32 protein-coding genes and 5 pseudogenes are annotated in these 49,762 nt (G+C 44.8%); 24 read left to right on the top strand and 13 right to left on the bottom strand.

Annotation, left to right across the window (positions count from 1 at the left end; translation table 11 throughout):
- Positions 1 to 427: 427 nt before the first annotated feature.
- The 8 genes and pseudogenes from ABID29_RS08760 to ABID29_RS12345 all read right to left on the bottom strand — a co-directional run.
- Positions 428 to 1,669 (bottom strand): MFS transporter, encoded by a 1,242-nt coding sequence (locus tag ABID29_RS08760; RefSeq protein WP_354365778.1) that lies wholly within the window; start codon positions 1,667 to 1,669, stop codon positions 428 to 430.
- A gap of 71 nt (positions 1,670 to 1,740) precedes the next feature.
- Positions 1,741 to 3,087 (bottom strand): 6-phospho-alpha-glucosidase, encoded by a 1,347-nt coding sequence (locus tag ABID29_RS08755; protein WP_354365777.1) that lies wholly within the window; start codon positions 3,085 to 3,087, stop codon positions 1,741 to 1,743.
- Between the two features lie 46 nt (positions 3,088 to 3,133).
- Positions 3,134 to 4,717 (bottom strand): alpha-glucoside-specific PTS transporter subunit IIBC, encoded by a 1,584-nt coding sequence (locus tag ABID29_RS08750; RefSeq protein ID WP_354365776.1) that lies wholly within the window; start codon positions 4,715 to 4,717, stop codon positions 3,134 to 3,136.
- Positions 4,718 to 4,845: 128 nt separating this feature from the next.
- The gene (locus ABID29_RS08745) at positions 4,846 to 5,658 is read right to left on the bottom strand and encodes a MurR/RpiR family transcriptional regulator (protein WP_354365775.1); all 813 of its coding nucleotides are present in this window, start codon (positions 5,656 to 5,658) and stop codon (positions 4,846 to 4,848) included.
- A 421-nt stretch (positions 5,659 to 6,079) separates the two neighbouring features.
- Entirely contained in the window at positions 6,080 to 6,850 is a 771-nt protein-coding gene (locus tag ABID29_RS08740; protein WP_354365774.1) for a TraX family protein, read from the bottom strand.
- 88 nt (positions 6,851 to 6,938) lie between these two features.
- Positions 6,939 to 7,382 (bottom strand): flavodoxin, encoded by a 444-nt coding sequence (locus ABID29_RS08735; RefSeq protein WP_354365773.1) that lies wholly within the window; start codon positions 7,380 to 7,382, stop codon positions 6,939 to 6,941.
- Between the two features lie 220 nt (positions 7,383 to 7,602).
- Positions 7,603 to 10,590: pseudogene (locus ABID29_RS12350) on the bottom strand (leucine-rich repeat domain-containing protein); the annotation flags it as partial.
- Between the two features lie 795 nt (positions 10,591 to 11,385).
- A pseudogene (locus ABID29_RS12345) lies at positions 11,386 to 12,507 on the bottom strand (pneumococcal-type histidine triad protein); the annotation flags it as partial.
- A 136-nt stretch (positions 12,508 to 12,643) separates the two neighbouring features.
- Here ABID29_RS12345 and ABID29_RS08725 point away from each other — a divergent pair.
- Complete coding sequence (locus tag ABID29_RS08725; protein ID WP_354365771.1) at positions 12,644 to 13,576, top strand: DHH family phosphoesterase; 933 nt, start codon at positions 12,644 to 12,646, stop codon at positions 13,574 to 13,576.
- A gap of 406 nt (positions 13,577 to 13,982) precedes the next feature.
- On the opposite strand, the gene ABID29_RS08720 is transcribed toward ABID29_RS08725, so the two are convergent.
- Positions 13,983 to 15,137: a hydroxymethylglutaryl-CoA synthase gene (locus tag ABID29_RS08720; RefSeq protein WP_354365770.1), complete on the bottom strand. Its 1,155-nt coding sequence runs from the start codon at positions 15,135 to 15,137 to the stop codon at positions 13,983 to 13,985.
- Positions 15,138 to 15,152: 15 nt separating this feature from the next.
- Positions 15,153 to 16,328 carry an acetyl-CoA C-acetyltransferase gene (locus ABID29_RS08715; RefSeq protein ID WP_354365769.1) on the bottom strand — a complete coding sequence of 392 codons (1,176 nt, stop codon included), beginning with the start codon at positions 16,326 to 16,328 and terminating at the stop codon, positions 15,153 to 15,155.
- A gap of 219 nt (positions 16,329 to 16,547) precedes the next feature.
- On the opposite strand from ABID29_RS08715, the gene ABID29_RS08710 reads away from it, so the two are divergent.
- The 4 genes from ABID29_RS08710 to ABID29_RS08695 all read left to right on the top strand — a co-directional run bounded on the left by ABID29_RS08710 (position 16,548) and on the right by ABID29_RS08695 (position 21,330).
- Positions 16,548 to 17,243 (top strand): phosphoglycerate mutase, encoded by a 696-nt coding sequence (locus ABID29_RS08710; RefSeq protein WP_354365768.1) that lies wholly within the window; start codon positions 16,548 to 16,550, stop codon positions 17,241 to 17,243.
- Between the two features lie 356 nt (positions 17,244 to 17,599).
- Positions 17,600 to 18,817 carry a serine/threonine transporter SstT gene (gene sstT / locus ABID29_RS08705; protein ID WP_354365767.1) on the top strand — a complete coding sequence of 406 codons (1,218 nt, stop codon included), beginning with the start codon at positions 17,600 to 17,602 and terminating at the stop codon, positions 18,815 to 18,817.
- A gap of 124 nt (positions 18,818 to 18,941) precedes the next feature.
- Positions 18,942 to 19,709, top strand: coding sequence for an ABC transporter ATP-binding protein (locus ABID29_RS08700; protein ID WP_354365766.1), 768 nt, complete (start codon positions 18,942 to 18,944; stop codon positions 19,707 to 19,709).
- On the top strand, positions 19,699 to 21,330 hold the full coding sequence (locus ABID29_RS08695; RefSeq protein WP_354365765.1) for a hypothetical protein: 1,632 nt from the start codon (positions 19,699 to 19,701) through the stop codon (positions 21,328 to 21,330). Before ABID29_RS08700 ends, ABID29_RS08695 begins: the two co-directional genes overlap by 11 nt.
- 377 nt (positions 21,331 to 21,707) lie before the next feature.
- Here the strand turns inward: ABID29_RS08695 and ABID29_RS08690 are convergent, their stop codons facing one another.
- The gene (locus tag ABID29_RS08690; protein WP_354365764.1) at positions 21,708 to 23,174 is read right to left on the bottom strand and encodes an alpha-amylase; all 1,467 of its coding nucleotides are present in this window, start codon (positions 23,172 to 23,174) and stop codon (positions 21,708 to 21,710) included.
- 356 nt (positions 23,175 to 23,530) lie between these two features.
- On the opposite strand from ABID29_RS08690, the gene pbp2b reads away from it, so the two are divergent.
- The 12 genes and pseudogenes from pbp2b to ABID29_RS08630 form a co-directional block, all read left to right on the top strand.
- Positions 23,531 to 25,594 carry a penicillin-binding protein PBP2B gene (gene pbp2b, locus ABID29_RS08685; RefSeq protein ID WP_354365763.1) on the top strand — a complete coding sequence of 688 codons (2,064 nt, stop codon included), beginning with the start codon at positions 23,531 to 23,533 and terminating at the stop codon, positions 25,592 to 25,594.
- A 9-nt stretch (positions 25,595 to 25,603) separates the two neighbouring features.
- Entirely contained in the window at positions 25,604 to 26,200 is a 597-nt protein-coding gene (gene recR / locus ABID29_RS08680) for a recombination mediator RecR (protein ID WP_354365762.1), read from the top strand.
- A gap of 25 nt (positions 26,201 to 26,225) precedes the next feature.
- Positions 26,226 to 27,269, top strand: a complete 1,044-nt coding sequence (locus ABID29_RS08675) for a D-alanine--D-alanine ligase (protein ID WP_354365761.1) — start codon at positions 26,226 to 26,228, stop codon at positions 27,267 to 27,269.
- Between the two features lie 97 nt (positions 27,270 to 27,366).
- Positions 27,367 to 28,098, top strand: coding sequence for a hypothetical protein (locus ABID29_RS08670; protein WP_354365760.1), 732 nt, complete (start codon positions 27,367 to 27,369; stop codon positions 28,096 to 28,098).
- Positions 28,099 to 29,262: 1,164 nt separating this feature from the next.
- Complete coding sequence (locus ABID29_RS08665; RefSeq protein ID WP_354365759.1) at positions 29,263 to 29,421, top strand: hypothetical protein; 159 nt, start codon at positions 29,263 to 29,265, stop codon at positions 29,419 to 29,421.
- 89 nt (positions 29,422 to 29,510) lie between these two features.
- Positions 29,511 to 30,215, top strand: coding sequence for a response regulator YycF (gene yycF / locus ABID29_RS08660; protein ID WP_354365758.1), 705 nt, complete (start codon positions 29,511 to 29,513; stop codon positions 30,213 to 30,215).
- Positions 30,208 to 31,590, top strand: coding sequence for a cell wall metabolism sensor histidine kinase VicK (vicK, locus tag ABID29_RS08655; protein ID WP_354365757.1), 1,383 nt, complete (start codon positions 30,208 to 30,210; stop codon positions 31,588 to 31,590). The genes yycF and vicK overlap by 8 nt, the downstream gene beginning before the upstream one ends.
- Positions 31,577 to 32,380: an MBL fold metallo-hydrolase gene (locus ABID29_RS08650; RefSeq protein WP_354365756.1), complete on the top strand. Its 804-nt coding sequence runs from the start codon at positions 31,577 to 31,579 to the stop codon at positions 32,378 to 32,380. The genes vicK and ABID29_RS08650 overlap by 14 nt, the downstream gene beginning before the upstream one ends.
- A 354-nt stretch (positions 32,381 to 32,734) precedes the next feature.
- Positions 32,735 to 33,433, top strand: coding sequence for a ribonuclease III (rnc, locus tag ABID29_RS08645; RefSeq protein WP_354365755.1), 699 nt, complete (start codon positions 32,735 to 32,737; stop codon positions 33,431 to 33,433).
- The gene (gene smc / locus ABID29_RS08640) at positions 33,424 to 36,963 is read left to right on the top strand and encodes a chromosome segregation protein SMC (protein ID WP_354365754.1); all 3,540 of its coding nucleotides are present in this window, start codon (positions 33,424 to 33,426) and stop codon (positions 36,961 to 36,963) included. The genes rnc and smc overlap by 10 nt, the downstream gene beginning before the upstream one ends.
- Before the next feature lie 720 nt (positions 36,964 to 37,683).
- Positions 37,684 to 38,301, top strand: a pseudogene (locus tag ABID29_RS08635) (IS5 family transposase); the annotation flags it as partial.
- 155 nt (positions 38,302 to 38,456) lie between these two features.
- A pseudogene (locus ABID29_RS08630) lies at positions 38,457 to 38,858 on the top strand (transposase); the annotation flags it as partial.
- A 156-nt stretch (positions 38,859 to 39,014) separates the two neighbouring features.
- Here the strand turns inward: ABID29_RS08630 and ABID29_RS08625 are convergent.
- Both ABID29_RS08625 and ABID29_RS08620 read right to left on the bottom strand, forming a co-directional pair.
- Positions 39,015 to 39,398, bottom strand: a complete 384-nt coding sequence (locus tag ABID29_RS08625; RefSeq protein WP_354365753.1) for an HIT family protein — start codon at positions 39,396 to 39,398, stop codon at positions 39,015 to 39,017.
- 11 nt (positions 39,399 to 39,409) lie between these two features.
- Positions 39,410 to 39,961: a TetR/AcrR family transcriptional regulator gene (locus tag ABID29_RS08620; RefSeq protein WP_354365752.1), complete on the bottom strand. Its 552-nt coding sequence runs from the start codon at positions 39,959 to 39,961 to the stop codon at positions 39,410 to 39,412.
- A 157-nt stretch (positions 39,962 to 40,118) separates the two neighbouring features.
- On the opposite strand from ABID29_RS08620, the gene ABID29_RS08615 reads away from it, so the two are divergent.
- From ABID29_RS08615 to ABID29_RS08585, 7 genes and pseudogenes are all read left to right on the top strand, one after another.
- Entirely contained in the window at positions 40,119 to 40,820 is a 702-nt protein-coding gene (locus ABID29_RS08615; protein WP_354365751.1) for an ABC transporter ATP-binding protein, read from the top strand.
- Between the two features lie 9 nt (positions 40,821 to 40,829).
- Positions 40,830 to 44,462: an FtsX-like permease family protein gene (locus ABID29_RS08610; RefSeq protein ID WP_354365750.1), complete on the top strand. Its 3,633-nt coding sequence runs from the start codon at positions 40,830 to 40,832 to the stop codon at positions 44,460 to 44,462.
- Positions 44,463 to 44,742: 280 nt separating this feature from the next.
- Positions 44,743 to 45,215, top strand: a pseudogene (gene tnpA / locus ABID29_RS08605) (IS200/IS605 family transposase).
- Positions 45,216 to 45,454: 239 nt separating this feature from the next.
- Complete coding sequence (locus tag ABID29_RS08600) at positions 45,455 to 46,258, top strand: Cof-type HAD-IIB family hydrolase (protein WP_354365749.1); 804 nt, start codon at positions 45,455 to 45,457, stop codon at positions 46,256 to 46,258.
- Positions 46,246 to 47,064, top strand: a complete 819-nt coding sequence (locus tag ABID29_RS08595) for a Cof-type HAD-IIB family hydrolase (protein ID WP_354365748.1) — start codon at positions 46,246 to 46,248, stop codon at positions 47,062 to 47,064. Before ABID29_RS08600 ends, ABID29_RS08595 begins: the two co-directional genes overlap by 13 nt.
- Entirely contained in the window at positions 47,064 to 48,752 is a 1,689-nt protein-coding gene (gene ftsY / locus ABID29_RS08590; RefSeq protein WP_354365747.1) for a signal recognition particle-docking protein FtsY, read from the top strand. Before ABID29_RS08595 ends, ftsY begins: the two co-directional genes overlap by 1 nt.
- A 9-nt stretch (positions 48,753 to 48,761) precedes the next feature.
- On the top strand, positions 48,762 to 49,478 hold the full coding sequence (locus ABID29_RS08585; RefSeq protein WP_354365746.1) for a class I SAM-dependent methyltransferase: 717 nt from the start codon (positions 48,762 to 48,764) through the stop codon (positions 49,476 to 49,478).
- The last annotated feature ends 284 nt before the right edge of the window (positions 49,479 to 49,762 follow it).

Raw genomic sequence — 49,762 nt, 5'->3', positions numbered from 1 at the left:
TATAATTATAAACCATGACATGGGAAAACGAGCATCTCCAACTGCGGAAATGCTCGTTTTTGTCTATTCTGAAACTAGTTTTTGCCCAGCCTCTTGTCGTTTTAAGCCATGTTCTTGTTGTATTTGCAGATAAATCTTCATTGAAATACTTATCCACTTGATTTTTGACAATCTGGGGGACATAACCGGTCAAATCATCAATATTTTTGAAGTATAATTCTTCTGAGCGCAGAAGAATAGCTTAAGGACGACGATGATAAGTCGCATAAAATTGGATTTTTAAAGCGAATTTTAACTCTTTTAGGTTAGCACCGTGACTTAGTTTATCATGTCTCTACTATATATCCTATTTTTGAATTTTGTTTAGTATTATTCATGCTTTGTGTATGAATAAATTTAAAAGATGATTCTAGGATTATTTGTTTTGTTATTTAGAAGATATGAGGCGACTTAATAAATGCAACAAATAGAAGGCTAACAGTCCTAGACAGGCGAATAGGATGAGAGTCGTGGAATAGCCCAGCAGAATTCCGAATAGTCCGCTTACGATTGGAACTAAGAATGCTGATCCACCAACGAATAAACTAATTGCAATCATTTGACCGCTATTTCTCAGATGATTAGGCACTAGATGATCAATCAATAGTTTCGACGTCACCAGGATAATAGGAGTGGTAAAGACTTGAAGAAGCGAGACCAAAACGATTTCCATTCCAGAAGAAGCTATCGCAAATAGAAGGAACTGGACCGTTGAAATCACTGCACTGACCTGTAAGAGACGCAAACTACCGTATTTTTTGATCAGTACCATACCAAAAGCATACATTGGTATTTCTAATAAGGACCCCATCGCCCACTTGAGTGAAATCTCTACAGGACTGGCCTTTAGAGCAATCATTTTATCCACGACTAAACTCGTATTGGCCACGACCATAGCATAAAGCAAGAATAGGGTTAGAATTAGTAACATATACGATTTTAAACGCCACAAAGTCAGAATATCATGACTATGAATGGGTTCGTCTAATACTGGTGGATCACTATCTGGTAGTTTAAACATGAGGCCGCAGATAAAAAAGCCCAACCCTAAAATCAGTAAAGCAATACCTTGATAACCAAACAGCTTCAGCAGAACACTGCTACCCAGGCTACCAATCGTCCAACCCAAAGAACCAAAGGCTTTTAGTTGTGATAATTGGTTTTTCATGAGATCACCAAGACCCATGATCCAGCTATCGATAAAACCACAGAGCGCATTGAGATAACCTCCAGAGAGCGTCACTAAAAGGAGCATTCCAGTAAAATTTAAAGGTAGGGCAAAAAGTAAACTACCCGTTACTGTAAAAGTCAGCATACTAAATATAATCAGACGCTTGACCTTTCCAATCTTATCAAAAAGATAGCCAAATCCTAATTGAATCATGATTGTAGCTAAAGCGCAACCTGACAAAGCAAAGCCACGTGCGTAAGAATCATAACCAAGTTGATCTAAATAGGGTATCAATTTTGCCATCAACACACCAAAACAAAGGTATGATAGCAGCTGAACCAATCCAAACAAATAGCGTTTTTGTTCCATCATTTTCTTTCTAAACGAGCAAGAACCCGTACTCATCACTAAACGATCAGTTTCACTGATTGCCATGAATACAGGTTCTAAACCTGACAAGGATAATCACCTCATCATATCATATCTTATACTATACAATGTATTTTAGTTCGTCAAACACCGACTGTTCCTTAGTGCAATTCTGGCCAGTAGTCTTTATTGGCTTCAATCATATCATCCAAGATATCTTTGGCAATTTTTGCACTTGGCACAGACTTGTTCATCATGAAGGACTGCCATAATTTTTGATAGCTACCTTCTAACCATGCTTCCACAGCCAGTTTCTCAGAAGCAATCTGCTGCTCCATAAGGCCTTTTTGGAAGGTAGGAATTTTACCGACAGACAATGGTTCATAGCCATCCTTGCCGACAATACATGGAATTTCAACCATGGCATCCGCTGAGAAGTTTTCAATCGCCCCGTTATTTGGCACGATCAACAGGAACCGCTCTTGGGTATTGAAGGCTAGGGCACAAGCCAAATCAACGATGAACATGGCATGCTCATTTGAAGCGAACCAAGTGTCCCTGGCTGTACCTGCAGCTACAATGCGCTCGCATTCTTCTGTTGTGTCTTTCTCACGACGGTCCATGATTTCATTAGCCCGTGTGTAGAAAGGATCTGAATGAGCAACTGTTTCAGGTGCCATTAAATAGTACTTGAGGTAAGTATTCCACAGGACTGTTGGATCCATGGCATAGAGGTCCTTGGCAGCTCGCATGGTTTCCAGCCACGATGACTCTTTGTGCTGCCCCTGTGGGGTATGCTCTTCGTAACCATGTTCTTTCACGTAAGCCATCAATTCTGGCATAAGATCGTTACCTTCGTGGTCACGGATCTGAGTCCACCACCCGAAGTGGTTGAGTCCATAGTAGCGAACATCAAATTCTTTACGAGATTTTTTACCAAGAATCCGAGCAAAAATCTCTTCCAGGCAAACTGGCATGTCGCAGATATTAATCACACGCGCATCAGGACGAAGGACACGACAGGCTTCTGCAACGATCGCAGCTGGGTTTGAGTAATTGAGCATCCAAGCGTCTGGAGAATATTTCTCCATGTAGTCGATCATCTCAATTAATGGCCCAATGGTACGAAGACCATAGGCGATACCGCCAGGACCACAGGTTTCCTGACCCACACAACCATGTTTAAATGGAATGTGCTCATCCTGCTCGCGCATGGCAAAGAGTCCAACACGAATTTGTGCCATGACAAAGTCAACATCTGTAAAGGCTTCTACAGGATCCGTTGTCCAACTAAACTTGACTTGCGGGAGGCGCTCACGGATGATGATTTCGCAGGCTTTGGCAACCCGCTCTTGACGCTCTGCAAAATTATCGTAGAGTTTGATAGATTCAATCGGGAAAACATCGTTATTTTCCAACAGCATAGTGATAATGCCTGCCGTGTAGGTGCTACCCCCACCGGCGATGACAATACGTTGTTTTTGACGTTTTTCTACTGGTACTGACATAGTTTATTCCTCTTTCATTGATATGATTGTTAAATATTAGTTTACATTATAGCAATTCTTCAAAAGCATCACGCACATATGGCACCGACAAGCCTACGATAACTTGAACTGCTTGTCCGTTTACCACCAAGCCATGAGCACCTAAATCTTTGAAGTTAATCTCTCCGGCGATTTTGCTCGGGTCTTTGACAGTCACTCTTAGGCGAGTGGCACAGTTTGTCACATCCTCAATATTTTCAGGACCTCCCAGGAGTTCTAGGTAGCCTGCGGCCTGAATATCAGTGGAAGATTTCCCTGAGGTTCTTGGTTGAGTTTCAGGAACTTGACCTTTCTTTTCCAAGTACTCAGATTTACTGTAAAGCTTGGTTTCTTGGTCATCGTCCTCGCGGCCCGGTGTTTTGAAGTCAAACTTCTTGATTAAGAAAACGAATAAGAAGTACCAAATCACACCGAAGACCAAACCGAGTGCTACTTGGATAATGTAGGTCATGTAGTGATTATGACCAAGCGGCAGCCAGTTCATAAAGAACCAGTTAATCAAGCCGCCACCAAAGTCACCAACAACACCGAAAGCAAAGGCCAGGGCTTGAAGGGTTGCATCAAGCAAGGCATGAACGACAAAGAGAACTGGTGCAACAAACAAGAAGGTGAATTCCAAGGGCTCAGTTACACCAATGAGAACAGCTGTCAAGGTTGCAGGAATCATGAGCCCCAAGACTTTTTTACGCTTATCTGGTTTAGATGTCTTTAGGAAAGCCCCCATAACACCAAGTGATCCGAAGACTTTACACATTCCAGATAGGGAGAAACCAATTGGGTAAAGTTCTTTCAGAGGTAGAGTTGATTGGGCAAATTCTTGCAAGTGTGTCGCCCAGTATACAGAAGTTCCGCCCTGAACAATGGCATTGTCATAAGTAAACGGCGCATAGATAAAGTGGTGAAGCCCAGTCGGGATGAGAATTTTTTGCAAGAAACCGTATACCCAGATACCAATCGGACCACTATTGATAAAGAAACCTTGCATGCTCCGGATACCTTCTTGCACATGCGGCCAGATTAAGCAAGTCAACCAAGCCAACGGTAACATGATAAAGAAGCAGATAGCAACGACAAAGGATGAACCTCGGAAAATACCAATCGCATCAGGAAGTTCTTTATCGTAGAAACGATTATGTGCCCAGACAACAATACCTGATACCAGAAGAGCTCCCAGCATACCTGTATCTAAGGTTTTAATGCCGGCAATCATGGTCAGTCCAGAACCTGTACTGGTTTCAGCAGCAAAATCAACTCCAAAAGAAGACCCCCAGTAGGATAGCATCCCATTAACGAAGTAGTTAAAGGTCAAGTAAGTTGCCAGTGCCTCCAAACATGCTCTAGCTTGTTGCTTTTTCGCCAAGGCAATCGGAAGGGCTAGGGCAAAGAGGACCGGTAATTGCATAAAGACCATCCAACCGCCATTAGCCACGATTTGCCAGACTTGGTACCAGACATGGTCTGGATCTGCTAAACCACCTACAATATTAGGATTTGTAAAAACGATTGCCAAACCAACCATAATCCCTGAAAAGGCAAAGAGTAAAGTCGGAGTGAACATCGCTCCACCAAACCGCTGGATTTTTTTCATCATAGAAGCTAAGCTCCTTTCGTGTATTTTTTTAATTATAAGACGTCTTTGCACTCTCATTATAGCACCTTCCTTTTTGATTGCAAGGGGTTTCATTATAGTCGCAACCTATTCCTAAAATATAAAAAAATTCACATCAAATGTGAACTTTTTTCATCTTTATCTTGTCCCGTAACCGTTGAAATGAGACGGTGATTTTTATACATGGCGTATTGGATAAACAATAGTTCAACCAGTAAATAATATGGCATGGTCATCTTGTAATTTGGGTGATGAGTTAAGAAACTAAGGTTGGTAGTGTCAATATAGAGGTTATCGTCACTCAACTCAGCTAGAGGGTTATTTTTGAACTCTGTGAGGGAAATGAGTTGGACACCATTCATCTTGAGACGTCTTGCGATGTCTAAAACCTTATCACTGCTACCGCTCAAGGAAATCATAATTACCACGTCTTCAGGTTTTAGGACTTGATAAGTAGCGCAATCAAAGGTTGTTCCCGCAAAATCATAGACCACTTCTTCAGCTGATAAGAAGAGACGCTTTAATTGCTTAGCTACCGATTGCTGAACATCTCCTGAACCATAAACAAAGACTCTATCAGCATCAAAAATCATCTGGCAAATCTTGCTAAAATCCTTATCTCGCTGTTTGTTAATATAAAAAGCCAAGGAATCACAAGCTTGTCGGAAGACCTCTTTTGATTGAGGGGCGATGTGTTCTCTACTCATGTTGAGCAAAACCTTGAATTCACTAAAACTACTGAGGTCAATCTTTCGAACAAAGCGTGAGATCGTTGTCCGAGACACATTAGTCGCTTCGGCCAGTTCAGTGATGGTTAACTTGCCAACCTGATTTCTATTCTTGGTGATATAGTCCCAAATCAACAAGTCCGTCTCATTTAATTTGGCATAAGCATTGAGGACAGCAGTATCTAAATCAATCATAAGCAAGGAATAACTCTCTTCTTCATTTTTTTGATTATACCATATCTTTGTATGTTACAACAAGCAATAATTGAGTCATGAAGAATCCCACAATTGTGATTGATGTCAAAATTGAAAGTGATTGATATACCTATGGTTTGATTGTTTATAAGGAATATTCATTTTCCTTAGACTATGTGCTGTGAAAGTCAAACTGAGTTTTGATGATAGCGTATTATTTTCTATCGGATTGGGAGATAATCGTTTAAATGTGTAGACTTTTGAGGCCATGGCTTGGATACTGATAATCTGAAAGGGCTAGCGTAGGCTATTGAGACACATATAAAGTCTTTATAATGAATTTCTAGTTCAGATGAAAAAACCTCCATCATTTTAGAAGTTGATGGAGGTTGTGATTGATGTGTAACATGTCTAGTAAACATCAGAAGATAAAGAGGGCTAGGAGTCCTAATATCAGCATGTGTACAGGGTAGAAAAGGTAGCTAAAGACTTGGCTGACTTTAGACTGGTGGCCTGCTCTGCCATTATACTGCCAAATGAAAAGAAGGGCCAAAGGAGCATAGAGTTGGGGAGATATCAGCTGCATGCCATAGAGATCCCAAAAATAAGGGATGTTTTCAAAACCGATATAGAGCACAGTTTCGAGATTGGCGAGGATGAGGTTAACGAAGAGAAGTAGGCCTACTTGGCCTAGTTTGTGCTTCAGAGTCTGACCACGGAAGAGGTAGAACCCGATAAGGGTCAGAACCCCTCGAAAACGGTAGTCTGTCTGGAGCACTTCCGCCAAGATGCAGGCTAGAAGGATAGCAACAGTAGATAACCCAATAGCCAGTGCTCTGGGGTATTTTTTTCGAAAATTGTCAATGCTCCTGATAGTCACAAGTCCGATGAGGAAGGTCCAAATGACATTATGAAAGGGCTGGTAGGCCCAAGTCTTGGTATCCATCAGATGGTAGGGAATATCAGTGACAATGGCAAGGGCCAGCAGTCGTAAGAGATAATGTTGCAGATTCTTGGTGTGAAAATAACCTTCGACAATTAAGAAGGCAAAGATGGGAAAGGCGAGTCTGCCGATATAGCGGAGCCAGATGAGGTCTGGAAATAGCGTAGCCCCAGTGTGGTCGATAAGCATGAGGAGCATGGCGAGGTTGCGAAGGAAAAAGGACGACAGGTCCTTGCGGGATGCTAGCATAAAATCTCCTTAGATGTGAAGGAAAGAGGCCGGGACACCATTGGTCCCAGCCTCCTTCTGGCGGTTTATGAGGGATGATCGGTAGTACTTACAAGACCTTATCAGCTAAGGTTTGGGCAAAGTTTTCGAGATTGATGATGTCATCGTCTTCAGCAGCCAGGTCAACTTTGACAGATTCAGCACCTTTTGTAGCCCCTGTTGTAGCAAAGGCTGCATCGAATTCATCGACTGACTTACAGAATTCATCGTAGAAGGTATCACCTGATCCGCAGACACCATAAATCTTACCAGACAAGTCTAACTGGGTCAAATCTTCGTAGAAGTCAACGATTTCATCAGGAAGCTCCCCATCTCCGTATGTGTAAGTGGCGACAATAACCAAGTCTGCATCTAGGAAATCATCAGCATCAACCGTTGTGCATTCGTTGATTTCAAGATCAAGACCTAACTCTTCCAATTTATTGGCGACAATATCTGCAATTTCTTCGGTGTTCCCAGTCATGCTGGCATACACTATTTTGGCTAAAGGCATGAATTCCTCCAAAAATGTAATCTTCTACACATTATACCATATTTTTAAGCTTTTCAACCGAAAAAATAATTGTTTTGCGCAAAGCCAAGCTAAGCCCAGAACAGTAATTGTAATGGTCTACCATCACATCATAGCCAATTACCGCTTTGACGGGGCATAATGCTATCAGGATACATTAAGGAAAGTGGTAGGAGCGGGAACTGTTGTCCTATTAATCACATTAATCTGTACCGTATAGGTCAATATTTCCTCTTTGTTTTTTCAAAGCTTCCCATCCAGATCTAAATGCGTCTAAGTCTTCATCGTTAATAGCATCAAATAAATCCTCGTCGTCATCCTCATCCTCTTTCGGGGTAGGTTGCTCGTCTTGAGACTTGCCAGAAGATGAGACTGCTTTTTCAGCTTGAGTTATGTTTTCGGTAGTAATTCCTGTTTCAGGTGATGAGAGATCTTGGCCGCTCCCCACTTGATTTGAGACCTTATTGAGACCAGCTAACAGTTCCTCTAGCTCTTCAGTTGTAAAACCATCTAAGAAACCTTCTTCTTCGTCTGTATTACTGTTAAGAGGCTCTTTAGGGAGAGCTTTATCCTCTTTTTCAGTGTCTTTTGGAGCAGGCACTGATGGTTTTTCTGGTTTCTCAGGGGAGTCTGCCGGACCTGATGGATCTGATGGAGGGGTTTCAGAGACTGGTTCAGTTGTGACAGGTTGAGAGTCATCCTGGTTAGCTTCTGGTTTTATGGCAGGCATTACTTGAAGGTTGCGGTCAAACCCATCAGTTTTTTCTTGATCTGTGATCGCGTAGTGGAAAATACCTGCCCAGTGGTTAACGTGGCCGACTAAATCAGTCTTGGCTTTGTTCACTTCCTCATAAGATGTTCCCAGTTTCACAGGTTGTTTTTGCGCTTGTGCAATAGCTTGTTTTACTTGTTCTTTTAAGGCGACAAGCTGTTCTAACTGAGTTCGGAAGGTTTGGTTACGTTCGTCTTTTCTAAGAGCTAAGATATTTTCTGCAACTTTTTCCCGTAGATCAGCTGGTAAGAACTCGCTGTCAACATGGCGCAAGAAGTAATCCATGTAGGCCACCCGTGGCAAGTGATCGTTAGGTGCTGCTTCTGTACGAACAATAGCTTTAATGTATCCTTCGATGGCATCAATGCCGACCTTGTTTTGATCAATAGCTGCTGATTTTAGTCGTTCTAACAAAGCTGAACGATCAATACCGTAGGATTTAAGTGTTTTATCACTTAATTTTTTGATTTGGTCAGATAATTGATTATACTGCTTTTCAAGTGGATTTTCAGCCATTTCAGAAGATGGTTCTGGCGTTTCTTTGAGAACATGACGTTTTTCAAAGTCCTTTAGAGCATCCAAATAAGCTTGAGTAGAGGATCTAGTACCACTGTCTATATCGGCTCTATGTTGGTCTAAGGCACGCAAGATTCGGCGATAGTCTAAACTTTCAGGGTCAAATGTAGCCTTAGCCAGTTCTTGGATGCGATCTAATTCTGCTTCAATTGTTTCTTTTGAGAACTCCCCGACAGCCAAATGTGGTTTGATTTCAGGGAGACTATTTTCCTTGTAGGCTTTTAATCCTTTTTCAGCGTTTAGGATATTGATATAGTGGTCGTGACCGTGACCAGGCAGGACAAAGAATTTATCCTTTTCAATCTTAACCTGACTGACAGGAATACCGCTTAATTTAGAGAAGGCAAGTAGCTCATTTTCATAATCAAGCTCTGGATTACCAGTCTTTTTAGGTATTTCGATACGGTCAAGAGCGACTGCATAAGGATGAACGTGACCTGCATCAAATCTTGGATCAGGCTCGTCGCTGTAATAGTCAATACTTGGATCATAAGGTTGGTGAGGATGAGGGATGGCAAAAGTAACCAAGCCATTTTTGATAGAAACAGGCGTTCCTTTTAATAAACCGTATAGTTTTCTGACATGCGCCTTTAATTCTTTGACTTCTTCAGGACTATGCTCAGGTTTTTCTGTTTCTTCATCTGAGATTAATATCGTGTGGTAGTGATCCTCATGCGGGTACTCAAAGCCGATAACTTTACCGTTAGCTGTTACAGGACGCAAATTCTCTGTAGATAAGCCTAGACTTTCAGCTAACTCACGGCGTTTCTTTTCCAAGTTTTCTGGCAATGGTGCAACGTCTTGGTCAGACGGTTTAGATGGTTCAGATGGTATAGACGGTTCAGATGGTGCAGATGGTGTTGTCTGTCTATTACCATGCCCATCATCAAACGGTTGGGTCACATCGATGTCTTTGAGGTAGATGACATGATGGTGATTACCGTGAGGGTACATGAAGGCCTGTCCCTTGTCCGTCTCCATCAGCACAACTTGATCAGCTGGAAGATTGGTGTGCTTAGCGATGTAGTTTCGTTTGATATCGATGTCGCTAAGTTCAGCTTCAGGCGAAGGCTGCTCCTGATCATCGGTTGCAGTTGGTAACTCATCAGTATGGTCATCGGCTATAACACTATTTTCTGAAATATCCCCGCCTCGCGTTGATGGGAAATAGCGAGCAATCCCATTAGGAATCTTTTGCTCATTTGGTTCTAATTCTTCAGCAGGGATATGGTTGTTATTGACTTCTAGATAAGTAATGCTCTTGTTTGGTTGGCTAATGCTTAAGGTGGCGAGCTGGTTATGTCCCGCATTCAGCTGGTCTAGAGCTTCAAAGTTCTGGATTCCTTCCAGGCTAGTCAAGCGATTGTGGCTGATATTTAAGGTTTCCAACTTGGCAGGGCCAGCAGGTAAACGGAGGCTGGCTATCTGGTTCTCAGAAACATTAAGTGTTCTAAGGTTAGCGGCTTGATCTAAACCTGATAAGCTAGAAATGGCATTTTGACTGGCGTTTAAGCTCACCAATGCTGGTAAATGTCTGACAAATCCTAAACTAGTCAGTCCACTATGTTCCGCTGTTAACTCTTCCAAGTTTGGTGCTTTTAGGGTTGCTAGCTTAACGCCCTCATTATGAGATACAAAGAGGCGGGTCAAATCAGACTTTTGAGAAAGTGCGGATAGGTCTGTGATCTTGTTATGATCCAGGCTAACAACCTTGAGTTTTGATAGATTTGCTAATGGAGTTAAATCGGTTAATTGGTTATAATCAAGGTTTAAGGATTCTAAGTTTGGCAAGTGTGATAAAACACTAATATCTGTTAAGTTGCTTCCGGTTACTGCAAGGGTCTTTAACTGTGGGTAATCTTTTAAGAAATCCAGCGAGGTCAACCCATTTTGAGAGATATCAATGCCTTCAAGATTTGGCAATTCTTTTAAAAAGCTATAATCGGTGATACCAGTATCCGTCAAGAAGAGATTTTTCAGTTGTTTAAACTTCAAAATCGGTGTAACATCGTCAATCTTTGTGAACCCAACACCGAGTGTTTCAAGGTTAGGCATCAGATCCAAGCCAAAGCGTTTCAAGGCGTTTTCGCGTTGACCGATATTCAAACTCTTGACGGTAGCCAGCCAAGCTTTCATGTTCTCAGGGTTGGTTTCCGTTGCTGGGAATGGTGTCGGTGCATCGGCATGAAGAATATCTTGGATAATGTCGTCATCAAAACCGATAGCTTTTAAGGTAGCCATTCCGACAGCTTGGTGGGCGTGTGGATCCGCATGAGGGTCCTCAATCGGTTGGCCGATGATAACCTTGTCAGCAGCGATGGCATGGCTGTGGTCGCCGTGCGGATAGATAAAGAGTTTCTGCCCGTTTTGGTCAGTGATTTGGATATCCTCTGGATTTAGCCCCAGTTCTTTGGCCAAATAAGCCTGTTTTTCTGCTAATAGATCTCTTTCAGGAGTTTCAGGTTTAGCTTGTTCTGAAGGTTTGCTTGGAACCGTTGGTTGTTCAGGTTTAGCTGGTTCTGAAGGTTTGTTTGGAACTGTTGGTTGCTCAGGTTTGCTCGGCTCAGGAGCTACTGGCGGAGGTGTTGGTTTAGTGGTATCCTCCTTCAGCAGGTGCTTCCATTTAGACCTTGCCAAGTCACTCTTAAGAATCAGGTGGAGGTGCCCATCGTGGTCAACTAAAAGTCCTAGGTCTGTCCAGCCCTTGATACCAGAACCATCAAAGAGGAAACCATCGCTAGTCGGATAGTCGATTCCTGCAATTTTTTTGGAAGGGGCTGAAGGATTTGAAGGAATTGAAGGATTTGAAGGGGTCGAAATGCCAGGTGATGTTGGCGCGTTCGGTTTTTCTGGACCTGACGGAGTATGATGATTGACTGGATCAGAAGGCTTTTCTGCTTGGTTGCTAGGTGCTTCAGCAAAGCTCGGAGCTTGATTAGTCCCAACAGAACCATTGCCTGGTTTAGCTGAAGTATAGGTTCCGCCTAGACTGGATTTGGGAATGTAATGGAAATGATCTTCATGGCGAACGGTGTAGCCAAATTCATCTTCTGCGACAATGTCAGCAGGATTAAAGACATAGTGATGTCCATCATTGGCGCTGGTCTTACCTGACTGATGGGTTGAACTGGCGGTGGCACTAGCTGTAGTACCAGAAGGTTTCTGACTCAGATCTGCACCTTGAGGAATGAGGTGGGCAAACTTCGTATCTTTCAAATCAGAATAGAAGATAAAATGAGAGTGGCCATCGTGATCGACCACAATGCCGTCCTTGGTTTTGGACAAGATCTTAGAATCATCCGTCAACTGGAAACCATCGCTGGTTGGTACAGTCACCCCAGGAATGGCCTTTTCAGTTCTTTTTGATGCATTGGCGGATTTTTCCTTAGGATAGTAGTAAAAGCGGTCTTTGAGCTTAATGATGTAGCCCTGTTCCACTTCATACTGGATGTCTTTTTTGTCTAACTTATAATCTTTAGGCGCTAAGGTTTCTTCTGAGAATTTAGCGTCTTTTGGAACCTTGCCTTTGACAAATTTAGACTTGCCATCAACTAGGGTCGTGTAGCCATCGGCCTTGATTTCAGTGACGACAATTGCTTGCTTCTTATCAGAAGAAGGTGTCTTTTTACTGGATGACGAGGTTGTTTGTGAGGTTGAGGTTGTAGTAGTTTCGTTTGCGGTCTTGGTCTGGCAAGCAGTCAGCGCCAAGTGGCAAACCAGGACTAAGCCTGTTAGGGGGAGCCATTTTTTCTTTTTCATAATAGTCCTTTCTGCGGCTTTTAAGATAATGAACCAGTTAATTATGTGGTTAACCAGTTCATTATATATCAAAAAAGGGATTATAGCAAGTCTTTTATGATTTTATGATAAAATAGTAGAAAAGGAGGCAGACGTTATGAAATCTACCATTTTACAAAAGATTAAAGATTACCCTACCATTATTATTCACCGGCATGTTAGACCTGATCCAGATGCCATCGGAAGCCAAGTGGGTCTCCAGAAGTTGTTGCAGCGTCATTTTCCAGAGAAAGAGATTTTAGTAGTTGGTCAGGATGAGCCGACGCTGTCTTGGTTAGCCGGTATGGACCAGGTGAGCAATGAGCAGTATCAAGGTGCACTGGTCATCGTGACAGATACAGCCAATCTGGAACGAGTGGATGACCAGCGCTTTAATTTAGGAGAGTATTTAATCAAGATTGATCACCACCCTAACGATGAGCCGTACGGGGATTTGGTTTGGGTAGACACGAGTGCCAGTTCAACTGCTGAGATGATAGCCCAATTTGCTTTGGACAATGGCTTGGATTTGGATGACTACACAGCTAAGCTACTCTACGCAGGCATTATCGGAGATACGGGACGATTTCTGTTTCCCTCAACTTCTGCTAAAACATTGGAAGTCGCTAGTGATCTGAGAAAGTATTCCTTTGATGCGGCTGAATTGGCGCGTTATATGGATTCTTATCCTTATAAGATTGCTAAATTGCAGGGCTATGTTTATGATAATTTAGAGACAGATGGCAATGGTGCGGCGCGCGTGGTTCTGACTCGAGAGCTCTTACGCCAATATGATCTGACGGATGCGGAGACATCTTTGATTGTTAATGCTCCTGGTAAAATCTTAGACATTCAGGTTTGGGCTGTTTTCGTTGAGCAGGAGTCGGGAACTTATCGAGTTCGCTTGCGCAGCAAATTCGTTCCGATTAATCAGATTGCCAAAGCTCATGATGGCGGCGGCCACCCTCTGGCTTCTGGGGCTAATTCTTACTCCCTGGCTGAAAATGATGCCATCTATCAAGCCCTTCGTGATTTGGTAAATCCGAAATAGTTTTTTGTCTAACGGGTGTATTTTTGACTGATTGTTGAGCGGATTAGCTAGCTTGGAGGGACTGACATTTGATCTTTTAGAAGCTAGAAACGTTTCTCAGCCTAAGCATTCGGCTCATTGCTTATTGGTTGCTGTCATTTCTACTTTTTGGAAAGACAGACAGTTTGCCTGTGTCTCAATTGTGTAAAGACAACGGATGGACCAACTGACCAATACAGGTTTTAATTGTCATTTAAATTCAGCACCTGACTATACGAGCTTGGGGTATTAGATGATTCAGTTGATGGCCACCAACTAACTCAGAATTTACTTTTTATTTAGGATCAGACGATCTAAACCTCACTGCTGTAAAAATAATAAGCCCTGGCTAAATGACCAAGGGCTTATTTGTAGTAGTTGAAAGAGCTTAGTCAATCATACTTCGGTAAATGCGTTTGTGGTGGTCAATTGCAATTAGGGCAAAAGGGCTAGGATCGTTTGGAAGCGGAGAGCTGTTGCCGCCTTTATCAATAACAATGGTCTCAAAGAAGACCTTCTCATAATCAGCCACTGAGATAGGGGTTCTGTTGGCTAACTTCTCTAAGCGATTAGATTGTAGCAGATTCTCGTAACCTTGGACAAGGGTACCTGAGAAGAGTTCGCAGACTGCCCCAGAACCGTAGCTGTAAAAGAGGATTTGGTCTCCAGCCTTGAGAGCTTCGCTTTGTTCTATGAGGGAAAGGAAGGAGAGAAATAGCGAGCCAGTATAGATGTTTCCTACCTGCTGATTGTAACGGATGGCTTCTAGGAATCGTTCTTCCTGGGCTGGGCTTGGATTTAGGGCACGCAGGCCTTTGAGGCCTTGTTTAGCAAAGGGAATATGTAAACAAATGGCTGCAAAATCGTCTAGAGATTTTCCGTGTTTTTCCTGATAGTGGTTAAAAGTTGTGGTCAAGCAGTCTGTGTATTGTAGGGTAGAGAAGTGGCCATCAACCTGAGGGTAAGGACTGTAATTGGGTCTCCAGAAGTCCATGACATCACGGGTCTGATAGACGTTATCACCGCTCAAAGCTAGGATTCGAGGCTTGGCTGTTACCAGCATGGCGATGGCTCCCGCGCCCTGGGTTGGTTCGCCGCCAGAAGCGATGCCGTACTTGGCGATGTCGCTGGCGATAACAAGGACCTTAGAATCAGGACGGGCTAGAATATGATTGTAGGCCATCTCAAGACCAGCAGCGGCAGAGTAGCAGGCTTCCTTGAGTTCGATGGAACGAGCAAAGGGCTGGATACCTAAGAGGCCGTGGATGTAGACGGAAGCGGCCTTGGACTGGTCGATACCAGTCTCGGTTCCGAGAATAATCATGTCAATATGTGCCTTGTCATTGTCATCTAGGATAGCAGCAGAAGCTTGGGCGCCAAGAGTAACAATGTCTTGGCTAAGAGGGGCGATAGCCATGGCTTCTTGCATCAGGCCTAATGTATATTTATCAGGATCAACTCCCCGAGCTTTAGCTAGGTCTGTTAAGCGCAAGACGTATTCTGGCAAAGCCAATCCGATTTTATCAATACCAATTTGTGTCATTTTTATACCTCATTTTTAGGGCAGGGAAACGGCCAAGCTAATGCCTTGACCACCTCCAATGCAAAGGCTGGCGATCCCTGTCTGCCCTTCTCGTCTTCGCAACTCGTGAATGAGTGTCACCAAAATTCGAGTGCCACTGGCACCGATAGGATGGCCAAGTGCGATTGCTCCACCATTAACATTGACCTTTTCAGCCTCTAAAGCTAATTCTTTTTGGACAGCTAAGGCTTGGGAAGCAAAGGCTTCGTTGAGTTCAAAAAGGTCAACGTCATTGACCGTTTTATTGAGTTTTTGAAGCAGTTTTTTGGTGGCTGGAATTGGTCCTAGTCCCATGACTTGAGGATCCACACCAGCCGTTGCCCAGCCATCAATATAGGCTAGCGGTACTAAGCCAAGCTCTTCCACCTTTTCTTGGCTGGCTAAGATGACAAACGCAGCACCATCGTTAATACCCGAGCTGTTACCTGCTGTTAGTAGCCCCTCGTTTTGGAACGTTGGACGCAACTGTGCTAGTTTTTCCAAACTAGTCTGGCGGGGGTACTCATCTGTGTCAAAGAGGATTGTTTCTCGCCCTTTTTGGACAAGGATTGGAACAATTTCGTCACTAAATCGCCCATTTTCCTTGGCCCTTAAAGCCTTTTCTTGACTGTGTAAAGCAAATTGATCCAATTGGTCACGGCTGAAGTGGTACTGCGCTGCAATGCGTTCAGCAGTCATTCCCATGTGTTCCCCGTCAAAAGCATCCGTGAGCCCGTCAGTCAATAAACTATCTTCTAGAGTTTGATGGCCTAGCTTGGCACCGAACCGCAATTGTTTGTCGAGGAAGGGCGCTTGGCTCATGAGTTCAATACCGCCGGCTACGACTAAATCACTGTCGCCGACTAAGATAGCTTGAGCAGCTAGCTGGACACTTTTTAAGCCCGAACCGCAGACCTTATTAACGGTAAAGGCTGGAGTAGTTTGAGGCAAGCCAGCTGCAAGTGCAATTTGGCGAGCTACATTTTGTCCTTGACCAGCCGAGAGAACATGGCCTAAGATGACTTCGTCAATAGCTTGGGGAGGGATAGACTGTTTTTCCAAGGCAGTCTTTAGGACATTGGCTCCCAAGTCAGCCAGTTTGATACGGGAGAGGCTGCCGCCGAAACTACCAATAGCAGAGCGGTAAGCCGCTACGATTGCAATTTTTGTCATGATTGCGCCTTTCTTTTTCATTGCTGGACTATTATACCATTTTTCAGCTTAAATTTTAATCGAAAGTCTCCTAACTCTAAAAATCAGTCTTCAGTCCGAGTCATTTCCGAGAAGATTGAAGAAAGAATTTTGAAAAAGGATAGCTTTTTTCATGTTTTTTTTGTAAAATAGTAAGAGTAATACAGGCGCAAGCCTTTAAAATAAAAAGGAGAAACCATCATGGTAAAATTGGTTTTCGCTCGCCACGGTGAGTCAGAATGGAACAAGGCTAACCTCTTCACAGGTTGGGCAGACGTGGATTTGTCTGAAAAAGGAACACAGCAAGCGATTGATGCTGGTCAACTCATCAAAGCATCAGGTATTGAGTTTGATTTGGCCTTCACTTCTGTATTGAAACGCGCCATCAAGACTACAAACCTTGCTCTTGAAGCTGCGGATCAACTTTGGGTACCAGTTGAGAAATCTTGGCGTCTTAATGAGCGTCACTACGGTGGCCTCACTGGTAAAAACAAGGCAGAAGCTGCTGAGCAGTTTGGTGACGAGCAAGTCCACATTTGGCGCCGTTCGTACGACGTTTTGCCACCAGATATGGCAAAAGATGATGAGCATTCAGCACACACAGACCGTCGTTACGCTCACCTAGATGATTCTGTTATTCCAGATGCTGAAAACTTGAAAGTTACTCTTGAGCGTGCCCTTCCTTTCTGGGAAGACAAGATTGCACCAGCTCTTAAAGACGGCAAAAACGTTTTCGTAGGTGCTCACGGTAACTCTATTCGTGCTCTCGTAAAACACATTAAAGGTTTGTCAGACGATGAAATCATGGATGTGGAAATTCCAAACTTCCCACCACTTGTCTTTGAATTGGACGAAAAATTGAACATCATTGACGAATACTACCTCGGTGGAGAGTAATAAAAGGTCTGGCTTGGGACAATTGACTTGCCAGTCATTCTACTAACGGAAGTTAGACAAAGAGTGCTAGCTCCTGTAGACAGGTTGTCACGGATGAGTGACGTCAAAAATATTCCAACTGAGGTTGGAAATGGAAAAACTCGCTAATAAGTGAGTTTTTTTCTATGGGTTAGAGTTTTAGGATGGTTTACTAAAAGAAAGTATAATTAGACGAGAGGCTTTTTAAGACATTTGGTATTGTCAAATCCCAAAAATGCATGAATATAGAAATGATTTAGAAATTTTAAACAAAAGCTCTTGACGTAGGGACTCTTTTGAGATAAGATGGGGAATATCTAATTTGAAAAGAGGTTATGATGAAAAGAGTTCTAATGATTTGGGGTCGAATGAGTTTGATCAGAAGGATTGTAGCTGGCGTCGTATTAGGTGTGATGCTTGGCTTACTTTTGCCGAAGTTATCTGTCATTGGTTTGTTGGGGGATCTCTTTGTAGGAGGGCTCAAGGCGATTGCACCACTCTTGGTCTTTGCTTTGGTTGCCAATGCCCTATCTCGAACGCGTCAGGGGCAAAAGACCAACATGCGGACAGTTGTCATGCTTTATCTATTCGGGACGTTTTTGGCAGCTTTTGTGGCTGTGCTAGCCCATTTTCTATTCCCGGTAAGTCTGGTTTTACCTGAAGCGGGTGTAGCAGACGTTACGCCACCGCAAGGTGTTGGCGAAGTTTTTCAAACCCTATTGATGCGTATGGTGGATAATCCTGTGAATGCAGTGGCCACCGGAAATTATATTGGGGTGTTGACTTGGGCAGTGATTTTTGGTTTAGCCATGCGCTCTGTGAGTGAGGCCACTAAGCACCTCCTTGATACCTTCGCAGAGGTCACCTCTAAAGTGGTTGCTGGTATTATTAACTTAGCGCCGTTTGGGATTATGGGCCTAGTTTACAACACTATTGCGACAAATGGTCTTGGTATTGTAGCTGCTTATGGCAAGTTACTTGTGGTTCTGGTTGGTTGTATGCTCCTTGTAGCTTTGTTGGCGAATCCGTTAATTGCTTTTGTCATGATGCGAACCAATCCCTATCCCTTGGTTTTCCAGTGTTTGCGAGAAAGTGGTGTGACAGCTTTCTTTACACGATCGTCAGCAGCCAATATTCCAGTTAATTTGAAGCTATGTGAAAAGCTAGGGCTGGATGAGGACACGTATGCGGTCTCTATCCCTCTCGGTGCGACGATCAATATGGCTGGTGCAGCTATTACCATCACAGTTCTTTCCTTGGCAGCAGTGACAACCTTGGGGATTGAGATTGACTTCGCCTCTGCTTTAATCCTTAGTCTGGTAGCTACTCTATCTGCCTGTGGTGCCTCCGGTGTTGCGGGAGGATCCCTGCTCTTGATTCCAGTGGCTTGTAGCCTTTTTGGAATTTCAAATGACATTGCCATGCAGGTTGTGGGGGTCGGGTTTATTATTGGTGTGATCCAGGATTCTTGTGAAACAGCGTTAAATTCATCGACAGATGTCTTACTAACTGCAGTAGCAGAACGCTCTATATGGAAGCAGAAAAAAGAGGCTTAGACCTCTTTTTTTGTTCAGCGAGCACTTGTGTCTTTAAACGAAGACACCTTGATTAAACGGTCTAGATGGATTATAATGGTTAATAGAAAAATATGGTTTTAAAGAAAAAGTTGGAGGTGTTGATATGATTGAATTTCATGGTGTGACAAAGGTTTACGATGATAAAGTGGCCTTGGATCAACTGAATTTAACAATTAAATCTGGCGAGATTGTTGGCTTAATCGGCCACAATGGGGCTGGAAAGTCAACGACCATCAAATCTCTGGTCAGTATTATCAATCCAACCTCGGGAACGATTACAGTTGATGGGTTGAATTTAGCAGAAAATCGTTTGGCCATCAAAAAACGGATTGGCTATGTTGCAGACTCGCCCGATCTTTTCTTGCGTTTGTCAGCGGATGAATTTTGGGACTTGATTGCCAGCTCATACGGTCTTAGCTTAGAGGAAAAAGAAACACAGCTCAATCGTTTTATGGACCTTTTTGATTTAACTGAAAATCGTTACCAAACGATTGAGTCCTTCTCTCACGGGATGCGCCAAAAGGTCTTTCTTATCGGTGCTCTCTTGCCTAATCCTGATATATGGGTCTTGGATGAGCCGATGACAGGTTTAGATCCACAGGCTGCCTTTGACCTCAAGGGGTTGATGCGCCAGCATGCCGATGAAGGCAATACTGTTATTTTTTCAACCCATGTCTTAGAAGTCGCTGAACAAATCTGTGATCGTATTGCCATTTTGAAAAAAGGTCAATTAATTTATTTTGGGACCATAGCAGAGCTTAAAGCCTTACACCCTGATAAACCACTCGAAACGATTTACCTTGGGATGGCTGGTCGTGAAGCAGAAAGTGCTCCTGTAGCGCCTGTTGAGGAGGTGGCCCATGAGGCTTAATGTTGTTAGAAAACTAACCCAACTCAACTTGATTTATTCGCTTCAAGCTACGCAAATTGATAAATACCGCAAAAAGCAGGTGGCTAATCCAGACAAAAAGGCCAATGTGACACGTAAAATTTTGAGGCAGTACCTCTTTTCAGGTATTGTTTATCTCTTCATTTTTGGATCCTATAGTCTTGGAATTCCATTTGAAGACCTACCTGGGATGTTTACCCGATTTCTAGGGATTTTCATTTTAATGACCATGCTTCAAGCCTTCTTGAGCATGTACAATGTCTTTTATGAAAGTAAGGACTTACAGTCCTATCGAAGTTTGCCCGTGACAGAGCTAGAGGTTTTTCTTGGAAAAGGCTCAGTTGTTTTCATTGCTAGTTTGATCTTTCTCTTGCCTTTATTGCTCTACTTGGTGCTTATTCATTTTCGGTTTGGCAATGCTTTTTGGTGGGGGATTCCATTAGCGCTGCTATCCTTTCTCTTGTTGTTCACTGGCATGACCTTAATAACCATTGTAGCGGTTCATTTTTTGACCAAAACAAATGTCTTTCGCCAGTACAAGAAATTGGCATCTGGGGCAATTATGATTATTTCAACCATTGGTTCAGTGATCGCTATTTTGACCTTGCAAAACACATCATTGTCCTTTACGGATGGGCAAGTGGTTGAGTCTGGATCTGGCTTTGCCCCTCTATGGCTCTTTTATGGTTTGGCAGAGAATCCTTTGTCCATGAAAGTTGGTCTCCACCTTTTGGTATGGCTAGGAGGGGGAGCTGTCTTAGCACTTATTGTGAAGCACCGAGTCTTACCGAATTTTTATGACGCAGCTCTTGAAACGAGTACAGCTGTCTCTGTTCGTAAAGCTCCTAAAAAGGCAAAAAAAGAGGCAGGGCAACGAACATGGAAGCAACAACTATGGCATTATCATCTGGGATTGATTGCTGACCCAACTATACTCTTTACCTTTGTCATCATGACTTCGATGCTTGTTGTCATCATGATGGTGCCGACTCTTATAGGAGCACGTGACGTGCTGATCGCTATTGACTATCATATCGGGTATTTGTCAATGGCTGTTTTCTTCGGTATAGCCTATGCCATTATGTCAGCAGGGGGGCTATCTAGTATTATTATTTCCTTAGATCGGGAGAATTTTAATTTCTTCAAGACTATGCCCTTTGATATGAGGAGCTACTTACGCTTTAAATTCTGGTTTGCCTTTTTGATTGAAGCCATGATTCCAACGGTGGTTTTGCTGGCATTGACCATTTGGCTACAGCTGCCTTTCTATCTATTCTTGGGAGCTTTAGTTGCATGGCTGTTGACGGCTTATAGTATGGAAAGTTTCTATTTTATTCGCGATTATCGTTTGCTGGAGCTGAATTGGCAAAATGTTACCCAGTTAGCTAATCGTGGCATGGGAAATGTTGCTAAAACAATTATTCTTCTGGTCTCTTTTCTCGTTTTTATCGGTCTCATTGTTTTTGCAGGAATCCTACTTAACACGGCATCACTTCTTGTGAACCTCATGTTAGCTTGTGTTGGACTTGTGATATTGTTGGTGATCGCAGGTTTTACCTATCGGTTGTCTCAAAAATACTGGGAAAAACAGGATTTAGGATAGTTTACCAACTGTTGAATAGCCTTGTTTGACTATAAGAAAACACCCCTTGTTTCTAGTTAACTAGATTTCAATAGGGGTGTTTTTCTGATGTCTCACATTTTGGGAGGACTGCAAAACGCTAAGTGGCATTTTTACAAGTGACAAAGAAGTCCAAACGAAGAAAAAATAAAGATTCTTTGCCAATATCAGAATGAAGGGAGAGCCCTGGCTTACCTTTGCCTTAGCTTAGGGCGTTCGGATAAGACCTAAGGAAGTGGTTGTATCACTATAAATTAGCTATTATTGACGTGTAAAAGATAATCGAACTTGGCTCAGATAGCCTAAAGAAACAAAAGCACAAGTGCTTAAGAATTAGCTTATGAGTGATAGGTTGGTTTTCAGTTTTCTATTGCCTCTTTAGCCAGCCAAGCAGAGACAGATCCAGCCTTGACAGGGAAAAGGCCCCAACCTTCGTCATCGATGGTGACTTCGAATTCGTGGTGTCCAAGGCCATCGATAAAGGTCTTGCCAGCATTCAAGATACCAACATGCATTCGCTTTTCGGTAAAGTTAGCGTTGGTTAAGATAACCGCCAGGCCGTAGGGATGTTCTTCATCACCTAAGCGAGTCCAACCGATACAGTTGGGATCATCAAGGTAGTCAATTTGCTCTCCGTAGGCATGGTTGGCCCGCAAGTAGAGGAGCTTATCCAGGACTTCTTGGAAACTAGCCTGTCCAAAGTCTCCTGAAACCCCATAATAATCGCCATAGAAGACACAAGGCAGGCCTTCTTGTCTGAGAAGGATCAGGCTGTAAGCCAGAGGTTTGAACCAATCGGCAACGGTTGACTCCAAGGCTTGTCCGCGCTGGGTGTCGTGATTTTCCACGAAGGTGACAGCAGAAGTTGGGATATGCTCGACCAGGCTTCCTTGGAAAATCTGACGTAAGTCATAATGTTCACCAGCCTGACTGGCTTCGAAAAAGTTCATATGAAGGCCGACATCTACCAAATCAAAGGCAAAATCTGTCTCGTTTAGATAGCGATCCTTGGACTCAAAACTATCCTTCCAGAATTCCCCGAAGACATAAAAGTGATCTCCGTAGAGGGCTTTGGCTTTCTGAATCAAGCCTTGGATGATCTCTTGGTCGATATGTTTGATAGCATCTAGGCGAAATCCTTCTACACCGGTTGTCTCGACAAACCATTGCATCCACTCATAGGTATGATCTAAAACCTCTGGGTGGCTGTAGTCAATATCGGTAAACATGAGATAGTCGTAATTGCCGTTTTCACTGTCTACCAGCTCATTGTCAGCCCAACCTTTGTGGTCTCCCAGAATCATGTAGACACCAGTCTCTTGATGTTTGGCGTCAAAGTCAGTTCCAGAAAAGTGATACCAGTGCCATTCGAAATCGCTGTAAGTCTTGTTTCGACCAGGAAAGTGGAAGTGGGTCCAAGCCTCTATTTCAAAAGGTTCTGAGAGAGGAGTTTGACGGTTGTTGGGGTCCATTCGCAGAACCTGAAAACTCTCCAAGTCATCGCCGTTGGCCTTGTGGTTGAGGACAATATCTGCAATCGGTGAGACACCAGCCTCTTTTAGAGCTTTGATGGCGGCTAAGTAGTCATCCTTGTGGCCATACTTGGTAGCAACGGTCCCTTTTTGGTCGAATTCGCCTAGGTCAAAGAGGTCGTAGACACCATAGCCGACATCGTCTGGACCAGTCCCCTTAAAGGCAGGTGGCATCCAGACCTTAGTGATGCCAATATCGGCGAGGTGCTGGCTATCTTGGGCTAACCGTTGCCAATGGTTCTGGTCGCTCGGCAGGTACCATTCAAAGTACTGCATAATGGTATGGTTTTGCATAGGTTTCTCCTTTATGTTCTTTGTTATTATAGCACATTATTTTCCCAGTCAAGGAAATGAGGCATGGTGTGTGAAAAATTTTAATAGTCTGTCTACGTCTTTTGATGGCTGTCAATCTATCTTGTGTAGACGAGGTCCTCACATTCAGCTCTTTTGACTGGGGCGAATTTTAGAGAGTTGGAGGGTCAAGACTAACGGGCTAGTCAACGAGGGAGAATCAGTAAAAGCTTCTTGAAATTCCTCATCTATTAAAGAAGGGTTGCCTGAGGAGAAATTTTAAAATTTGTGATAAAATAGGGATTGACTTTTATGGGAAAGGGGACAAAACTGATATGGGTTTAGGGAAGAGACTGCATTTGAAAAATCCACGCTCCAAGGGCTATCAAACCGTGACAACCAAGCGCTTATATGTTCTCTTTGCTCTAATCATTGTCTTGTTTACGATTTTGATTGCCCGGCTAGCGCAGATGCAGTTGGTGCAGAAAGATTTTTATCAAAAGAAACTCGCGACAGCCAGTCAATTGACCGTGACCAGTAGCTCTGTTCGGGGACAAATTTATGATAGTAAGGGTATTCCCTTGGTTGAAAACAAGCCTCACCAGGCGGTAGCCTTCACCCGTTCTAATACCATGACCGCTTTCCAAATCAAGGCGACAGCCAATGCCTTGGTGACCCTGGTAGATTTAGAGAAGGTAAAATTATCAGATAGGGACAAAATTGATTACCATTTGGCCGATCCGGAGGTCTATGCGGAAGTGGTCAATGCCTTATCCAAAGATCAGCGCTATGATGCTGCTGGTAATCGCTTATCTGAAGGGAAAGTCTACGCCAATGCCGTAGCCAGTGTCTCTGCTGAGGAACTGACCTATAGTCCCGAGGAAGAAAAAGTAGTAAAGCTCTTTAGCCAGATGAATGCTGCTGCTAACTTTGAGACGGTTACGCTTCAGACGAATCCCTTGTCCGCAAGTCAGATCGCCAAGATTGCCAGCCAAGAAGAGGTCCTAAAAGGAATTACGGTTAAGACAGCTTGGCAGAGGGAGATCTTACCGACTTCGCTCGCCAGCATTATTGGCAATGTCTCGACTGAGCAGGCTGGTCTGCCTCAAGAGGAGGCCCAACATTACTTGGCACAGGGGTATTCCATGAAGGATCGAGTAGGGACCTCCTACCTTGAAAAGCAGTACGAGCCCTATCTGCAAGGAAGACGTGAACTCAAAGCTGTCCATTTGGATAAGTATGGCAATTTGGAGTCGACGAAGGTTGAGAGTGCTGGAGAAAAAGGGAAGAACATCCAGCTGACCATCGACCTGGCCTTCCAGGATGGGGTCAATAAGATCTTAGAATCCTACTTCCAGACCGAATTGGCCAATGGCAACACGACCTACTCGGAAGGGATTTATGCCGTTGCTCTAAATCCTGAAACGGGGGCTGTTCTTGCCATGTCGGGCTACCAGCACGATCTGGAAACAGATAAGCTCAAAGAAAACGCCTTGGGAACTGTGATGGATGTCTTCGTACCGGGATCTGTGGTCAAAGGGGCAACCCTGTCCACGGCCTGGCAGCAAGGCGCTCTTCAAGGCAACCAGATTCTGGTCGATCAACCGATTGTCTTTGCAGATTCCGCACCAATTACGTCCTGGTTTACCAAGTTTGGCAATCAAAGCATTGACGCTATCCAAGCCCTTCAATACTCATCCAACACCTACATGGTCCAAATAGCTCTCAAGCTTATGCAGGAAGACTATAGGCCCAACATGATTCTTAGGACCAATCACTTGGCAGAAGCCATGGCTACCCTCAGAGAAGGTTTTGGCCAGTACGGCTTGGGCGTGCCGACAGGGATTGACCTGCCATTGGAATCTCAGGGAATCGTGCCAGACCAGTACAGTGTCGCCAACTACTTGACCAATTCATTCGGCCAGTTTGACAACTACACGACCATGCAACTGGCCCAGTATGTGGCTACCATTGCTAACGGTGGCCATCGGATGGCACCGCGCTTGGTCCAAGGAATTTATGACAATACAGAGGAAGGAGGCTTGGGAGATTTGATTGAGCCTGTGCCTTATACCCTCTTGAATCAGGTTCCTTTGACAGGGGATCAACTGGCTCTCTTGAAAGAAGGTTTTTACCAGGTGGTTCACAATCCTTCGGGCTATACGACAGGAAAAACAATCGGCCAAGGGGCAGCAGTGCCCATATCTGCTAAGACAGGAACTGCCGAAACCTTTGTGACGACCAAAGAAGGAGAGCAAAAAGCAGCCATTAATTCCAATGTCGTAGCCTATGCTCCCAGCCACAATCCCCAAATTGCGGTTGCGGTTATTCTGCCCCACAGCACGGATTTGGACACCAAGACCAGCCAACTAGTGACCAGAGATATCATCAATCTCTACCACCAACTTTACCCTATGAACTAAAGGAATATTATGTTATACCCTACACCTATTGCAAAATTGATTGACTCTTATTCTAAACTGCCGGGGATCGGTATCAAGACTGCGACGCGCTTGGCTTTTTATACTATCGGGATGTCAGATGAGGATGTCAATGAATTTGCCAAGCATCTTTTAGCTGCTAAGCGTGAATTGACCTACTGTGGGCAATGTGGTAATCTGACAGACGAAGATCCCTGTGCCATCTGTCAGGACGAGACCAGGGACCAGACAACCATCCTGATTGTCGAAGATAGTAGGGATGTTTCGGCAATGGAAAATATCCAAGAGTACCACGGCCTCTACCATGTCTTGCAGGGCTTGATTTCCCCTATGAATGGGATCGGTCCAGATGACATCAACCTTAAGAGCCTGATCAGCCGCCTAATGGATGGCCAGGTGACCGAGGTGATTGTGGCGACCAATGCGACAGCGGACGGCGAAGCGACAGCCATGTACATTTCGCGGGTCTTGAAGCCTGCGGGAATCAAGGTAACCCGTCTGGCACGCGGTCTAGCTGTCGGCGCTGACATTGAGTATGCGGATGAATTGACCCTCTTGAGGGCTATTCAAAATCGAACAGAATTATAAATTGCAAACAGAAGAAGGAGATAAAATGGCTAAGGAAACCTTAATATTACTGTATGGCGGCCGTTCGGCAGAAAAGGAAGTGTCTGTCCTATCAGCAGAGAGTGTCATGCGGGCAGTTGACTATGACCGTTTTAAGGTCAAGACTTATTTCATTACCCAGGGAGGGGATTTTATCAGGACTCAGGTTTTTGAAGAAAAGCCTGCGGAGAGCGAGCGTCTGATGACCAATAGCACAGTGGTTTGGGAGGACAAGATTCCTGCGTCTTTGATCTATGAAGAAGGGGCTGTTGTCTTTCCTCTCCTCCACGGTCCTATGGGCGAAGATGGTTCCATGCAAGGGTTCTTAGAGGTTTTGAAATTGCCTTATGTCGGAACCAATGTCTTAACGTCCAGTCTGGCTATGGATAAGATTGCGACCAAGCAGGTGCTTGCAAGTATCGACATTCCCCAGGTGGCCTATGTCGCTCTAACGTCTCAGCAGGACCGTTCAGCCAAGGTGACTGAAGTCAACGAAACCTTGACCTATCCTGTCTTTGTCAAACCCTCCAATATGGGCTCCAGTGTCGGTATTTCAAAGGTCGACCGTCCAGAGGAGCTCGATGTGGCCCTAGACTTGGCCTTTCGTTATGATAGTCGCGTCTTGGTAGAGCAGGGAGTTGTGGCGCGTGAGATCGAAGTTGGCCTCCTAGGCAATCACATAATTGGCACCACGGAACCAGGTGAAGTTGTGAAAGATGTGGCCTTTTACGATTATGATGCCAAGTACATCGATAACAAAATCACTATGGCTATCCCTGCAGAGATTGATGCCGAGGTAGCGCAGCAGATGCGCGATTATGCTCAGAAGGCATTTGCAGCAATCGGTGGAACAGGCTTGTCACGCTGTGACTTCTTCTACACAGAAGACGGTCAAATCTATCTCAATGAACTCAACACCATGCCAGGCTTCACCCAATGGTCTATGTACCCCTTGCTCTGGGCTAATATGGGACTGGCCTATCCTGACTTGATCGCTGAGTTGGTCGAGCTAGCCAAGGCAGCTTTTGCAGAACGCGAAAGCCACTTATAAAGGGAGAACCGGCAGGCTACAGGCTTGCCGATTTCCTTTTTGCTGTCAGGGTTTTAAAAATATGCTATAATTATTGAAAAAGGGTGAGGCAAAAGGTATGCTTGAAGTAGGAATTGGTCTGGCTATTTTATTGGGAATCGGTGGTCTGGCGCTTCCCTTGTTTCGGAGTGTAGACCGTAAACGGACAGAAGCGCGCTTGAACTTCTTGACAACTCGTTTGGCTGGCAATACGAGACAATTGCAACAGACTACGGCCTCGAAATTTCCAACAGACTACCTGCGCTTGCAGCAGCAGATAGCGACAGACTTGTCTGACCTAACCAAGCTTTTAAAGGCTAAGCAAAAACAGCTGGCCTTACCAACCAGCCAATCTGCCTGGGACCTGATCGAGGAGGCTAGGGATCTCTTGCCTACCAAGGGTCAGCTGGAACGTCCTAAACTTGTCCTTCCCAAAGTGGCTGTCAAAAACCTGACAGACGAGCAGTTAAAGGCCTTAGTGCCAGAAGTCTGGTCTTCCATAGAGAGTATTCAGCAGGATGACCAGGCCATTCGCCAAAAGTTAGCCAGCCCAGCTCTTCCTAATAAACAGGAACTCTTGGCCATCCACGAGGCTAATATGGGCCGATACGAAGAAATCCTCGATGCCTACCTCAAGATGAAGGCATCCCCCAAGGACTACTATCAGGTGGAGGAACGCCTGGCCAAGAGTCGACAAGCCTTTCAGGAATTTGACCTTCAGCTGGATGAGACCCTGCGCCAGATCAATGAAGGAGATATGATGGGCTTTGAAGTCAGCCTGCGTATGATGACTCAGAAGACTATAGACTAAAAAAACCAGCTTCCAAAAGGAGGCTGGATTTTGGGATTTCTAAGGTTGGCTTGTGTCGGTATAGAACTGCTTTTTAGATTTTAGAACCTTCTTGATTTTATGATAAAAAATCAAGCATAGATCGTCCATATGGTTGAGAGGACAAAAATGAGGATAAGCCATTTGTTGCGTCGTCGCTCTTGAAGAGGTGCTGTCAAGGCAAAAAAGAGTTGAAAACCTAGAGCAAGGAACATGAGGATAATTTTAGGGGCTGAGTTCTGAAAGAAATTGGTTTTGATAAGATGGACGAGATTGAGTATGAAGAGATAAATGAAAACATTCTTGTAAAACTGTTTATTAAAGGTTATTTTCATGGAGAGTTCCTTTTTAGTTTAGTAAAATCAGACGACTAGCTTTATCAGTCACCCCTGGAATAGTGCCCGACTCCGATGAGAGAGCAGGCAAAGAGTCCGATAATAGCAACTAGGCCAGGCTGGGTGAGACAAAGAGGAAAGAAAATCAAGCTCAACCAGCTTAAAAATCCGCTGACTAAAAGCCAATCTTGGCATTTGAACGACTGTCTACTAAGCATACCGTAGTCTCCTTTCTACAATCGGTTGCTGTGAGTTAGTGAGGTCTTATCACTCTTATTATAGCGCTAGCTTAAAACGTTTTCAAGAAAAGATCGGCTCCGCCATAAAAGACTTAAATTTAGGAAAATTTAGGCTTTTTATAGTATGATAAGAAAAAGCCTAGGTAATAAGAAGTGAGGGAAACGAGCGTGAGCTTGGGACTCCGTCTTAATCTCTCAATCTATTTTGAATTGTCGAGCAAGGTGTAATTCGTTGAGAGCTTTGACAGCCTGGGGTTAGGTTGTCAATAGAAATTAAAAAGAGACAATGAGCTTTGCCTGTTTTAGACTTGTTCCTGTATACTTCAAAGGTCTGGTGGACCTTTGGAAGTTGGAAATAAAACGGACGGAGTCAGAGTCAAAGAGAGTCTGGAGATAGACTAAATCAGACAGAACTTAGAACCATAATAGTGAGGTAAATTGAATTTTGATGAATTATCGATTTTTGTCCCACTTTCTTTTGTTCGGGAAAACTTGCAGTGGTTACGCTTGAAGCTTCTTAAAACTTGGAATTGAACAGTCTCTATCAACTTATTTTTACAAGGAGGTTAGTCATGGTGACGATTGAAGAACTGCTATCCGGGGAATTGGATGCCGTAACGTCAGCTAGCAGGGCTTTTCCAGAAGAGACCTTGGACCTTGTCCGTCAGGCACCAGAAGGCCTAACAGCTTATGATATTCTCCTGGCCCAGTTGTCGGATGAGGAGGAGTAGGTGGTGCTGATGAACCTGAAAAAGAAGGTCAAAACTGCTTTTTATTTGAATTTTTGGTATAATGAAGAGAAATACTTGAGGATACAGCTATGAAAAAAATATTAATTGTTGATGACGAAAAACCGATTTCGGACATTATAAAATTCAATATGACACGGGAAGGTTATGAGGTTGTGACTGCCTTTGATGGGCGTGAAGCCTTGGCCCAGTTTGAGGCGGAAAAGCCAGATATCCTGATCTTAGACCTGATGTTGCCTGAGCTGGATGGCCTTGAAGTGGCCAAAACTATCCGTAAGACCAGCAATGTCCCTATCATCGTCTTGTCAGCCAAGGATAGCGAATTTGACAAGGTAATCGGTCTTGAGATTGGGGCAGATGACTATGTGACCAAGCCCTTTTCGAATCGAGAGCTGCAAGCTCGGGTTAAGGCGCTTTTACGCCGTAGCGAGATTTCTGAACAACAGACTGAGACAGAAATCAAACCCCTATCTGAAATCGTGATTGGGAATCTGCAGATTCTGCCAGATGCCTTCTTGGTGCGTAAGGAAGGCCGTGATTTGGAGCTGACCCACCGTGAATTTGAATTGATCTACCATTTGGCGACCCATACAGGTCAGGTTATGACTCGGGAGCATCTCCTAGAGACGGTCTGGGGCTATGATTATTTTGGAGACGTCAGAACGGTAGATGTGACAGTGCGGCGCCTGCGTGAAAAGATTGAGGACGTGCCAAGCCGTCCAGAGTACATTTTGACCCGACGTGGTGTCGGCTATTACATTAGAAATAATGATTGAAAAAATTAGACTCTTTATTTTTTCCTCTGGCTTCATTTTTGGATTGATTGTTTTTGGTTTTCTGGCAATCTTGATTTTCTTGCTCCTTGAAAACCACAAGGACAACAAGCAGATTAAGTTGCTCAATCAAAAGGTCCAGGATTTGATTCAGGGGGATTATTCTGACGTTTTGGATGTTTTAGGAAGTCCTGAGCTGACCGATATGACCAATAGCCTCAACGATTTGTCTGAGGTTATTCGTCTAACCCAGGACAGCCTGGAGCAGGAGAAAAATCGCCTATCTTCTATCTTGACCTATATGAGTGATGGGGTACTGGCTACGGATCGTCAGGGCCGCATTATCCTGATCAATGAAGCGGCTAAGCGCCAGTTGGGCTTGCTGGATCAAACGGTCATGGGCGAGATGTTCTTGGTAGATGTTTTGGATATTGCTGAGCATTATAGCTTTAGTGATTTGCTTAAAAACACGCCAGAACTCTATGTGGAGCTACCGAGTCAGACAGGGGAATACATGAGCTTTAGAGCTAATATCGCTCCAATCAGGCGGGAGTCTGGCTTTACAGCAGGGCTTGTGGTGGTCCTGCATGACATGACCAAACAAATCAAGGAAGAACGGGAACGCAGGCTTTTTGTTTCTAATGTGAGCCATGAATTGCGGACGCCTCTAACCTCGGTCAAATCGTATCTTGAAGCCCTTCATGAGGGAGCCTTGACCGATGCGGTGGCGCCTAGTTTTGTCAAGGTATCGCTGGATGAGACCAACCGGATGATGCGGATGATTACAGACCTCCTCAATCTCTCACGGTTTGACAATCAGAACATTGAACTAGAATTGGAGCTGGTCAACTTTACGGCCTTTATGACCTTTATCCTCAATCGCTTCGACCAGATGAAGCAACAGGAAGACAAGAAGAACTACACCATTATCCGAAACTACCCCATCAAGCCAATCTGGATCGAGATTGATACCGATAAGATTTCCCAGGTAGTGGATAATATTGTCAATAATGCCATCAAGTACTCGCCTGATGGGGGCAATATCACCATTAGTATGAAAACAACGGAAAATCAGCTGATCATTTCCATTGCAGATGAGGGCTTGGGGATTCCAAAGAGCGATTTGTCTAAGATTTTTGACCGTTTTTATCGGGTGGACAAGGCCAGGAGCCGTGCCCAAGGTGGAACAGGTCTTGGACTGGCCATTGCCAAGGAGATCATCAAGGCGCACCAAGGCTTTATTTGGGCCAAAAGCGACTATGGCAAGGGCTCAACCTTTACCATGGTTCTGCCTTACGACAAGCTGGTTTCAGAAGATTGGGAGGACACGGAGGTATTGGATAAATTAGAAATGACGGAGACAGATGCAGGGATTTAAATACAGTATATTAGCTTCGGGCTCAACAGGAAATGCCTTTTACTTGGAGTCTGATCAGAAAAAGATATTGGTCGATGCTGGATTGACGGGTAAAAAAGTGGAGCAGTTGCTCGGTGAGATTGACCGTAAAGCGGAGGATTTGGATGCCATTTTCATTACCCATGAGCATAGCGATCATGTGAAAGGGGTCGGGATTTTGGCCCGTAAGTATGGGCTGGATGTTTATGCCAATACCCAGACCTGGCAGGTCCTCGAAGCCAAAAACACCTTGGGGAAGCTGTCCAATGAGCAAAAGCACATTTTTGAACGGGAGACCCTCAAAACCTTCGGAGACTTGGATATTGCTTCCTTTGCAGTCAGCCACGATGCCGTTGCCCCTCAGTTTTACCGCTTCATGAAGGACGGTAAGAGTTTCGTCATGTTGACGGACACGGGCTATGTCAGCGATCGGATGGTAGGGATGATTGAAAATGCGGATGCCTATCTGATTGAGGCCAATCATGATATTGAAATCTTACGAGCAGGTTCTTACCCGTGGCGGACCAAGCAGCGGATCCTGTCGGATATGGGCCACCTCTGTAACGAAGATGGTGCGGAAGCCATGATTCGTAGCCTAGGCCAAAAGACCAAGAAGATTTATTTGGGCCACCTGTCTAAGGAAAATAATATCAAAGAGTTAGCCCATATGACCGTCTTTAACCAGCTGGCTCAGGCGGATTTACGGGTCGGGGAAGACTTCCATCTCTTTGACACATCACCAGATACGGCGACCCCCTTGACGGAGATTTAAGGGAGTGCTGGTGTCGCTTAGGTTTAAGCTGGTACACACTTTCTCAGTCTGGTCCAGTTTTTAACCGTTAACAATGACAAGTTTGCCAAAGGGATCTTGGTCTGACAGGGGCTTTTGCGTCTGCTAGAGACAAACGAAAGGAATAGTGGCTAAGGAAAAAGAGGCTGTCGAGAGTTGCGTAACCGTTTAATCCTTTTTCACCCAATCCCGCTGTCCAAATGCCATCGTAAACTCTCTCAGAGGCGGGGTCTTCTCTGCCTCTGGCCATTTTGGTCAGCAGTGAAAGGGTTTACGCTAGCGCGGGCTAAAACGGCTCCCTTGAGTGCTTATTGCAAAACATAGAAAGAGTTACACATGCATCAATTAAATCAAAGACTTTTGAAGGATTACGGGATTCATTTCCAGGATATTTCCCTCTTGGAAACGGCTTTTACCCATACTTCTTATGCTAATGAGCACCGCCTCTTAAAAATTTCACACAATGAGCGCTTGGAATTTTTAGGAGACGCTGTTCTCCAATTGATTATTTCACGCTACCTGTTCGAAGATTATCCTGAAAAGCCTGAAGGCGAAATGTCCAAACTTCGCTCAACCTTTGTCCGTGAGGAGAGTTTGGCTGGTTTTGCTAGGACATGTGGTTTTGCGCCCTATCTGCGTTTGGGCAAGGGCGAGGAAAAATCTGGCGGCCGTGATCGGGATACGATCCTAGGAGATGCTTTTGAGGCCTTTTTAGGAGCTCTGCTATTGGACCAAGGCGTGGAGGCTGTTGAAAGTTTCCTCAAGCAGGTCATGATCCCGCATCTGGAGCAAGGCACCTTTGAGAAGGTGGAGGACTATAAGACTCGGCTCCAGGAGATGTTGCAGGTCAATGGCGAGATTGATATTGACTATCAAGTGGTGGCTGAGACAGGTCCTGCCCATGAGAAATTATTTGAAGTGGAAGTTAGGGTGCAAGGCAGACCTATCGGCCGTGGGCAGGGACGCTCTAAGAAATTAGCTGAGCAAAATGCCGCCCGTGCTGCTGTCGAGCAAGGAGATGTGAGATGTATTTAAAAGAAATTCACATGCAGGGCTTCAAATCCTTTGCGGACAAGACCAAGGTCGTCTTTGATCGAGGTGTGACGGCTGTTGTGGGGCCTAATGGTTCAGGCAAGTCCAATATCACAGAAAGTTTGCGCTGGGCCTTGGGAGAATCTTCGGCCAAGAGCTTGCGCGGTGGTAAAATGCCTGATGTCATCTTTGCAGGGACCGAGAATCGCAAACCCTTGAACTTTGCTTCTGTTACGGTTGTTTTGGATAATAGTGACCAGTTCATCAAGGATCGGGCTAAGGAAATCAAGGTGGAACGGCAAATTTACCGCAATGGAGATAGCGAGTATCTGATTGATGGCAAAAAAGTTCGCTTGAAGGATATTCACGATCTTTTCATGGATACAGGTCTGGGACGAGATTCCTTCTCCATCATTTCCCAAGGGCGGGTAGAGGCTATTTTCAACTCTAAACCTGAAGAGCGCCGTGCAATTTTTGAAGAGGCGGCCGGTGTCCTCAAGTACAAGACCCGTAAAAAAGAGACGGAAAGTAAGCTCAATCAGACCCAGGACAACCTGGATCGACTAGAAGACATCATCTATGAACTCGATACTCAAATAGCACCCCTGACCAAGCAGGCAGAGACGGCCAAACAATTTTTGGTCTTGGATGGAGAGCGAAAAGACCTCTATCTCAATGTTCTGGTTGGGCAGATCAAGCTTGGAAAGGGCCAGTTGACTGAGCTGGAAACCCAGCTAGGTCAGGTTCAAAATGCCCTCGAGAGCTATTATAGCCAAAGGGACCAGATGGAGGTGGCTAATCAGGCCATTAAAGAGAAACGGCAAGAACTGCAAGCTAAAGGAGAAAAACTCCAAGGGGACCTGGTCCATCTGACCCAGCTGATGGCAGACCTGGAACAAAAAATTGCCCTGCAGGATTTGGAAGCCAATCAAAACGAAGCCAGTAGGGCAGAAGCAAGTGATCGTTTGGAAGCCCTGAATAGCCGTTATACCAATACCCAAGAAGAGCTTAAGAGCAAGGAAAAGGCCTTGAATGGCTTAGATAATCGCCTGAACCAGGTCATCCTTGAAATAGAAGGACTGACCCAGGAGTTGCGCCAATTTTCAGAAAGCCCAGATCAGGTGATCGAATCGTTGCGGGAAGCATTTGTTCAACTCATGCAAACCGAGGCAGACAAGTCCAACCAATTGACGGCCCTCACCAACCAAATCAAGCATCTGAAGGAGCAGTCAGCAAGTCAGGCGACCGAGCTTGCCAACTTAAAAGAAGAGGTCGCAGTGGCTCGTCAAGAGACTAGCCAAAGGCAGACCATCTATCAGGAGGCCCAAGAAGACGTCCAAAACCTCATCGCCACCTATCAGGAGGAGGCCAAGGCAGAGGCCGGTCTCAAGCAAGACTATCAGACCAAGCAGGAAACCATGTTTACCCTCATGGACCAGCTCAAGGGCACAGAAGGGCGAGCCCAAACCCTGACCAACATCCTGAAGAACCACACCAATTTTTATGCTGGTGTTCGCAGTGTCTTACAGGCCTCAAACCAGCTATCGGGTATTATAGGAGCAGTCAGCGAGCACGTGACCTTTGATCCCAAATACCAAACAGCCATTGAGATTGCGATGGGGGCTGCTAGCCAGCATGTCATGGTAAGGGACGAAAAAGCAGCAACCCAGGCCATTGCCTTCTTGAAAAAGAACCGCCAGGGACGGGCGACCTTCTTGCCTCTGACAACCATCAAACCGCGTCAGTTAGCCAGTCACCACTTGAGCCAGGTGACCAACCAGCCAGGCTTTTTGGGATTGGCTGTGGATTTGGTGGCATTTGACGCTGCCCACACCACGGTTTTCCAGAACCTCTTGGGCACGACAGCTATTTTTGAAACCTTGGAAGAGGCCAATCAGGCTGCACGAAAGACCAATTTTCAGGTGCGCTTAGTCACTTTGGACGGTTCTGAAATCCGTACAGGCGGTGCCTATGCTGGTGGTGCCAATCGCCAGAACAACAGTAATTTTATCAAACCAGAGTTAGACCAACTGCAAGGGACCATTCTTCAGCTGAAGACAGAGTTGAGCCAAGCGGAAAGTCAAGTGGCCCAAGCCAAGACGGTCTTGGACCAGCAAGTCCTTCGTCTAGCTGATCTCAAAGAGGCTGGCGAAGCGGCACGTCTAAAGGAACAAAAGGCTCAACTTCAGTACGACAGTCAGGCCAAATATTTGGCGGATTTGGAGGCCCTGTTGGCCTTAAAGGCCAATGATACGGACCTCTCAGACCTGTCTCGGTTGGAAGAAGCAGAGGAGACTTTGAAGGGTGAGCTTGCCCAAATTGATGAAGACAAGCAGGCGCTTAGCCAGCGTATCGAGCAAGTCAAGGGAGATAAAGATGCGGTGGAGAGCCATCTTCAGGCGCTCAACACGTCCTTATCAGCAGCTAAACTTCAAGAGAATCAGCTCCAAGGCGAGAAGCGTTTCGCCCATACTGAGCAGGTCCGACTCCAAGAGGAGTTGGCTCATCTCCATCAGGAAATCACTTCTTTGGAGGCAGTCATTGCCAGCAAGACCCTGCAATTAAGCACAAGAGATAAGGAAAGTCTTTTGGAGCAAGTGGCGGATTGTCAAGAGCGCAAGGAGGCTCTGTCGCAGGACCAGATTCGTCACCGCTTTGAGATGGAGGATTTAGAAGGCCAAGCAGAAGATCTAGCCATCCGTCTGGCTGAGAGTCGCACGCGCAACGAAGACCTGATCCGTCAGCAGACAAAGTTAGAGGCAGAAATTGAGCATTTGTCAGAGCGCTTGCGCCATCTCCTTGCCAAGTTGGCAGAGGACTTCCAACTCACTTATGAGGCGGCTGATCATCAAGCTCAGGTCCTAGAGGACCTAGCGGGTGCAGAGCAGACCCTTAAGCAGCTGGAAGGCAAGATTAGGCGCTTAGGTCCAGTCAATTTGGAAGCCATTGATCAGTTTGAGGAAGTCAGCCAGCGCCTGGCCTTTCTTTCTGAACAAAGGGCAGACCTCTTGTCGGCCAAGAACTTGCTCCTGGATACCATCAAGGAGATGGACACAGAGGTTAAGGACCGCTTTAGGGAGACCTTTGAGGCGATTCGCCTCTCCTTCCAGCAGACCTTCCGCCAGATGTTTGGCGGTGGCTCTGCCGATTTGATTTTGACGGAGTCAGATTTGCTGACGGCTGGGATTGAGATTTCGGTCCAGCCTCCTGGCAAGAAAATCCAATCTCTCAACCTCATGTCTGGTGGGGAGAAGGCCCTCTCGGCCCTAGCTCTGCTATTTGCCATCATCCGCGTCAAAACGATCCCCTTTGTCATCTTGGATGAGGTGGAGGCTGCCTTAGACGAGGCCAATGTCAAACGCTTTGGCGACTACCTCAATCGCTTCGACAAGGCCAGTCAGTTTATCGTCGTGACCCACCGAAAAGGGACTATGGCCGCTGCAGATGCCATGTATGGTGTCACTATGCAAGAATCAGGTGTATCCAAAATCGTCTCAGTCAAATTGAAGGATGTTGAGGGAGTTGGGGAGTAGTTCAACGATAGGGCAAAAGAATGCTTCCGCTCGTGTCCAACCCAGCAGAACCAAACTTGGCTGTACTGACACCTGAGCTATAAGAACTTTGCCGTTTTTCCAATGAAAGGTCTAACAAATGGATGAGGCTCCTGCTTATCAGGTCCATCGTCCAATCAAAAATGAAAGAGTGAGGGTGACCGAGCTCTTTTACTTTTTGAAAGCTCCTTCTGATTATCCTGGGGATGAGAACACGAGGGATCAAAATGTTTCATTGTATGAGGAAGTGTGGGATTAGTCTGTATTATTCTGGACGAGATATGATATAATGATAAATAGAAATAGTGAGGTTTGGGATGATTAAACTAATAGCAACAGAAATCGGAATAAGGAAATTGATACAATAGAATACTAAGAAAACCTTGGGATTAGCAGTTTCCAAGGCTTTTTAATTTTCTATAGCTATAGGGGAAAGTTATTAGAGAGGGTGCTAGTTTATAGAGACACCTTTGATTTGTAAAAAGTTAAATTTTAGACAATTATTTCTTTTTCAATCTTAGTTAATTGAAGTGAATTTTTATAGTACATTTTAGTTAAATTTGTTGCTTAATATGGTTTGTCGGTTCTGTCAAAAATTTTGTGTAAACACTCAAGCAGAGTTTATTAAGGGCACCTCTAATAACTTGCGTCAAAGTTAAGCATATGAGAGAATAGAGATAGAAATGATGATAGGAGTAGGTTATACACTTATTTACAGATGGCGAATTAATTTTGAAGAAACTGAGCGAAAAAGGTAATCCTTTAGACCGGTTGGATCAAGTTGTGAACTAATCACAGTTCCAGCCAATTTTGGTAGATATTTTCGGTAAAGAAGACAAGAATCCAGCCAAAGGAGGCCGACCTCATCTTGACTTCATGATGAGGTTTAAAGTCTTACTTCTTCAGAGGCTCCATAATCTATCAGACGATGCGATGGAGTATCAACTGCTCGATCGATTATCTTTTCGTCGGTTTGTTGGATGCCACGAAAATCAAGTACCAGATGCCAAAACTATCTGGCTTTATCGTGATCGATTGACCAAATCAGGAAAGGAAATAGCCTTATTTCATCAGTTTTATCAGAGTTTATCAAAGGAAGGCCTGATTGCCCATCAAGGTCAAATTGTAGACGCAATATTCGTTCATGCTCCTAAGCAGCGCAATAGCCGACAGGAAAATAAAGAGATTAAATCTGGCAAACGACCATCTGATTGGAATAAAAACAAATCCGCCCAAAAGGATACGGATGCAAGTTGGACAAAAAAAGGCGGTCAAAGTTGCTATGGATATAAGAACTATATCTGCGTAGATGCTAAGAACCTGTATTCATAAGCGAAGTCATTCTAAACGGGAGCTTATTTTACGATAATCAAGGCGTTTTTTTGAAGGAATACTGACTGTATTTCGAAAAAAGCAACGATGAGTAGCGAAAAATAAGCCCTGAATAGAGTTGCTGAGCTGTGAATACAGGTTCTAAGTCTAAGCTAATCAAAACCTTTGAAGTAACCCCGGCGAATGTCCATGACTCACAGGTCTTGGCACAAATTTGTGATGCCAATGAACCTATTTTTGACGACAGCGCCTACTATAACCAACCTGTTCCTGAAAACTGCGCCCACCATACGGTGCGTCGTGCTTTTCGTAATAGTCAACTAACAGAGGTTGATAAAAAAGTGAATCGAAAGATTTCCAAAATTCGTTGTCGGGTGGAACATGTTTTCGGCTTCATAAAAAACAGTATGAAGGGGAGTCTCGTCAGGGGAATTGGCAGTGCTCGTGCGAACACCAATGTCATGTTAGCCAACTTGGTTTACAATTTCTGTCAATATGAACAAATTAGACGCCTCAAGTTGAATTCATGGGTGAAGACTGTCTAAAATGGGGGAATCCCCCAAATATAGTAAAAAAATACGCTCTTGGAGGAACGAAAGGGTAACTCGAATAGTGTATTTTTTAACTTTTGGAGACTCTGGCCTATTTCTGCTGTATTTAGAGGTGCCCTTATCTGAATAATATCTTTGTCGTGCTGCTTTTTATAATGCTTTGAGAAATCTATGCAGGTCTAGTTGCACTTGTGCAAGTGAAATTCGGTCCCAGAAGCCGTCTGATTGAAAGCGTGGAATTAGGTGGGCGTGGAAGTGGAAGTGGGTACCAGCGTCAAATAAGCGATCGTTGCAGGCTGTGATCACACCGTCAATCGCTAATTCCTGGCAGAGTTTTTCAGTCAAAAAAACTTCCAAGTCCGACAGTTCATGGCGAACAGCAGGAGGGACTTGGCTGAGCGTGTCATAGTGTTTCTTGCTGATAATCAGTAGATGCCCCGTTTGGACAGGGTCAATATCCCAGACGACCTTGAAATGCTCTGTCTGGTAGAGAATATCTTTTTCTTTGAGTTGGTGGCAAAAAATGCAGGTCATGCTCATGCTCCTTATGTCCATTCTTCAAATTTTGAAATCTTGAGGATGATGTCGGTCAATTCTTCGGTGCTTTCCTGTCCGCCTTGGGCAATCCAGTGGGAAATGATTCCTTCAACACTGGAAGTCAGCACCTCAAGGGCGTAGGTTTCAGGAATCTGGAAATATTGTACTGTATGTTCCCGACCATTTGGGGTCAAGTCAATGACGCTGACGAGAAATTCCTTAATCGTTTCCGAAAAATTGACATAGTGGCAGCGGGAAATGGCATAGAGAAAGTTAAAGTCTGACTTCATATAGTTCAGGGCGGCTTGGATAATTTGTCGAGGAGACAGCTGAGTATCTGTCAGAATGGCCTTCATATTACCTAATGTTTCCTCCTTCAATTGCTCCATAAGATCGTACTTATCGATGTAATGTAGGTAAAAGGTTCCTCTATTGATACCAGATTTTCGGGTAATCTTGCTGACAGAAATGTCTTCAAACTTCTCTTCCATCAGTAGTATGGTCAGGGCCTGCTTGATGTATTCTTTGGTTTGGGTGTTTCGTTTTTGTGATGTTGTCATGTCTTCTCCTTAAATCAACAGTTTTTGAAATTTTGCTTATTGTTTTCTCTGTAAGTCTAGTATATACTAAGCAAGTAATTTAATCAACATGTTGTTTATTTAATTCAACTTGTTTGAACAAAAAGAACAGAATTGTTGAATAAGATAGGAGAATCATATGGCTTATATTGAAGTAAAGCACAGTTATAAACGCTATCAGGTTGGGGAAACGGAAATCGTTGCCAACAATGATATCAACTTTGAAATTGAAAAGGGAGAGTTGGTTATTATCCTCGGCTCATCAGGTGCGGGGAAATCAACGGTCCTCAATATTCTAGGTGGAATGGACACTAATGATGAAGGAAATGTCATCATTGACGGGACGGACATTTCAGACTACAACGACCACCAGCTGACCAAGTACCGTCGTGAAGATGTGGGATTTGTCTTTCAGTTTTATAACTTGGTGTCCAATTTGACCGCCAAGGAAAATGTAGAGTTGGCGTCAGAGATTGTCAAGGATGCTCTTGACCCTGTCCAGACCTTGCAAGATGTGGGCTTGGGACACCGTATAAACAACTTCCTAGCCCAATTATCAGGTGGGGAGCAGCAACGGGTGGCCATTGCCCGTGCGGTTGCTAAAAATCCAAAAATCCTGCTTTGTGATGAGCCAACCGGGGCTTTGGACTACAAGACTGGTAAACAGGTCTTACAAATCCTGCAGGACATGGCGCGTATCAAGGGTTCGACAGTCATTATCGTTACCCACAATGGTGCCTTGGCTCCACTTGCTGACCGTGTCATTCGGATGCACGATGCCCGTGTGCAGTCCATTGATATCAACGAGCATCCGCAGTCTATCGCAGATTTGGAATACTAGGAGGTTGCTATGGTTTCAAAAACCTATTGGAAGGATATTCGTCAATCCTTCAGCAGTTCCAAAGGACGTGTAACTTCTATCGTTTCCCTTATGGCTCTTGGCTCTTTCGCCCTGATTGGTCTTAAAGTGACGGCACCAGATATGCGGACGACAGGGGAACACTTCTTTGAAGAACATCAAGTTGCGGATCTCTTTGTTATCAGTGACTATGGTCTGTCCCAGTCTGACCAGACTCTGCTCAGTAGTCTTGATGATGAGGCAACAATTGAGTACGGTTATTTCAAAGATGTTGTAGCCACAGATTCAACGGTTTCTTTCCGAGTTTTTTCTACTCCTAAGGAATTATCGACTTATGAAGTTGTTGAGGGTTCTCTTCCAAGCAAGACAAATGAGATTGCTCTATCTGCAGCCTATCAAGGCGACTATCAGATTGGCGACACGATTACTCTTGATGAAAAAGCTGACGCGGATAGTCAGGTCTTAACCCAGCACTCCTTTACCATTACAGGTTTTGTGAATTCCTCTGAATTGCTGTCGCGGGTCAATCTGGGACAGAGTACAGCCGGAAGCGGTGAGTTAAATGGCTATGCGGTCGTTCCCGAGGCAACATTTGATTCGGATGTTTATATGATTGCACGGATTGCCTATGATGATTTGGCTGGTCTAAGTCCTTACGAACAGACCTATCTGGATAAGATTTACGAAGATAAGAAAGCCGTTAAGGAGCTTTTAGCGGATCAACCCGCTATTCGTTTAGCGGAAGTCAAGACAGATGCCCAAGAACAGATTGATGAAGGCTATGATAAGATTGCTGAGGCAAAAGATGAATTGACTTATGCCAAGAGTCAGCTAACAGATGCTCAGACTCAAATTTCTGATGGGGAAAGCCAATTAGCTTCTGGTCAATCTGAAATCGCCAGTGCAGAGGCTACACTAACAGATGCAGCTAGTCAATTGGCTTCAGGGCAGGCGACCTTAGATTCTAGTTATGCCCAGTTAGTCGATGCAGGCAACCAATTGTCAGCAGGTTGGGGTCAATTGGCATCATCAAAGGCTACCTTGGACAGTGCAGCAAGTCAAATTGCCCAAGCGGAGCAGGAATTAGCTAGCAAGAAGATGGAGTTAGATAGTGCGGCTGCTCAGTTGACCGCAGCTAGTCAAACCATTGCTGAAAATGAGGCTACCCTTACCGCTGCCAAGTTAGAATTAGACAGTAAGACAGCGGAGTTGACCGCAGCCAAGAGCCAACTGGACCAAGCGGCCGCTACGATTGCAGCTGGTCAGGCTGAATTGACCGCAGCCAAGGATGCCTTGGTGACCAAAATCGCCCAACTTCAAGCTGCTGGCATTGATCCAACTACAGTAGCAGAAGTAACCGCTACTCAAGCGAGCCTTGCTCAGAAGGAGGCCGAACTAAGGGCGGCTGAAACCAGCTATCAAAGTAAACTGGCAGACTACCAGGCTGCTGAAAGCCTCTTGGCTCAAAAAGCAGCCCAATACCAAGCAGGTGTTAGTCAGTTAGACGCCGCCAAGACAGAATTGACCAATAAACAAGCCCAATATGACGCAGAGCTTGCCCAGTACAATGCGGCTGTCGCAACCTTGACCGCCAAGAAAGCAGAGTATGAGTCTGGCTTGGTCCAATACACGACTGCTTATGAGACCTTGGTCAGCAAACAAGCCCAGTACGATAGTGGTTGGAGCCAGTACCAGTCAGGTCTCGCGACCTTGAATAGTAAGGAAGCAGAGTATCAATCAGGTCTTGTATCCTTGGACGAAGCAAAGGCAACCTTGGCTAGTAAGACAGCTGAACTAGAAGAAGCCAAAGCAACACTGGCAAGTAAGCAGAGCGAATACGACAGCAAGAAGTCGGAAGCAGATGCTGAAATCGCAGAGAAAGAAGCAGACTTGCAAGAAGCTCAGAAGACAGTCGATAATCTAGCTCTTCCAACCTACGCAGCCTACACCCGCAGGGAAATTCCAGGTTCAGAAGGCTATCTTTCTTACGAAAACAATGCTTCGATTATCAACTCCGTCGGCAATATCTTCCCTGTGGTACTCTATTTCATCGCCTCTCTGGTGACCTTTACCACCATGGTGCGTTTTGTCGATGAAGAACGCCTGAAAGCAGGAACCTTGCGTGCTCTTGGCTATGACAGCAAGGACATTGTTCGCAAGTTTGTTATTTACGGGGCGGTGACAGGTCTGGTCGGTACGGCAATCGGTACTCTTCTGGGGCACCTGCTCTTGCCAAGCATCATCTATTCAACCTACAGTAGCAAGATTGTCTTAGCACCGATTGAGCTGCACTTCTATCCTTTTAAGACGCTCCTGGCGGTGACCCTTGGCTTGTTGAGTACAGTCTTGCCGGCTATCTTGGTGGCTCGGAAGGAATTGGCAGAGCAGCCAGCCCAGTTGCTTTTTCCCAAACCGCCTGTGGCTGGGGATAAGATTTTTATGGAGCGGATCAAGCCTCTCTGGTCTCGTATGAGTTTTACGCAAAAAGTAACGGCTCGTAATATCTTCCGTTACAAGCAGAGGATGCTGATGACTATTTTTGGAGTCTGTGGCTCGATTGCCCTACTCTTTGCAGGTTTGGGTGTGCGTTCGTCAATCGCTGACCTCAACAATCGTCAGTTCACAGACATCATCAAGTACGATATGATTGTGGCATCCAATAGCAATCTGACTACGGAAGAAGAAACTGCATTGAATGAGCAACTAGACAGCTCTGCTATTTCCCAAGAAATGCCCGTCCACTATGAGACGGTAACCAAGGTGGCAGGCAGTAAGAAGGATGAGCAGTCCATTACGCTCTTGGCGGCGGACAGCAGTCAGGACGAGGAGTTCCGTGACTACATCAATCTGGTCAATCGTGAGAGCCAGGAGGACCTGTCGCTCAGTCTGGACGGGGCAATTATTTCGGAGAAACTGGCTACCTTGCTGGGTCTGCAAGTCGGTGATGAGATTACGGTACAGGACAGCAATGATCAGGACGTGACCATTCGGGTGGCGGGTATTACCGAGATGTATATGAGCCACTTTATCTTCATGAGTAATAGCTACTATGAGGAAGTCTTTGGAGCAACTCCTGAAGAAAATGCCCATGTCATTATCTTGAAAGATGACACGGTGACCAATACCAATCAGGTGGCTAGTGATTTCATGGAGCTGGACGCGGTCAAGGGTGTGGTACAGAATACCATTCTCAAAGAGCAGGTCAATACCATTGTTCACTCGCTCAATCAGGTCATGTATATCCTGATTATGACCTCTGTTCTACTGGCTATTGTTATTCTGTATAATTTGACCAATATCAATGTGGCAGAGCGGATTCGGGAATTATCAACCATTAAGGTACTTGGTTTCTACAGCAAGGAAGTGACCATGTACATCTATCGTGAGTCTATTTACCTATCGCTCATCGGTATTCTGGTTGGTTTTGTCATGGGGATTGGTCTTCATCGCTACATGATTAGCATCGTTCCTCCAGAGTCTATCATGTTCAATCCATCCTTGGGTTACTTGATTTATCTGGTGCCAGCCGCCGTTGTCATCGCGATCTTGGCGGTGCTGGGCTTGGTGGTCAACCAGTGGTTGAAAAAGGTGGATATGTTGGAAGCCTTGAAATCAGTTGAATAAAACAAAAAATCTTGTTCTCGAGTGAGAACAAGATTTTTAATCGTTATGTGACTTTAAGTCCGTCACGCTCCGAAGGTGCGTGACCAATAAACCACCCGCCATGCGGGTGCGCGACGAAGGTTATACCAAAAAAACTCCAAGCGCGATAAAATAAAGGTGTTCAAGCCTAGAGTAAAGCGAAAGGAGGAGAAAAATTATCCAGTGGATGATTTTTGCTGAAACCTAAAAATAAAAAAGTTGAGGGGCGCAAAAGGCACATAGTTTATCACATACAAAGTGGCTGTGTTCTACCACATTGTCTTCACACCTAAGTATAGACGAAAAATTATCTATAATCAATATCGAAGTAGTCTTGGAGAGATATTTCGACGATTGTGTAGTTATAAAGGTGTTGAAATTATCGAAGGTCATCTGATGCCAGACCATGTTCACATGTTAGTCAGTATTCCTCCAAGGTTAAGTGTATCAAGTTTTATGGGCTATTTAAAAGGCAAGAGTGCTCTTATGATGTTTGATAAACGCGCCAATCTCTCTATAAATTTGACAATCGTCATTTCTAGGCAAAGGGATATTATGTAAGTACGGTTGGACTTAATGAAGCCACAATTAAGAAATATATACAAGAATAAAGAAATTATCCAGTGGATGATTTCTTCACGAGCTAAGATATTGAAAGCGAGTTAAACATGATATAGGACTTGATTCTTGAGTGTAAAAAAGTATGAAGATCCCTTTAGGCACAGTGGCAAGTAGTACGAATGCCTCTTTAAGAGGCTAGTGACGAGTCAAAAGCAGTGAGGCTTGAACAACGTGAAAGAAAGCAGCATAGGCGCTGGCTGGTGATGTGGCTTATAGCCCTTGTTCAAACCACCCGTTTGACGGGTAGTCATGATTGGTGTTTCTGTGTTATAATAGAAGAAATTATATTAGGATTTGAGTTGCACACCCCACTCGGGTTTTGCACCCCCTTGAAAGGGAAAAGGTTAGATTGTATGATCAAACTAATTGCATCGGACATGGATGGAACCTTTTTGGATGGCTCCGGTCAGTTTGATCGAGCGCGTTTTGAGCGAATTTTAGATGGTTTGGAAGCTCGAGGTATTCGTTTTGCAGTGGCTAGCGGTCGTCCTTATTTAGCCTTGGCAGCGCTTTTTGAGGGATTTGAGAAACGCGTGATCTTTATTGCAGAAAATGGGAGTCTGGTCGTGGAAAAGGAACAGGTGCACTTTGAGGCCTTGATGCCACCTAGTCTCTATCTAGCGATAGTGGCAAGCCTCGAGAGGAATCCTTTTGCCCGTCAAGGTCAATGGCTCCTATCTGGCAAACGGGCGTCCTATGTTTTAGAATCAGCGCCGCAAGAGTATGTAGCCCATATTGCTCATTACTACGAAAAAGTGACTCGGGTTAGGGATTTTACGGCTATTGAGGATGACATTTTTAAAATCACAGCTCAGTTTGATGAAGAACTGGTCCAGCAGGCAGCGCAGTGGCTCAATCAAGAAGTTCCTGGTGTGACCGCCCTGGTTACTGGTTTTGATGCCATCGATATTGTCCGTTCGGATGTGGATAAGCAGACTGGCCTAGAAAAGCTTTGCCAAGATTTGGTGCTTTATCCCGCAGACTTGCTAGTCTTTGGCGACAATCTGAATGATTATCGGATGATGGAATATGCAGGCACCGCTATTGCTACCGCCAATGCCCGTCAAGAAATCAAACAACTGGCTGATTTAGTGATTGGTCCCTGCGATCAAGAAGCGGTTCAGGCCTATTTAGAGGAGTTTTTATGGCAACAATAAAATTATTAGCCTTAGATTTGGATGGTACCTTGCTGACATCAGACAAAAGGATTTCAGCTAGGAACAAGGAAGCTCTACAAGCAGCTAGCCAGAAGGGAGTCAAAATCGTTTTAACCACGGGACGCCCTCTAGCTGTGATCGGCTCTTTTCTAGAAGAGCTGGATTTGCTTCATGAAGATGACTACGCCATCACCTTTAACGGAGGACTCATCCAGAAAAATACTGGAGAGGTATTGGATAAGACTGTCTTTGGATATGATGAGGTGAAGGCCATTTATGATTTGACAACAGAGTTAGGCTTGCCACTTGACCTATTGGACGATGAGGACGTTTATGCGCTCTCTGCAAAAGTTGCTAGTCTGTATCCGACATGCAATCCTAATCTGAATCATATGCCGACCCACTTTTCTGATTTGCATCAGGAGATGACTTTTAACAAGGCAGTGACCTCCTGTGAGGCAGAGCTGATTGACAGTAAGCTTGACCAGATCCCTGCCAGCTACCATGAACAGTTTGAGATTTTTAAATCACGGCCGATTATTCTGGAGTGGAATCCCAAAGGTGTCCATAAGGCCAATGGCCTTGCCAGTTTGATTCAGCATTTGGGAATCCGGCAAGAAGAGGTCATGGCTTGTGGTGATGAAGCCAATGATTTGACCATGGTGGTTTGGGCTGGTTACGGCGTTGCCATGGCCAATGCGACACAAGAGCTGAAAGCAGTCGCAGATATTATTACCCCAGTCACCAATGATGAGGACGCGATTGCCTGGGTAGTTGAGCACTATATTTTGAAAGAGGAAGTATAATGGGATTATTTGATCGTTTATTTGGAAAGAAAAAAGAAAATACAGATGACCTGGGACAGGAAACGCTAGAGCAGGAAATAGCCCCTGATCCGGAAGGCTTGGAGGAACAGAACTGGGAAACGATTCAAGAGGCGGAGGATCACTCTCTGGATGAAGTGGCCATTGACCTGCCTGAGCCGGAAACAGTGGCCTTGCCAAGCGACTCCTTTAGGACAGATTTCGATCGGGTTCAGGATATTGTTGAAGAAGAAATAGCAGAGCTGGGACAGGATTTGCCAGTGTCTGAGGAAGAGCCACTGGACCAGCTAGATTGGGATATGGCTCAGGAAGTCGCTGAAGACAGCTTTACAGAAGAGATTATCCAGTCAGAGGAAGAATCTGACAAAGAAGAAATCCTGTTTGCTTCGCCAAATTGGCTAGAAGAAGGTCTTCCTAGTGAGACAATGGCTGTGGAAGAAGTGCCTGTTTTGGACTCTTTTCTAGAGCAAGACGATGTTCAACCCTCAAGCCTAGAAGAAATGAACGATCAAAATAGTTCAGCTGCAGATACAGAAACCAGGGAAGATCTCCCTGCTAGCCAAGTTTCGGAAGGTGTAACTACTTCTATACCATCTAGCTTGGAGCGGGCCGTTGAGATTCTCCGTGATAAGGAAAAGCGCGCAGCAGCTGTTCAGGAGGCGCAGGCTAAGAAAGAGGAAGAAGCGAGACAAGCTACCCTAGCAGAGGAGACTGTGGTAGTTGATGAGACACCGGTCGTTGAAACGACGCAGGAGAAGTACGATCGGACACTGAAGAAGACCAGGACCGGCTTTGGGGCCAAACTCAACGCCTTCTTTGCCAATTTCCGTTCGGTAGACGAAGAATTCTTTGAAGACCTGGAAGAACTCCTGATCAGTAGCGATGTGGGTGTCCAGGTTGCGACCACCCTGACAGAAGAATTGCGCCAGGAAGCCAAGTTGGAAAATGTCAAAAAAGGCGAGGACCTTCGCCTTCTCATTATTCAAAAATTGGTGGAAATCTACGAGCAAGATGGTAATTTCGAGGCAGAGAAGATCCATTTCCAAGAAGGTTTGACTGTCATGCTCTTTGTTGGGGTCAATGGGGTCGGCAAGACCACGTCGATTGGAAAGTTAGCTAATCAATACAAAAAAGCTGGGAAAAAAGTGTTGCTGGTTGCTGCCGATACCTTCCGTGCAGGAGCAGTTGCCCAGCTGGTCGAATGGGGGAAACGTGTTGGCGTTGATGTCGTGACAGGTCCCGAAAAATCAGATCCAGCCAGTGTGGTTTACGATGGCATGGAGCGAGCGGTGGCAGAAGGAGTAGATATCCTGTTGATTGATACAGCAGGTCGCCTCCAAAACAAAGACAATCTCATGGCAGAGCTTGAGAAGATTGGTCGCATTATCAAGCGAGTTCTTCCAGGAGCGCCACATGAGACTCTCCTGGCTCTAGATGCCTCAACAGGTCAAAATGCTCTGGTTCAGGCCAAAGAATTTTCAAAAATCACTCCTCTAACAGGTTTGGTACTGACCAAGATTGACGGTACTGCCAGAGGGGGTGTGGTCCTCGCAATCCGTCAGGAACTAGATATTCCTGTTAAATTGATTGGTTTTGGAGAGAAGATTGATGATATTGGTCAATTTGATTCGGAAGACTTCATGCGTGGTCTCCTAGAAGGGCTGCTATAGGGGAAGGGTATGCTAACAGAACATTACAAGGATAATATCTACGCCCCTTGGGGACAAGTTTTTTATACGATTTTATTCGCTCAGCTCATGGACATCAAGGGAAAGCGGGTTCTTGATTTTGGATCTGGATTTGGGTTGACGGCAGATTTCCTATCAGCGACCAATGACGTTCTGGCCATTGAACCTAACCAAGATATGGTCAAGGATCGCTTTGGAGCCGATGGTTATCAGCAACTGACCGGTAGTTTAGAATTGCTGAGCCAGTTTCCCGATGATTATTTTGATTATGTGCTCTGCCATAATGTCCTAGAATACGTTTCAGGCGAAGGTAGACCCCATTACTTGAGGGAATTGGCGCGTGTTTTAAAACCTTCGGGGGAACTCTCTCTAGTCAAGCACAATGCAGCTGGCAAGGTTATGCAAAAAGCTGTCTTTGAGAACCAGAGCATCCATGCTCTGCGCCTAATTTCTGGTGATTTTCGCTATGAATCAACAGCTTTGGGGCACGGGGAAGTTTATGAGTTGGAGGCCTTGTTAGACCAAGCAAAGCTGTCTGTCAAGGACTATCAAGGGATTCGGACGTTTTACGGCCTTCAGTCCAATGACTACAAACGTGAACCAGACTGGATTCAGCGTATGACCAAGTTGGAGTTGGCGGTAGCCAAGCTCTCACCCTATAAGGAAATTGCATTCTTCCATCATTACCGGTTGAAAAAGGTTGAATAAGGGAACAATCGCTACTCTTCCTGAATGGTCTACAATCGTGAGGCGTAAGGGAAAAAGAGCTTGGGTCAAGAATCTGATTGCTTTCTAGCGCAATAGGACTACAAAAAAGCGAACAAGCTTAGCTATCTAACTTGTTCGCTTTTTACATTTATGTGACTTTAGTCCGTCACGCTCCGCAGGCGCGAAACAAATAAACCACCCGCTATGCGGGTGCGCATCGAAGGTTATACCAAAAAAACTCCAAACGCGATACAATAAAGGTGTTCAAGCCTATTGTAGAGCGA

It is taken from the genome of Streptococcus rupicaprae (assembly GCF_040545225.1).
In the GTDB taxonomy this organism is placed as follows: Bacteria; Bacillota; Bacilli; order Lactobacillales; family Streptococcaceae; genus Streptococcus; species Streptococcus rupicaprae.
The sequence above is the reverse complement of the archived record's forward strand: the minus strand, read 5'-3'. Positions and strand labels throughout refer to the sequence as shown.

Excerpts from the sequence above, each read along its gene's own strand:
- ABID29_RS08755 (WP_354365777.1), bottom strand. The coding sequence starts at position 3,087 with ATGTCAGTACCAGTAGAAAAACGTCAAAAACAACGTATTGTCATCGCC.
- ABID29_RS08750 (WP_354365776.1), bottom strand. The coding sequence starts at position 4,717 with ATGATGAAAAAAATCCAGCGGTTTGGTGGAGCGATGTTCACTCCGACT.
- ABID29_RS08745 (WP_354365775.1), bottom strand. The coding sequence starts at position 5,658 with ATGATTGATTTAGATACTGCTGTCCTCAATGCTTATGCCAAATTAAAT.
- ABID29_RS08740 (WP_354365774.1), bottom strand. The coding sequence starts at position 6,850 with ATGCTAGCATCCCGCAAGGACCTGTCGTCCTTTTTCCTTCGCAACCTC.
- ABID29_RS08735 (WP_354365773.1), bottom strand. The coding sequence starts at position 7,382 with ATGCCTTTAGCCAAAATAGTGTATGCCAGCATGACTGGGAACACCGAA.
- ABID29_RS08725 (WP_354365771.1), top strand. The coding sequence starts at position 12,644 with ATGAAATCTACCATTTTACAAAAGATTAAAGATTACCCTACCATTATT.
- ABID29_RS08720 (WP_354365770.1), bottom strand. The coding sequence starts at position 15,137 with ATGACACAAATTGGTATTGATAAAATCGGATTGGCTTTGCCAGAATAC.
- ABID29_RS08715 (WP_354365769.1), bottom strand. The coding sequence starts at position 16,328 with ATGACAAAAATTGCAATCGTAGCGGCTTACCGCTCTGCTATTGGTAGT.
- ABID29_RS08710 (WP_354365768.1), top strand. The coding sequence starts at position 16,548 with ATGGTAAAATTGGTTTTCGCTCGCCACGGTGAGTCAGAATGGAACAAG.
- sstT (WP_354365767.1), top strand. The coding sequence starts at position 17,600 with ATGAAAAGAGTTCTAATGATTTGGGGTCGAATGAGTTTGATCAGAAGG.
- ABID29_RS08700 (WP_354365766.1), top strand. The coding sequence starts at position 18,942 with ATGATTGAATTTCATGGTGTGACAAAGGTTTACGATGATAAAGTGGCC.
- ABID29_RS08695 (WP_354365765.1), top strand. The coding sequence starts at position 19,699 with ATGAGGCTTAATGTTGTTAGAAAACTAACCCAACTCAACTTGATTTAT.
- ABID29_RS08690 (WP_354365764.1), bottom strand. The coding sequence starts at position 23,174 with ATGCAAAACCATACCATTATGCAGTACTTTGAATGGTACCTGCCGAGC.
- recR (WP_354365762.1), top strand. The coding sequence starts at position 25,604 with ATGTTATACCCTACACCTATTGCAAAATTGATTGACTCTTATTCTAAA.
- ABID29_RS08675 (WP_354365761.1), top strand. The coding sequence starts at position 26,226 with ATGGCTAAGGAAACCTTAATATTACTGTATGGCGGCCGTTCGGCAGAA.
- ABID29_RS08670 (WP_354365760.1), top strand. The coding sequence starts at position 27,367 with ATGCTTGAAGTAGGAATTGGTCTGGCTATTTTATTGGGAATCGGTGGT.
- ABID29_RS08665 (WP_354365759.1), top strand. The coding sequence starts at position 29,263 with ATGGTGACGATTGAAGAACTGCTATCCGGGGAATTGGATGCCGTAACG.
- yycF (WP_354365758.1), top strand. The coding sequence starts at position 29,511 with ATGAAAAAAATATTAATTGTTGATGACGAAAAACCGATTTCGGACATT.
- vicK (WP_354365757.1), top strand. The coding sequence starts at position 30,208 with ATGATTGAAAAAATTAGACTCTTTATTTTTTCCTCTGGCTTCATTTTT.
- ABID29_RS08650 (WP_354365756.1), top strand. The coding sequence starts at position 31,577 with ATGCAGGGATTTAAATACAGTATATTAGCTTCGGGCTCAACAGGAAAT.
- rnc (WP_354365755.1), top strand. The coding sequence starts at position 32,735 with ATGCATCAATTAAATCAAAGACTTTTGAAGGATTACGGGATTCATTTC.
- smc (WP_354365754.1), top strand. The coding sequence starts at position 33,424 with ATGTATTTAAAAGAAATTCACATGCAGGGCTTCAAATCCTTTGCGGAC.
- ABID29_RS08625 (WP_354365753.1), bottom strand. The coding sequence starts at position 39,398 with ATGACCTGCATTTTTTGCCACCAACTCAAAGAAAAAGATATTCTCTAC.
- ABID29_RS08620 (WP_354365752.1), bottom strand. The coding sequence starts at position 39,961 with ATGACAACATCACAAAAACGAAACACCCAAACCAAAGAATACATCAAG.
- ABID29_RS08615 (WP_354365751.1), top strand. The coding sequence starts at position 40,119 with ATGGCTTATATTGAAGTAAAGCACAGTTATAAACGCTATCAGGTTGGG.
- ABID29_RS08610 (WP_354365750.1), top strand. The coding sequence starts at position 40,830 with ATGGTTTCAAAAACCTATTGGAAGGATATTCGTCAATCCTTCAGCAGT.
- ABID29_RS08600 (WP_354365749.1), top strand. The coding sequence starts at position 45,455 with ATGATCAAACTAATTGCATCGGACATGGATGGAACCTTTTTGGATGGC.
- ABID29_RS08595 (WP_354365748.1), top strand. The coding sequence starts at position 46,246 with ATGGCAACAATAAAATTATTAGCCTTAGATTTGGATGGTACCTTGCTG.
- ftsY (WP_354365747.1), top strand. The coding sequence starts at position 47,064 with ATGGGATTATTTGATCGTTTATTTGGAAAGAAAAAAGAAAATACAGAT.
- ABID29_RS08585 (WP_354365746.1), top strand. The coding sequence starts at position 48,762 with ATGCTAACAGAACATTACAAGGATAATATCTACGCCCCTTGGGGACAA.